The sequence below is a fragment of the Enterobacter sp. Li2LvB3 genome (assembly GCF_056156645.1).
Genome location: NZ_JBSICG010000003.1, coordinates 113695 through 171365, shown reverse-complemented (window position 1 = coordinate 171365; position 57671 = coordinate 113695). Strand labels below are relative to the sequence as shown.

Here is a 57671-nt window from a genome sequence, read left to right as displayed (position 1 = left end):
CCACAAACGCCCGAATCTGATGAAATTTAACCTGAAATGACATAGCCCGACCGATAACCGTTGTTTATCAGAGTAAAGAAATTGTCATCTACTTTAATGGAAATGGATGTGCGAGGGTAATTCCTGAACGGTTAAAACTGTGAAAAAACGGTTAGTGATAAGTAAAAACTATCACAGCGTGAAGCAGTTCACATATTTTAATGATGACAGGAAGAGATATGGACTCACTGGCGCACTACATTCAGACGTTAACCCCGCAACTGACCGCATGGCGTCGCGATTTTCATCACTATGCTGAATCTGGCTGGGTGGAGTTTCGAACCGCAGCCAAAGTGGCGGAAATCTTAGACCATCTGGGTTATGAACTGGCGATGGGGCGTGATGTTGTTGACGCCGACAGCCGCATGGGCCTGCCGGACGCACAGACGCTTGCAAAAGAGTTTGCCCGAGCCCGCGAGCAAGGCGCGCCAGAGAAATGGCTCGCCGCGTTCGAAGGTGGATTCACCGGCATTGTCGCCACGCTGCGTACAGGGCGTCCGGGGCCGACACTCGCCTTTCGCGTGGATATGGATGCGCTGGATCTCAGCGAAGCACTCGATGAAAGCCATCGCCCGTTCCACGACGGGTTTGCCTCCTGCAATCCGGGGATGATGCACGCCTGCGGCCATGACGGGCATACCACCATTGGCCTGGGTCTGGCTCAGGTGCTGAAACAAAACGAAGCCCAGCTCAACGGCACTATCAGGATTATCTTCCAGCCTGCGGAAGAAGGAACGCGCGGCGCTCGTGCAATGGTTACAGCAGGCGCACTGGACGGCGTGGATTACTTTACTGCTGTCCATATTGGCACCGGTGTTCCTGCCGGGACGGTTATCTGCGGTAGCGATAACTTTATGGCAACCACCAAGTTTGACGTGCGCTTTACCGGCGTAGCAGCCCATGCGGGCGGCAAACCGGAAGAAGGCCGTAACGCACTGCTCGCCGCCGCGCAGGCCGCCATTGCCCTGCACAGCATCGCTCCTCACAGCGAAGGTGCCTCACGCGTCAACGTGGGCGTTATGCAGGCCGGTAGCGGGCGCAACGTCGTACCGGCCAGTGCCCTGCTGAAGGTGGAAACCCGTGGCGAAAGCGAGGCTATCAACCAGTACGTGTTCGACCGCGCACAATCCGTGATCGCAGGGGCGGCGGCACTGTATGGCGTAAGCGCAGAAACACACCTGATGGGAGCAGCAACGTCCAGCACGCCATCTCCTGCGTGGGTGAATTACCTGCGCGAACAGGCAGGCCAGGTCACCGGCGTCCTCCATGCCATTGATAAGGTCAAAGCCCCGGCAGGATCTGAAGATGCCACCCTGATGATGGCACGCGTGCAGCAGAATGGCGGCCTGGCCTCCTACATGGTGTTTGGCACCGATTTGAGCGCCGGGCATCACAACGAAAAATTCGACTTCGACGAGCAGATAATGAGTGTGGCCGTCGAAACCCTGGCGCGAACGGCGCTTAACTTCCCGTGGGCGCGAGGTGTGTGATGCAGGAAAACTACGCTTTTATCGCGGATGCCATCGACACACGATGTCAGACCTTTAGCGCTATTGCCGACGAGATCTGGGATCATCCCGAAACACGTTTTGAAGAGTTCTGGTCAGCCGAACGGCTGGCCTGTGCGCTGGAAGCCGAAGGTTTTAACCTGACGCGTGAAGCCGGTGGTATTCCAAACGCATTTATCGCCAGCTTCGGCAGCGGCAAACCGGTTATTGCACTGCTGGGCGAATACGATGCTCTGGCGGGGCTAAGCCAGCAGGCGCACTGCGCCACCGCGCAGTCGGCGACGCCGGGCGAAAATGGCCACGGTTGCGGCCATAACCTGCTGGGTACGGCCGCAGTCGCAGGAGCCGTCGCGGTGAAAAGCTGGCTGGAGCAGCACGGTGGCAGCGGGACGGTGCGCTTTTATGGCTGCCCGGGAGAGGAAGGCGGCTCAGGCAAAACCTTTATGGTCCGCGAAGGATTGTTCGATGACGTCGATGCGGCTGTCACCTGGCACCCGGAAGCCTTTGCCGGGATGTTTAACGTCAGCACGCTCGCCAACATTCAGGCCGCATGGCGTTTTCACGGCGTGGCGGCTCATGCCGCGAACTCCCCGCATCTGGGGCGTAGCGCGCTCGATGCCGTGACGCTCATGACCACCGGTACCAATTTCCTTAATGAACACATCATCGAGAAAGCGCGCGTACATTACGCCATCACCGATACCGGCGGCATTTCGCCAAACGTGGTGCAGGCGCAGGCCGAAGTGTTGTACCTGATCCGCGCCCCGGAAATGGCCGACGCGCAACAGATCTACGAACGCATCGAAAAAATCGCCCAGGGTGCGGCAATGATGACCGAAACTACCGTCGAATGCCGTTTCGATAAAGCCTGTTCCAGCTATCTGCCAAACCGCACGCTCGAAGCGGCGATGTATCAGGCGTTGCAACATTACGGCACGCCAGCCTGGACGGAAAAAGAGCGCCAGTTCGCCGGTGAAATCCGCGCCACGCTGACCTCAAACGACCTACAAAATAGCCTGAAAAATATCGCCGCGACCGGTGGTGAAGCGGGTAAAGCCTTTGCCCGCCGTCATCAGGAAACACTGCTGGTCGATGAAGTCGCGCCTTATGCCATCACCGATAACGTGCTGGCAGGCTCGACTGACGTGGGCGATGTCAGCTGGAAAATGCCGGTCGCTCAGTGCTTTAGCCCCTGCTTTACCGTCGGTACGCCGCTGCACACCTGGCAACTGGTGACGCAGGGGCGCACCTCTATTGCCCATAAAGGGATGTTGCTGGCCGGAAAGGTCATGGGTGCTACCGCCCTGAATCTGCTTCTGGATGCAGCGCTGCTCCAAAAATGCCGTGACGAGTTTGAACAACAAATAACAGAAAGACCGTACGTGTGTCCGATTCCTTCGGGCGTGACACCGTCACCTTTAAAATAAAAAAACACATAACACAACAACACAACAGTCCAGAGGAACGCCCATGAGTATGTCATCCATACCTTCGCATTCCCCAACCGGTAAGCTCTATGGCTGGGTTGAAAGGGTTGGCAATAAAGTGCCGCATCCTTTCCTGCTTTTTATCTATTTGATTGTGATTTTGATGGTGGCAACCGCTGCGTTGTCTGCCTTTGATGTGAGTGTGCGTAGCCCTGCTGATGGCAGCATGGTGGCGGTAAAAAACCTGCTGAGCGTCGAGGGGTTGCACTGGTTTTTACCCAATGTGATTAAGAACTTTAGCGGTTTTGCACCGCTGGGGGCGATCCTGGCGCTGGTGTTAGGCGCAGGCCTTGCCGAGCGCGTGGGGCTGCTGCCTGCGCTGATGGTGAAAATGGCCTCCAACGTTAGCGCGCGTTACGCCAGTTATATGGTGCTGTTTATCGCCTTTTTCAGCCATATCTCGTCTGACGCCGCGCTGGTGATCATGCCGCCGATGGGGGCGCTGATCTTCCTGGCCGTAGGTCGTCATCCGGTGGCCGGGTTGCTGGCGGCAATTGCCGGGGTGGGCTGCGGGTTTACCGCTAATTTGCTGATTGTGACCACCGACGTGCTGCTTTCGGGTATCAGTACCGAAGCGGCGAAAACCATTGATACCGCGATGCACGTCAGCGTGATCGACAACTGGTACTTTATGGCAAGCTCGGTGATTGTGCTGACGATTGTCGGCGGGCTTATCACCGATAAGCTTATCGAGCCGCGTTTAGGGAAATGGGAAGGCCGCAGCGACGAAAAGCTGGAGACACTCAGCAAAGAGCAGCAGTTCGGCCTGCGGGTGGCCGGGGTTGCCTCGCTGGCGTTTATCGCGCTTGTAGCGCTGATGGTTATCCCGGAGAACGGCGTGCTGCGCGATCCGGTCAAACACACCGTCCTGCCCTCGCCGTTTATTCAGGGCATTGTGCCGCTGATTATTCTGTTCTTTTTTGTGGTGTCTATCGCCTATGGCATCGCCACCCGCAAAATCCGCAATCAGGCTGACCTGCCGCAGTTGATGATCGAGCCGATGAAAGAGATGGCGGGCTTTATCGTGATGGTGTTCCCGCTGGCGCAGTTCGTGGCCATGTTCAACTGGAGCAACATGGGCAAATTTATGGCCGTGGGGCTGACGGATGCCCTGGAAGCGGCGGGATTAAGCGGTATCCCGGCGTTCGTCGGCCTGGCTATTCTGTCGTCGCTGCTGTGCATGTTTATCGCCAGCGGCTCGGCAATCTGGTCGATTCTGGCGCCCATCTTTGTGCCGATGTTTATGATGCTTGGGTTCCATCCGGCGTTTGCACAAATTCTGTTTCGCGTCGCCGACTCCTCCGTCATCCCGCTGGCCCCGGTTTCACCGTTCGTCCCGCTGTTTTTAGGTTTCCTGCAACGCTATAAACCGGAAGCAAAACTGGGTACCTACTATTCGCTGGTCTTACCCTATCCGCTTATCTTTTTAGGGGTATGGTTGGTAATGCTGGTGGCGTGGTATCTTGTCGGCCTGCCGATTGGACCGGGAATTTACCCAAGGCTGCACTAAAGGAAAGAGGATGCTGAGGTTACTCGAAGATAAAATTGCGACCCCGCTTGGGCCGCTGTGGATCATTACCGACGAGGCGTTCAATCTGCGCGCCGTAGAATGGGAAGAGCACAGCGACCGGATGGTGGAATTGTTCGACATTCATTACCGTTCACAGGGTTATGAGCGCATCGGCGCCACCAATCCAGGCGGGTTGAGCGACAAACTTGCAGCGTATTTCGAGGGCGATCTCAGCATTATCGACACCCTGCCTACCGCGACGGCGGGAACACCTTTTCAGCGTGAAGTCTGGCAGGCGCTGCGCCAGATCCCATGCGGGCACGTGATGCATTATGGTCAGCTCGCAGAGCAGTTAGGTCGTGCGGGTGCGGCGCGTGCGGTTGGGGCGGCTAATGGCTCTAACCCCGTCAGTATTGTCGTGCCCTGCCACCGCGTTATTGGACGCAACGGCACCATGACGGGCTATGCCGGAGGCGTGCAGCGCAAGGAGTGGTTGCTGCGCCATGAAGGCTATCTTTTGCTGTAGTTTCCAGGCTTTTAGTGCTTAATTTTCTTTCGGTTAGGTTAAAAATCCATAGTCAAGCTGTGGAATTTCAAGAAGATGCCAGCACAATGTCGACTCTTGTCTTTATTGATGGTTTGCCAGGCTTACGTAGTCTCCAAAAAGATGTTAAAATTGACCAATATCAATTAAGGCTTGAGCAAACCTATGATCCCGGAAAAGCGAATTATACGACGCATTCAGTCTGGCGGTTGTGCTATCCATTGCCAGGATTGCAGCATCAGCCAGCTCTGTATCCCGTTTACCCTGAATGAGCATGAACTCGATCAGCTTGATAATATCATCGAGCGCAAAAAGCCTATTCAGAAAGGGCAGACGCTGTTTAAAGCGGGAGACGAACTGAAATCGCTCTATGCTATCCGTTCTGGCACCATCAAGAGCTACACCATCACCGAACAAGGCGATGAGCAGATCACCGGCTTCCATCTGGCAGGCGACCTGGTCGGCTTTGACGCTATCGGTACCGGACATCACCCGAGCTTTGCTCAGGCGCTTGAAACCTCAATGGTTTGCGAAATCCCGTTTGAAACGCTGGACGATCTGTCCGGTAAAATGCCTAACCTGCGTCAGCAGATGATGCGTCTGATGAGCGGCGAAATTAAAGGCGATCAGGACATGATCCTGCTGCTTTCCAAAAAGAATGCAGAAGAGCGCCTGGCGGCATTTATCTATAACCTCTCCCGCCGTTTCGCAGAGCGCGGTTTCTCTCCACGCGAATTCCGTCTGACCATGACCCGTGGCGACATCGGTAACTACCTGGGCCTGACCGTTGAAACCATCAGCCGTCTGCTGGGTCGTTTCCAGAAAAGCGGGATGCTGGCGGTTAAAGGCAAGTATATCACCATCGAAAACGGTGAAGCGCTGGCGGTACTCGCCGGGCATTCCCGCAACGTAGCATAAAACCCACGAATGACTCTGCCAGGTCGATAAATTTTCATGATTTATTGATCTGGCAAAACTTCCCCCCTGTTTCATTCAAGATATATAGGTTACTCTTTTACTTACAGACTGTGGTGACAGTAGTAAGGAGACCTGTATGGCAAAGTATCAAAACATGCTGGTGGCCATCGATCCTAATCAGGACGATCAACCGGCGTTACGACGTGCTGTGTATCTACATCAACGGATTGGTGGCAAAATCAAAGCGTTTTTGCCGATCTATGACTTCTCATATGAGATGACCACCCTTCTGTCGCCTGACGAGCGTACCGCTATGCGTCAGGGAGTGATCAGCCAACGAACCGCGTGGATCCGCGAACAGGCAAAATATTACCTGGACGCAGGCGTTCCTATCGATATCAAAGTGGTCTGGCATAACCGACCTTTCGAAGCCATCATCCAGGAGATTGTGAGCGGTGATCACGATCTGCTGCTGAAAATGGCGCACCAGCACGACAAACTGGAATCGGTGATCTTCACCCCAACCGACTGGCACTTACTGCGTAAATGCCCATGCCCGGTGTGGATGGTGAAAGACCAGCCCTGGCCAGAAGGCGGTAAAGCCGTTGTCGCGGTGAACCTTGCCAGCGAAGAGGACTACCATAATTCGCTCAATGAAAAACTGGTAAAAGAGACCCTTGAGCTTGCCGACCAGGTTAACCATACCGAAGTTCATCTGGTGGGGGCTTATCCGGTCACGCCAATCAACATCGCCATCGAATTACCTGAATTTGACCCAAGCGTGTACAACGATGCCATTCGTGGACAGCACCTGCTGGCGATGAAAGCGCTGCGTCAGAAATTCGGCATCGATGAGAAAATGACTCACGTTGAAAAAGGCTTGCCGGAAGAGGTCATTCCTGACCTGTCCGAACACCTCCAGGCCGGGATTGTGGTTCTGGGCACAATTGGCCGTACAGGTATTTCCGCCGCCTTCCTGGGTAACACCGCCGAACAGGTGATCGACCACCTGCGCTGCGACCTGCTGGTGATTAAACCGGATCAATATCAGACGCCGGTCGAGCTGGACGACCCTGAGGACGATTAAGCAAAACGCCACCCGGCAATAAAAAAACCGCCGAGTTCGGCGGTTTTTTTGTTTCAATGCAACTTACAGTGATTTCAGAATCGCATCCACGCTGGCTTTGGCGTCGCCAAACAGCATGTGAGTGTTCTCTTTGAAGAACAGCGGGTTCTGAACGCCAGCGTAACCAGTGTTCATTGAGCGTTTGAAGACAATAACGTTCTGCGCCTTCCACACTTCCAGAACCGGCATCCCGGCAATTGGGCTACCCGGATCATCCTGCGCGGCCGGGTTGACGGTATCGTTGGCACCAATTACCAGTACCGTGTCGGTATCAGTGAAATCATCATTGATTTCATCCATTTCGAGCACGATGTCATAAGGCACTTTCGCTTCCGCCAGCAGCACGTTCATGTGGCCAGGCAGACGACCGGCAACCGGGTGAATACCGAAGCGAACCTTAATACCGCGCGCGCGCAGCTTCTCGGTGATTTCCGCGACCGGATACTGGGCCTGTGCCACCGCCATGCCATAGCCTGGGGTGATAATGACCGTGTGCGAGTTTTTCAGCATGTCTGCGGTATCTTCAGCAGAAATTTCACGATGCTCACCCACTTCTTCATCAGCACTGGAAGAAGAACCATCGGTTCCGAAGCCACCGGCTATTACGCTGAAGAAGGAACGGTTCATTGCCTTACACATGATGTAAGACAGGATCGCACCGGAAGAACCGACCAGCGCACCGGTAACGATCAGCAGATCGTTGCTCAGCATAAAGCCTGCCGCCGCTGCCGCCCAACCGGAGTAGGAGTTCAGCATTGACACCACCACTGGCATATCAGCACCGCCGATGGACGCCACCAGATGCCAGCCAAACGCCAGCGCAATAATCGTCATCACCAGCAGCGCCAGCACCTGCATTCCTACGCTTTCGGTACGTACGAAGACAACCAGCAACACAAATGACACAACCAGCGCCGCCAGATTCAGCTTATGGCGGTTAGGCAACATCAGCGGTTTAGAGGAGATCTTACCGCGCAGCTTACCAAACGCCACAATGGAACCGGTGAAGGTCACTGCACCAATGAAGATGCCGAGGAACACTTCGGTCAGATGGATATTGACCAGAATCGGCTCCATGCCAGGTTCGTGATACAGGTAGCTATTGAAGCCCACCAGCACCGCAGCCAGGCCGACAAAGCTGTGCAGGATCGCCACCAGCTCTGGCATTTCGGTCATTTCAACACGTTTTGCCAGGCGAATACCGATAGCTCCACCGATAATCATCGCCACCAGGATCCACGCAACGTTGCCGGTGTCCGGCCCGAAGATGGTGGCAATCAGCGCAATCGCCATCCCGGCGATACCAAAGTTATTACCCTGCTGAGACGTTTCGTGTTTAGAAAGCCCCGCCAGACTGAAAATAAACAGGATCGCAGCAACAATGTATGCGGCTGTTACTAATCCTCCAGACATATGCTACCCCTTAGCCTTTACGAAACATTTTCAGCATTCGCTGAGTCACGGTGAAACCACCGAAAATATTAATGCTGGCGATCAGCACCGCAACAAAGCTCAGGAAGCTAACCCAGCCACCGTGACCAATTTGCAGCAACGCCCCGACCACGATGATCCCAGAGATGGCGTTGGTAACCGACATCAACGGAGTATGCAGCGCGTGCGATACGTTCCACACCACGTAGTAACCCACCACGCAGGAGAGCGCAAAGACGGTGAAGTGTCCGAGGAACTCTTTAGGTGCGACATCCGCCAGCCAGCCAAAGAGAATTATCACCAACGCCATGATTGCGTATTTACGCCACGGTGAAGCCGGTTTTGCCGGTTCTTTTGGCGCAGGAGCCGCTTTCGGTGCAGCCTGAGGCTGTGCCGATACCTGAATTGGTGGCGCAGGCCAGGTGATTTCACCTTCACGGACTACGGTAACGCCACGGACAACTACATCCTCAAAATCAACAGTGATATTGCCGTCTTTCTCTTTGCAGAGCAGCTTCAACAGGTTAACGAGGTTGGTACCGTACAGCTGAGAAGACTGGGTCGGCAGGCGCCCCGGCAGGTCGGTATAACCGATCACTTTCACACCGTTGGCTGTCGTTGTAACCTGGTTTGCCACGGTATATTCGCAGTTACCACCGTTTTGCGATGCCAGATCGACAATCACACTGCCCGACTTCATGGAATCAACCATTTCACGGGTGATCAGCTTCGGTGCCGGTTTACCAGGGATCAGCGCCGTGGTCACGATAATGTCGACATCTTTTGCTTGAGCCGCAAAGAGTTCCATTTCGGCTTTAATGAAGGCTTCTGACATCACCTTCGCATAACCATCACCGCTGCCCGCTTCTTCCTTGAAATCCAGCTCAAGGAATTCGGCGCCCATACTTTGCACCTGCTCTTTCACTTCAGGGCGGGTATCAAATGCACGCACAATGGCGCCGAGGCTGTTTGCTGCACCAATGGCAGCCAGACCAGCCACGCCCGCACCAATCACCATCACTTTCGCCGGAGGCACTTTACCTGCCGCCGTGATTTGCCCGGTAAAGAAGCGACCAAACTCGTGAGCCGCCTCAACGATGGCGCGATAGCCCGCGATGTTCGCCATTGAGCTCAATGCATCCAGAGACTGCGCACGCGAAATACGCGGCACGGAATCCATCGCCATCACGGTCACACCGCGCGCCGCCAGCTTTTCCATCAGTTCCGGGTTTTGTGCCGGCCAGATAAAGCTCACAAGCGTAGTGCCCGGATTCAGCAGTGGAATTTCGCTCTCTTCCGGCGCATTCACCTTCAGAATGATCGGCGACTGCCAGATGTCTGCACCTTCTACTATTTCTGCACCAGCCTGAATAAAGGCATCGTCATCGAAACTCGCCAGTTTGCCCGCGCCGCTTTCAACCGCGACGGTAAAACCCAGTTTAAGCAGTTGCTCCACCGTTTTCGGTGTAGCCGCTACGCGGGTTTCATTGGCTAACCGTTCTTTTGGTACCCCAATACGCATAGTTTTCCCTTCCATCGGTTTTTGATGATGGTTTGTCGATAAATACCCGTGGTTTGTATCAACTTTAGCCAGTTGTTAGCGCCGACACATGATTAACCCCGGAAAATAAAACAGTAACAAACTTTCTATAACCTACTGAAAATAGCGCCCGTGATCCACCGCCTGAAAACACTATTTCTTACTTTATTTGTGAAAAATAAGTGATCCGCATCGCTGACAGACATATTTACCTTAAATTCACCGCCAGAACCGATAAATAGCGCAAGCGAAGCGGTAAAAAGATGATATAGCGCCATAAGAGATCAACTTATTAACATTAAATTAACTTGTAAAAGTCATATGCTTTATCAGTTTTGCTTGTCAAACGCGTGTTTTTTCAACATATCACTAAATGTTATCGAAAAGGGTCCAGCACATCGCACTGGCTGTGAAAAATGGCGCAGACAGCGACGGGATTTAAATGCAATAATCGGGGCCGTCTCAAATTAACAACAATACCAGTATATGGTTTGCGCAAGGCGAAGGATTATTTTTATGAAGCTTAAGAACACACTCCTGGCGTCCGCACTTCTTTCTGCGACCGCCCTGTCCGCGAATGCCGCGACAGAGTTAACGCCGGAGCAAGCGGCAGCGTTAAAACCTTTTGACCATACGGTCATTGTGGGTCGTTACAATTCCATTGGCGATGCCGTCGCCGCCGCAACAAAAGCTGCCGACAAAAACGGTGCGGCTTCCTTTTATGTTGTTGACCAGTCTGATTACGGTAACAGCGGCAACCAGCGCGTAACCATCGCGCTGTATAAAGACGATGCGCCAAAAGCTGACGCACCGAAAAACCGTGTCATTAACGGCATCGTCGAACTGCCAAAAGATCAGGCAATCGAACTGGAACCGTACGACACCGTTACCGTGCAGGGTTTCTATCGCAACCAGCCTGAAGTGAACGACGCCATCACCAAAGCGGCTAAAGCAAAAGACGCTTACGCGTTCTACATCGTACGTCAGGTTGATGCCAACCAGGGCGGCAACCAGCGCATCACCGCGTTCATCTATAAGCAGGATGCGAAAAAACGCGTTCTGCAAAGCCCGGATGCCATTCCTGCCAACTCCGAAGCGGGCCGCGCTGCTATCGCGAAAGGTGGAGAAGAAGCGAAGAAAGTGGAGATCCCAGGCGTTGCGACTTCCGCAGCACCAAGTGCTGAAGTGGGTCGTTTCTTTGAAACGCAATCCACCAAGGGTGGTCGCTACTCTGTAACGCTGCCAGACGGCACTAAAATTGAAGAGCTGAACAATGCCACTGCTGCGCAGATGGTACCGTTCGACAGCATCAAGTTTAGCGGCAACTACGGCAACATGACGGAAATCTCTTATCAGGTAGCGAAGCGCGCTGCCAGGAAAGGGGCGAAGTACTACCACATCACCCGCCAATGGCAGGAACGTGGTAATAACATCACCATCAGCGCTGACCTGTACAAGTAAGCAAACAGTTGAACAAGGGCGGCGTAATGCCGCCTTTTTTGTTACTTTTTTTCGAATTTCCGCCCCACGTCATTGCATGACTTCGTGACACTCCGTAAAATCCCGCGCCTTAGTGTGATCCACCATTTTTATGCGCCTGTGCGAAATAATTATTCTGGATTTAGAACTTTCATAACAGGAAGCCAATGGAAAAGAAACTTGGCCTGAGTGCTTTAACTGCACTCGTTTTAAGCTCAATGCTGGGCGCGGGTGTATTCAGTTTGCCGCAAAATATGGCGGCCGTAGCAAGCCCTGCGGCGTTACTCATTGGCTGGGGTATCACCGGCGCCGGAATATTGTTGCTGGCCTTTGCCATGCTGCTGTTAACCCGCATTCGCCCGGACCTCGACGGCGGGATTTTCACCTATGCGCGGGAAGGTTTCGGTGAACTGATTGGCTTCTGTTCAGCGTGGGGCTACTGGCTGTGCGCGGTTATCGCCAACGTCTCTTATCTGGTGATTGTCTTCTCTGCCCTGAGCTTCTTTACCGACACGCCAGAGCTGCGTTTATTCGGTGACGGCAATACCTGGCAATCTATTGTGGGTGCATCGGTACTGCTGTGGTTTGTTCACTGGCTGGTGCTGCGTGGTGTGCAAACCGCAGCAAGCATCAACCTGGTGGCGACACTGGCCAAACTGGTTCCACTCGGCCTGTTTATCGTGCTGGCCTTTATCGCGTTCCGCCTGGATGTCTTTAAACTCGATTTCACCGGTATCGCGCTTGGCGTCCCGGTCTGGGAACAGGTGAAAAACACCATGCTTATCACCCTGTGGGTGTTCATTGGTGTTGAAGGCGCGGTGGTGGTTTCTGCGCGTGCGCGAAATAAGCGCGACGTTGGCCGCGCTACACTGCTCGCGGTTATTTCGGCGTTGGGGGTGTATCTGCTGGTGACATTACTCTCACTCGGCGTTATTGCACGTCCTGAACTGGCCGAAATGCGTAACCCGTCAATGGCCGGGCTTATGGTTAAAATGCTGGGTTCCTGGGGCGATGTAGTGATAGCGGCGGGACTGATCGTTTCCGTGTGCGGTGCCTACCTGAGCTGGACTATCATGGCCGCCGAAGTGCCATTCCTGGCCGCCACGCACAAAGCGTTCCCGCGTCTGTTTGCGCGCCAGAATAACAACAATGCGCCGTCGGCGTCGCTGTGGCTGACCAACATCAGCGTGCAGGTCTGTCTGGTGCTGATCTGGCTCACAGGTTCTGACTATAACACCCTGCTGACCATCGCCTCTGAAATGATTCTGGTACCCTATTTCCTGGTGGGTGCGTATTTGTTAAAAATCGCCAGCCGCCCGGCACACTATGCCGTGGGCGTAGGTGCCTGTATTTACGGGCTATGGTTATTGTATGCTTCCGGGCCTATGCACCTGCTACTATCTGTGGTGTTATATGCGCCGGGTCTGCTGGTGTTTATCTACGCCCGCCGCACGCATCAGTTGGATAATGCGCTAATGCGCCGTGAAATGGCGTTGATTGGATTACTACTGGTTGCTGCCGTACCAGCAACGTGGATGTTAATGGGATAGCACCGTCTTTCCCATTGTTGAACTGAAAGGAGACTACGATGGGAAATACACAGCAACGCCCTATTCTGATTACTGGCGGAGGCCGCCGTATCGGCCTCGCCATCGCCCATCATTTTCTCAACCTTCACCAGCCGGTGATCGTCAGCTATCGCAACGAATACCCTTCCATTGAAGGGCTACGCAAAGCCGGTGCCGTCTGTATTCAGGCCGATTTTTCAACCGACGAAGGCATTCTCGCTTTTGCTGAAAAAGTGAAATCCACCACCAGCGGGCTGCGGGCGCTTATCCATAACGCCAGCGCCTGGCTTGCGGAAAAACCCGGCACGTCGCTCAGCGATACGCTCGCTGGCATGTTGCAAATCCACGTTAACGCCCCTTACCTGCTTAACCACGCGCTGCTGGACCTGCTGCGCGGGCACGGGCACGCTGCGGCCGATATCATCCACTTCACCGATTATGTGGTGGAGCGCGGCAGCGACAAGCATATCGCCTACGCGGCCAGCAAAGCGGCGCTGGACAACATGACGCGCTCCTTTGCCCGCAAACTGGCGCCAGAGGTTAAGGTCAATGCCATTGCTCCGGCGATGATTTTATTTAATGAAAGCGATGACGCGGAATACCGCCAACAGGCGCTGAATAAGTCGCTGATGAAAATAGCCCCTGGCGAAAAAGAGGTTATCGATCTTATCGATTACCTGCTGACCAGCTGCTACGTGACCGGCAGAACCTTCGCGGTGGATGGCGGCCGTCCGCTGCGTTAGTGGAAACGGCTCCAGAAAAAGATAAGCACCCAGGCGCTGAGGCTCCAGCAGACAACGGCTCCGCCCAGCGCCAGCGGTAAACGCAGAAACCCGGTGAAATACCACAGCGACAGCAGATAAAGAAAATACGGGATTATCGACCACATGCCGAAGACGATAGTGGTTCTCAGGGCTTCAATGCCCCGCTCAGAGGCAACGATATAGTGTGCGATAAGCGCGAATGTCGGGAACAGCGGAATCAGCCCGGCGATGTAATAGTTCTTCGTTTTCGCCAGAATGCCAATCAGTAGTACCACCAGCGCACCCAACGCCGCTTTAATCACCAGCCCCATGATTTTTCCTATAACAATCAAATAACAATGTGAACCAGAATAACGGAACTGACGTTAATTTTGAAAGATTAATGGAAGGTTAAGGTTGCGCGGTGTATGTTGGCTTTTTTCGCGATAACAGACGCTGTATGAATAAGATTGTTTATGTAGAAGATGAACCCGAAGTTGGGCAATTGATCGCCGCTTATCTGGGTAAACATGATATGGACGTCATCGTCGAACCTCGTGGCGATCGTGCTGAAGAGGTTGTAGTCCGCGAAAACCCCGATCTGGTGTTGCTGGATATTATGCTGCCAGGCAAAGATGGGATGACGGTATGTCGCGACCTGCGCGCGCAGTGGGATGGCCCGATTGTGCTTCTTACCTCTCTGGACAGCGATATGAACCATATTTTGTCGCTGGAAATGGGGGCTAATGACTATATTCTGAAAACAACGCCTCCGGCGGTGCTCCTCGCGCGTTTACGGCTTCATCTTCGCCAGCGTGCAAGCGTTGAACGTGAAGCGCCGGCACCGTCACTTACGCCGCATAAAGCAATGCGTTTCGGTACGTTATCCATTGACCCGATTAACCGCCAGGTTCTGTTATCCGGTGAGCTGATTGCCCTCTCAACGGCAGATTTTGACCTGCTGTGGGAACTGGCAACCCACGCCGGGCAGATCATGGACCGGGATGCTCTGCTGAAAAACCTGCGCGGGGTCAGTTACGACGGCATGGACCGCAGCGTGGACGTAGCCATTTCGCGCCTGCGCAAGAAACTGCTGGATAACGCCACTGAGCCATACCGTATTAAAACCGTGCGTAACAAGGGCTATCTTTTCGCCCCACACGCCTGGGAAACCTGATTACTTCGTCATCCGGGATCGTTAATGAAAAAGCTGTTTGTGCAGTTTTATCTTCTGCTGTTTGTCTGCTTCCTGGTAATGACCATGCTGGTCGGACTGGTCTATAAATTCACCGCCGAGCGTGCGGGCAGACAGTCTCTGGATGATTTGATGAAAAGCTCGCTCTATCTGATGCGCAGCGAATTACGCGAAATCCCGCCACACGACTGGGCAAAAACCTTAAAAGAGCTGGATCTGAATCTGTCGTTTGATCTGCGTATTGAGCCGATGAAGGATTTTGAATTAGATCCACCTGCCATGCAGCGACTGCGCGACGGAGATATTGTCGCGCTTGACGAAAAATACACCTTTATCCAGCGTATTCCCCGCAGCCACTATGTGCTGGCGGTGGGGCCGGTGCCCTATCTCTATTATCTGCATCAGATGCGGTTGCTGGATATGGCGCTGCTGGCGTTTATCGCCATTTCTCTGGCTTTCCCGGTCTTTATCTGGATGCGTCCCCACTGGCAGGACATGCTGAAACTCGAATCCGCGGCGCAACGCTTTGGTGAAGGGCATCTGACCGAACGCATCCATTTTGACAGCGGTTCCAGCTTCGATCGTCTGGGCATCGCGTTCAACCAGATGGCCGATAACATCAATGCGTTGATAGTCAGTAAGAAACAGCTGATCGACGGCATCGCCCACGAATTACGTACCCCGCTGGTGCGCCTGCGCTATCGGCTGGAAATGAGCGAGAATCTTACCGAGGCCGAGTCTCAGGCGCTCAACCGCGATATTGGCCAGCTCGAAGCGCTGATTGAAGAGTTGCTGACTTACGCACGCCTCGACCGCCCGCAAAACGAACTGAACCTCAGCACCCCTGACCTGCCCGTCTGGCTGCAAACCCATATTGATGACGTGCAGAGCGTTAACCCGCAACGGGCGCTGCTGACTACGGTTACGCCCGGTGATTATGGCGCGCTGGATATGCGCCTGATGGAGCGCGTTCTCGATAACCTGATGAACAACGCCATGCGTTACAGCGAAAGTACGCTGCGTATCCGTTTAGATTTACAGGGCAGTCAGGCCAGTTTGTCCGTTGAAGACGACGGGCCAGGTATTGCCCCGGATGAGCGAGAAAAAGTCTTCGAGCCGTTTGTGCGCCTTGATCCAAGCCGCGACCGTGCAACAGGCGGCTGTGGGCTGGGGCTGGCCATTGTCTATTCTATCGCGCAGGCAATGGGCGGCACGGTTCACTGTGGCGAGAGCGAACTGGGCGGCGCGCAGTTCTGCTTTAGCTGGCCGGTCTATCACAACATCACCCTTCCCGTTCCTGCCTGACATTAACCGCACGCTGGCCCGACCCGGCGTGCTGTGCTATATCATTAAGTATGTTGTAACTAACGAAGGGACATCATGGCAACTTACGACCTCATTGAACGGCTAAACACTACATTTCGGGAAATGGAGCACGGGTTACTCACCCTGACAGAGCGTTTGCAGACCTGCCGATTACTGGCGGCGCGTGTGTTTACCCTGCCGGAGGTCGGCAAAGGGGCTGAACACGACCCGCTCGACACTATCGAGGTGAAACAGCAGATCGGCAATGCGGCGCTGGAACTCACCCTGCTACATTATCGTCGCCTGTTTATCCAGCAGCAGTCAGAAAACCGCAGCAGTAAGGCTGCCGTCCGTCTGCCTGGGGTGATTTGCCTGCAAACCGATACCACCACGCGGGAAGCGCTGGAAACCCAGATTGCGCATATCAATGCCCTGAAAGCGGCGTTTGAGAAGATAGTCACCGAAGAGTCGGGGTTAGCCCCTGCAGCCCGTTTTGAATGGGTGCACCGCCAGCTACCGGGGCTGATTACCCTGAATGCCTACCGAACCCTGACGGTACTGCGCCACCCCGCCACGCTGCGGTTTGGCTGGGCGAACAAGCACATCATCAAAAACTTCACCCGCGATGAGATCCTCGCCCAGCTTGAAAAAAGCCTGAAAGCCCCGCGCACCGTGGCCCCGTGGTCACGGGAACAGTGGATTGAACGTCTGGAGCAGGAATATCACAGCATTGCGTCTTTACCGGCGGATACGCGGCTTAAGATAAAGCGCCCGGTGAAAGTGCAGCCTATCGCTCGCGTCTGGTATTCGGGGCAACAAAAACAGGTGCAATACGCCTGCCCGACGCCGCTGATTGCACTCTATGATGCCGACCAGGGCGCGGTGGTGCCGGATATTGGTGAACTGCTGAATTACGATGCCGAAAATGTTCAGCACCGTTATAAGCCTCAGGCGCAGCCGCTACAGCTGATCATTCCACGGCTGCACCTGTATGTGGCAGAGTGATTATTTCAGGCTGCCGACCATGTCCTGCGGACGTACCCAGGTGTCGAACTCGGCTTCTGTCAGATAGCCGAGCGCCAGCGCTGAGGCCTTGAGCGTCAGCCCTTCTTTATGGGCTTTTTTAGCAATTTCAGCCGCTTTGTCGTAACCGATATGCGTATTGAGCGCGGTGACCAGCATCAACGACTCATTCAGCAGCTGGCTGATACGATCGTGATTTGGCGCGATCCCCACTGCACAGTGCTCGTTGAAACTTTCCATACCATCTGCCAGCAGGCGAACCGATTGCAGTACGTTATGAATGACCATCGGGCGGAAGACGTTCAGCTCAAAGTTACCGGACGCGCCCCCCATATTCACGGCCACATCGTTACCCAGCACCTGGCAGCAGAGCATGGTCATGGCTTCGCACTGGGTCGGGTTCACTTTTCCTGGCATGATCGAACTGCCCGGCTCATTCTCCGGGATGCTGATTTCGCCTATACCGCAGCGCGGGCCAGACGCCAGCCAGCGCACGTCGTTGGCAATCTTCATTAACGAGGCCGCCAGCCCTTTCAGGGCGCCGTGGGTATGCACCAGTGCGTCGCAGGTGGCAAGCGCCTCAAACTTGTTTGGCGCGGTGACAAACGGCTGTCCGGTGATATCCGCCAGCTCTTTGGCCACGCGCACCGCATACTCAGGGTGCGTATTTAAACCGGTCCCAACCGCCGTTCCACCCAGCGCCAGCTCCGCCAAATGCGGCAGGCTGTTATCAATGTGCTTAAGATTATGCTCCAGCATCGCAACCCAGCCGGAGATCTCCTGGCCGAGCGTCAGCGGCGTGGCATCCTGAAGGTGTGTACGGCCAATCTTGACGATAGTACTGAACGCCTGCGATTTTTCGTTGAGGGTCTTTTTCAGCACATTCAGCTGCGGGATAAGTTGCTCGCGAATGGCGATCACCGCCGCCACGTGCATTGCCGTCGGGAAGACATCGTTAGAGCTTTGGCTCTTGTTCACGTCATCGTTCGGGTGAACCTTACGTTCCATACCACGTACGCCGCCCAGCAGTTCGCTTGCGCGGTTTGCCAGCACTTCGTTCATGTTCATGTTGCTTTGCGTGCCAGAGCCGGTCTGCCAGATGGCAAGAGGGAATTCATCGGGGTGTTTACCTGCCAGCACCTCATCAGCCGCGTTGATGATGGCCGAGGCTTTTTCTGCCACCAGCAACCCTAAATCCTGATTCACTTTGGCTGCGGCGCGTTTCGTCAGTGCCAGCGCCTGAATCAGCGAAACGGGCATTTTCTCTGTTGAGATGCGGAAATGCTCCAGCGAACGCTGGGTTTGCGCGCCCCATAGCTTGTCGGCCGGGACGTCGATCGCGCCCATAGAATCTGTTTCGCGACGATGCGTTGTCATTACTTTCTCCTTGATAACAAAGATGGGATTGCTCACATGCTTAAGAGATAAGTATTGATGGCTTCTGAATTACTGTATGGCGCTTTGTGCGCTCTTTAATGTGCCGGGTGGCGCTGACGCCACCCGGAATGTCACAGAACTACTTCACACATGCCGAACACTGGGAAGACTGGATCTGTTTGAAGAAGTCATTACCTTTGTCGTCCACCAGAATGAACGCCGGGAAATCTTCTACTTCGATTTTCCAGATAGCTTCCATACCCAGTTCCGGGTACTCCACGCATTCAAGGCTCTTGATGCTGCCCTGCGCCAGTACCGCCGCCGGGCCACCGATGCTGCCCAGGTAGAAGCCACCGTGTTTGTGGCAGGCATCCGTCACCTGCTGGCTGCGGTTACCTTTCGCCAGCATAATCATGCTGCCGCCGTTGGCCTGTAGCTGGTCAACGTAGGAGTCCATGCGCCCAGCGGTGGTTGGGCCTAACGAACCGGAAGCATAACCTTCAGGCGTTTTCGCCGGGCCGGCGTAGTAAATCGGGTGATCTTTAATGTACTGCGGCAGACCTTCGCCATTATCCAGGCGCTCTTTCAGTTTCGCATGGGCGATGTCGCGTCCAACGATGATGGTGCCGTTCAGGGAAAGACGGGTCGAAACCGGGTACTGTGAAAGCTGTGCCAGGATCTCATTCATCGGGCGGTTCAGGTCAACGTGTACCGCTTCACCCTCACCCGCTTTGCGCAGCTCTTCCGGAATATATTTGCCTGGGTTGTTTTCCAGTTTTTCGATCCAGATACCGTCGCGGTTGATCTTCGCTTTAATGTTGCGATCCGCAGAGCAGGAAACACCCATCCCTACCGGACAGGATGCACCGTGGCGCGGCAGGCGGATCACCCGGATATCGTGGGCGAAGTATTTACCGCCAAACTGCGCGCCGAGCCCCAGGTTTTGCGCTTCCTGCAACAGTTCCTGCTCAAGCTGCACATCGCGGAACGCCTGGCCGTGTTCGTTACCTTCCGTCGGCAGGCCGTCGTAGTATTTGGTAGAGGCGAGCTTAACGGTTTTCAGCGTGCTTTCGGCAGACGTCCCGCCAATAACAAACGCAATGTGATACGGCGGACATGCCGCAGTACCCAGCGTACGCATTTTCTCAACCAGGTAATTCTTCAGCTTGCCCGGCGAGAGCAACGCTTTCGTTTCCTGATAGAGGTAAGTTTTGTTGGCAGAACCGCCCCCTTTGGCGATGCACAGGAATTTGTATTCGTCGCCGTCCACACTGTAGAGATCGATCTGCGCAGGCAGGTTAGTCCCGGTGTTGACCTCTTTGTACATATCCAGCGCCGCGTTTTGCGAATAACGCAGGTTGTCTTCGATATAGGTGTTATACACGCCGTGCGCCAGCGCAGCTTCGTCACCACCACCGGTCCAGACACGCTGGCCTTTTTTGCCGGTGATAATGGCCGTGCCGGTGTCCTGGCAGGTCGGCAGAATGCCTTTGGCGGCAATATCGGAGTTACGCAGGAATTGCAGTGCCACGTACTTGTCGTTTTCGCTGGCTTGCGGGTCGCTCAGGATATCGGCAACCTGCTGCTGATGCGCCGGACGGAGCATAAAAGAGGCATCATGAAACGCGTGTTGCGCCAGTAAGGTCAGCGCCTGCGGATCCACTTTAAGGATCTCCTGCCCTTCGAATTCAGAGACAGAAACATGATCGCGGGTTAACAGGTAATATTCGGTCTGATCCTTACTGAGGGGAAAAGGATCTTGATAATGAAAGGGTTTGTTCGACATTGTTCTCTCACTTACTGCTTCGGTCTGATTATTTGGGCAGGCGTTCCGCTGCCCGCTTAAAAGCGAGTTAGCCTATCCTACACAATTTTTTAACAAAAACTGAGACTAGTACGACTTTTTACATCCGAAGGTTACTTCCACACGGTTTATTGCTTTAATACCCGGAGTTAATTCCACCTTTTGAATCAGGGCTTGATAATGCAAAAACTCATCAACTCAGTGCAAAACTACGCCTGGGGAAGTAAAACTGCGTTAACGGATCTCTACGGTATCGCGAACCCCGACAACCTGCCGATGGCAGAGCTGTGGATGGGCGCCCACCCGAAGAGCAGCTCAAAAATTGAAGACGCCAGTGGTCAGACACGTTCCCTGCGTGACGTGATCGACGCCGATAAAGCGGCACTGCTGGGCAGTAAGGTTGCCAGCCGTTTTGGCGAACTGCCATTCCTGTTTAAAGTGCTGTGTGCCGACCAGCCGCTTTCTATTCAGGTTCATCCGAATAAAAAAGCCTCTGAAATTGGCTTTGCGAAAGAGAACGCCGCGGGTATTCCACTGGATGCCGCAGAGCGTAACTACAAAGATCCTAACCACAAGCCTGAGCTGGTCTTTGCATTGACCCCATTCCTGGCAATGAACGCATTCCGCGAGTTCTCAGAGATTATTTCTCTGCTGCAACCCGTCGCGGGGGCGAATAAAGCCATCGCCCACTTCCTGCAAAATCCAGACGCTGCAGGGTTGAGCCAGCTGTTTGCCAGCCTGCTTAACATGCAGGGAGAAGAAAAAGCGCACGCGATCGCAGTGCTGAAAGCCGCGCTGAGTAGCCAGCAGGGCGAGCCGTGGGACACCATTCGCGTGATCGCAGAGTTTTACCCGGATGACAGCGGCCTGTTCTCCCCGCTGCTGCTGAACGTAGTGAAGCTGAATCCAGGCGAAGCGATGTTCTTGTTTGCTGAAACCCCGCACGCCTACCTGCAAGGTGTGGCGCTGGAAGTGATGGCAAACTCCGATAACGTGCTGCGCGCGGGTCTGACGCCGAAGTACATCGATATTCCGGAACTGGTTGCTAACGTGAAGTTTGTCGCCAAGCCCGCTTCAGCGCTGCTGACGCAGCCGGTGAAACAGGGTGCGGAGCTGGACTTCCCGATCCCGGTGGACGATTTTGCCTTCTCTCTGCATGACCTGAGCGACGCTGAAACCGCCATCGCCCAGGAGAGCGCCGCGATTCTGTTCTGTGTGGAAGGTGAAGCCGTTCTGCATAAAGACGCACAGCGCCTGGTGCTGAAGCCGGGTGAATCTGCCTTTATCGCCGCCAGTGAGTCGCCGATTAGCGTAAGCGGCACTGGCCGACTGGCGCGTGTTTTCAATAAGCTATAAGCACTTACTGAATTTTTTAACAACTCTTGCTAAGCTAGTTGAAGACTTTATATCACCGGGCGGTTTTTACCGCCTGGTTTCATTTTAGGGATAGTCGCAATGAAAAAATCGGTCGTAGCGGTTGGGGTTATTGTTGCATTAGGCGTGGTCTGGACAGGTGCATCCTGGTTTACAGGAAAACAGCTGGAAGGCCGTCTGGCTGAGATGGTGACGCAGGCCAATGGCGAAATCATACGTAGCGCGCCAGAAGCTGGCGTGGAGCTGAGTTATCAAAACTATCAGCGCGGCGTGTTTACCAGCCACATGCAGCTGGTCGTCAAGCCGGTGGCAGGAAATGAAACCGCCTGGCTGAAGCCTGGTCAAAGCGTGGTACTGGACGAAGTCGTGAGCCACGGCCCTTTCCCGCTGGCACAGCTGGCCTCTTTTAATCTGATCCCATCGATGGCGTCGGTAAAAACCGTTCTGGTGAATAACGACATCACGAAGCCGCTATTCGATATTGCGAAAAATACTTCGCCATTTGAGATAGATACCCGCATTGGCTATGCCGGAGATACCCGTTCCAGTATCGCGCTGAAAGCGCTGGACTACGAAAACGGTAACGAGAAAGTGGCTTTCAGCGGCGGCAATTTCCAGCTCGACGCCGATCGTGACGGCAACGTCTTCACCCTGACCGGTGAAGCACAAAGTGGCCTGGTGAATGCCGTTAACGAGTACGACCAGAAGGTTCAGCTCACATTCAATAACCTGAAAGCCGACGGCAACAGCCGCATGACCAGCTTTGACGAGCGTATTGGCGACCAAAAGATCAGCCTGGAAAAGCTCGCCATCGCGGTTGAAGGTAAAGAGATGGGCGTGCTGGAAGGAATGGATCTGACCGGCAAATCAGATGTATCCGAAGACGGTAAAAGCATCAATACCCAACTGGATTACAACCTGAAAAGCCTGAAGGTACAAAATCAGGATCTGGGCACCGGTAAACTGTCGCTGAAAATTGGCAATATTGATGGGGCCGCGTGGCACCAGTTCAGCCAGAAATACAGCAAAGAGAGCCAGGCGCTGTTGACGGATGCCGCACTGAAGCAAAACCCTGAAGTTTATCAGCAGCAGGCGATGGCGGTGCTGTTCAACAATCTGCCGATTCTGCTGAAAGGCGATCCGGTTATTACCGTTGCACCGCTGAGCTGGAAAAACAGCAAAGGTGAAACAAGCTTTAACCTCTCGCTGTTCCTGAAAGATCCTTCTACCGCCACAGGTGAGCCACAGACGCTGGCCCAGGAAGTGGACCGCACCGTGAAATCGCTCGACAGCAAGCTGACTATTCCGATGGATATGGCCACCGAGCTGATGACCCAGGTCGCGAAGCTCGAAGGTTATGGTGATGAAGATGCCGGTAAGCTGGCGAACCAGCAGGTGAAAGGCCTGGCAGCGATGGGGCAGATGTTCCGCATCACCAAACTGGAAGACAACACCATTTCAACCAGCCTGCAATATGCAAACGGCCAGGTGACGCTCAACGGCGACAAAATGCCACTGGAAGATTTTGTCGGTATGTTCGGAATGCCTGCGATGGGAATGCCGGACCCGGCTGAACCTGCCGACCCGACAGCACCAGCAGCACCGGCTGTGCCGCAACAATAAATATCAAAACCCCTCGCAGAGGGGTTTTTTATTGCCGGGCAATGTGCTGAGAGTTACTTCACCGGTACCAGCCGTGCCGTCACAATCTGATGCCCGGCCTGTACCTCGGTGTTCTCGATTCGCTGCATGATCCGGTCAGCCAGCGTGTGCCCCATCTCGCGTGCGGGTGTGGTTGCCCAGACGATGGGCAGATCGTCCAGCGCATTTTCGCTGACATCAGCAAAAGCGCCTAATGCTACCTGCTGACCAAAGAACGTTTCAACGCCTCCTTCACCGCTCTGACGCCCCGCGCGCATAAGGCCAAACCATGCCCCCATCGCGATGGTGTCGTTGTAGCAAATTACGGCGCTAATTGTTGGGTTACTGCGCAGTAACGAACCTATCGCCTCGGCGGCTTTCTTCTGGCTGGATTCGCACTCCACCACCCACTCACTGTGGAACGGCAGCCCGTATTTAATCAGCGTGGCGCAATACCCCCCCACCCGTTCAGCCCGCGTCAGGGAGGAACTTTTCCCGCCCAGCCAGGCGATACGCTGATGGCCACGACGGATAAGATGTTCGGTCAGCATTTGTGCGGCCTGCATGTTGTCAGGACGCAGCGTATCCGCTTCGTCCAGGTAACTGGCGCGCGATGCAAACACCAACGGCACGCCTTTTGCGGCGGCGCGCTCGCACAGTTCACTGCCGACACCGGACGCCCCGGCGATAATCACGCCATCAACGCCCTGCGTCAGCAACATATCCAGACGCTGTAGAAGCTGATCGGCCTCGCGCCCGCCGTGCAGCAAAAACACCATCCGTCCCTGCGCTTCCAGCGCTTCGGTCAGCCCGGCGGTCAGTTCTGCGTAAAACGGTGAGGTCAGATCGCGCACAATCAACCCAATCACACCGCTTTGCCCGCCGCGCAACGCCGATGCCTGGCGATTACGCACAAAACCCAGCTGCTCAACAGCCTCGTTAACTCGCTGACCCGTGGCGGAAGAGATGCGCCCTTTTCCGCTAAGAACCAGCGAAACGGTACTGACAGACACGCCAGCCGCCAGGGCGACATCGTTGATGGTGATTTTTTTCGCTACAGCCATGTGTTGGCGTGACTCCCTGATAATGAGATCGGTAAAACGTTTTATCAATACGTTATCTTTATACTCCCTGCGAAAGCCTGAGAATGTGATTTAGCGCGCACTAAAGTTTGATAAAACGTTTTATCTTCTCGCAGCATTGAAGCAGGCAAACCTATTTTAACAATAAAGGAGTCGTTTTATGACGACGAAAGCAGCACAAAAAATATCGCTGTGGGAGTTTTTCCAGCAACTGGGTAAAACCTTTATGTTGCCCGTGGCACTCCTCTCCTTCTGCGGGATCATGCTGGGGATCGGCAGCTCGCTGAGCAGTAACGATGTTATTACGCTGATCCCGTTCCTCGGCGCCCCTGTGTTACAGGCGATCTTCATCTGGATGAGTAAGGTCGGCTCCTTTGCATTTAGTTTCCTGCCCGTTATGTTCTGTATCGCTATCCCGCTCGGGCTGGCGCGCGAAAACAAAGGCGTTGCCGCTTTCGCCGGGTTTGTCGGCTACGCGGTGATGAACCTTGCCGTTAACTTCTGGCTGACGGCGAAAGGCATCCTGCCAACAACCGATGCCGCCGTACTGAAAGCAAACAACATTCAGAGCGTCATTGGCATTCAGTCTATTGATACAGGTATTTTGGGTGCAGTGATCGCGGGCGTTATTATCTGGATGCTGCACGAACGCTTCCACAATATCCGCCTGCCGGATGCGCTGGCATTCTTCGGTGGCACACGTTTTGTCCCGATCGTCACCCTGGTGGTCATGGGCCTGTTTGGTCTGATTATTCCTCTCATTTGGCCGGTCTTTGCGCTGGGCATTAACGGAATCGGGCGCATCATTAACGGTGCCGGTGATTTTGGCCCGATGATCTTTGGTACGGGCGAACGTCTGCTGCTGCCATTTGGTCTGCAACATATCCTCGTGGCGCTGATCCGCTTTACCGAAGCGGGAGGTACCATGGACGTGTGTGGTCACGATGTCAGTGGTGCGCTGACCATCTTCCAGGCACAGCTGAGCTGCCCGACCACTCACGGCTTCTCTGAGAGCGCAACCCGCTTCCTGTCGCAGGGTAAAATGCCTGCGTTCCTCGGCGGCCTGCCAGGTGCTGCGCTGGCGATGTACCACTGTGCACGCCCGGAAAATCGCCATAAAATTAAAGGCCTGCTGATTTCTGGCGTGATTGCCTGCGTTGTAGGCGGCACAACCGAGCCTATCGAATTCCTGTTCCTGTTTGTTGCCCCGGTGCTGTACCTCATTCACGCGGTGTTGACCGGTCTGGGCTTTACCGTCATGGCGGTGCTGGGCGTGACTATCGGTAACACCGACGGCAACGTGATTGACTTTGTGGTGTTCGGCATCCTGCACGGCCTGTCGACCAAATGGTATCTGGTGCCGGTTGTGGCGGCTATCTGGTTCGCGGTGTACTACGGGATCTTCCGCTTTGCTATCACCCGCTTTAACCTGAAAACCCCGGGCCGCGATACTGATACCGCTAGCGGCGTTGAACAAGCCGTTGCCGGGACAGTGGGTAAATCCGGCTATAACACCCCTGCAATTCTGGCGGCGCTTGGCGGAACGGATAACATAACCTCACTGGATAATTGCATTACGCGCCTGCGTCTGTCGGTTAACGATATGTCGAAGGTCGACACCAATGCCCTGAAGGCAAATCGCGCCATCGGTGTGGTGCAGTTGAATCAGCATAATTTGCAGGTTGTCATCGGCCCGCAGGTACAGTCAGTCAAAGATGAGCTGGCTACCCTGATGCGAACAGTAGAAGCCTGATGCCTCACCCCCTCTTCGTGAGGGGGTTTTACTTTAAGGACCAATGTGATGTTTGATTTTTCTACCGTTGTAGACAGACACGGCACCTGGTGCACCCAGTGGGATTATGTTGCCGACCGTTTCGGCGCCGCCGACCTGCTGCCGTTTACCATTTCGGATATGGATTTTGCCACCGCCCCCTGTATTACCGATGCATTACATCAACGCATCAGCCACGGTGTATTCGGCTACAGCCGCTGGAAAAACGATGAGTTTCTTGCCGCCGTGGCACACTGGTTCCAGCATCGCTTTAACAGCCGCATTGATACAGCGTCTATTGTTTATGGCCCATCGGTCATTTATATGGTGTCGGAGCTGATTCGTATCTGGTCAGACGCAGGTGACGGCGTTGTGGTACATACCCCAGCCTATGACGCCTTTTACAATGCCATCAACGGCAATCAGCGCACTGTTGTGCCCGTGGCGATGGAAAAAAATGCTGCTGGCTGGCTGGGCAATATGGCGGCACTGGAAGCCGCGCTCGCCAGGCCGGAAAACAAAATCCTGCTGCTGTGCAGCCCGCAGAACCCAACGGGTAAAGTATGGACACGGGAAGAGCTGCACCGGATGGCGGAACTTTGCGCGCGATATAACGTAGCGGTCATCAGCGATGAAATCCATATGGATATGGTGTGGGGTGAGCACCACCATACCCCGTGGAATGAAGTTGCGCGCGGAAAATGGGCCCTGCTGACCTCGGGCTCCAAGAGCTTTAACATTCCGGCACTTACCGGAGCATACGGTTTGATTGGCGATGATGAAAGCCGCAATGCCTACCTGAGCGCGCTGAAAGGCCGCGATGGGCTCTCTTCCCCTTCCGTGCTGGCGCTGACGGCGCACATTGCAGCTTATGAGCAAGGTGCCCCCTGGCTGGATGCGTTACGCCGTTATCTGGAAGAGAATCTGCACTACGTTGCGCGTGAATTGAACAGCGCTTTTCCGAATCTGAACTGGCAGCCCCCTCAGGCGACGTATCTTGCCTGGATAGACTTAAGCCCTCTGGACATTGATGACAAAGCGCTACAAAAAGTCCTGATTGAGCAGCAAAAAGTCGCCATTATGCCGGGATATACCTACGGTGAAGAGGGTAACGGTTTTGTCCGCATTAACGCGGGCTGCCCGCGCAGCAAGCTTGAGCAAGGGGTTCAGCGGCTTATTGCCGGGATTAGCGCACTCCTCTAATTGACTTGCGCAACGGAATATTACCTTGCGCAAATAGCTTTTTACCCCGTTTTGTTTTTATAATATGGCGCACTTTAACCAGAAAAGAGTGCGACCATGATTGATACAAGCCTTCCTTTAACTGATATTCATCGTCACCTTGACGGTAACATTCGTGCCCAAACCATTCTCGATCTTGGCCGCCAGTTCAATTTAACTCTTCCTGCTCAAACACTTGAAACCTTGATCCCACACGTTCAGGTCACGTCGAATGAACCGGATCTGGTCAGCTTCCTGAGCAAGCTCGACTGGGGCGTGAAGATGCTGGCCTCCCTCGATGCCTGCCGCCGTGTTGCTTTCGAGAATATTGAAGATGCCGCGCGTAACGGCCTGCACTATGTCGAACTGCGTTTTTCACCAGGCTACATGGCGATGACCCACAACCTGCCAGTGGCTGGCGTGGTTGAAGCGGTGATTGCAGGTGTGCGTGATGGCTGCAAGGCCTTCGACGTACAGGCCCGCCTGATTGGTATTATGAGCCGCACGTTCGGTGAAGCGGCCTGCTTGCAGGAGCTGGAAGCGCTGCTCGCGCACCGGGATCAGATAACGGCCATTGACCTGGCGGGTGATGAACTTGGCTTCCCTGGCAGCCTGTTCCTCTCCCACTTCAACCGCGCACGTGATGCCGGCTGGCATATCACCGTCCATGCTGGCGAAGCCGCAGGCCCGGAAAGCATCTGGCAGGCTATCCGCGAGCTGGGGGCTGAGCGTATTGGTCACGGTGTAAAAGCTGTTGAAGATCGCGCCCTGATGGATTTCCTTGCAGAACAGCGCATCGGGATCGAATCCTGCCTGACGTCCAACATCCAGACCAGCACCGTGCCAACGCTTGCGCAGCATCCGCTGAAAACCTTCCTGGAGCATCGCGTGCTGGCATCGCTGAACACTGATGATCCGGCGGTACAGGGTGTCGATATTATTCACGAGTATACCGTTGCGGCACCGCAGGCAGGTCTGAGCCGCGAACAGATCCGCCAGGCACAGATTAACGGGCTGGAAATTGCCTTCTTAACGCCTGCGGAGAAACAGGCGCTTAAAGATAAAGTGGCCCGCGGTTAAGCCATTTGCCGGGTGGCGATATGTTTACCACCCGGCCCTTAACATTTATGCCAGACAAAGCGTTGCGCGATGTTTGGCAGATTCCATCCCCAACTCAATCAGTTCCATAATCTGAATGGCCTGGCTTGCCGGAACCGGATTTTCCCCCGTCCCATTTAGCGCATCGCGGATCCCCGCATAATAAGCCGGGTAGTTACCGGGCATCGTCAGTAAGGTTTCCTGAACCTGCTCCTCTCCTTCGAAACGCGTTAACACGCCATCGCGCATATCATAACCCCAGTCTTCCTGCGGCAAACGCTCGCCATTTTTGAGACGATCTTCTTGCGGATCAAGGCCAAACTTCACGTAGCTGCCGCGCGTGCCGTGGATGATATACCGTGCAGATTCTGCTGCCGCCAGCATGGTGGCGTGCAGGACAATGCGCCGCTGCGGATAACTTAACACTGCGTGAAAGTAGTCTGTTGTCTGCGCTCCGGGCCTTAGCTGGGCTAGATCGACAGTCAGGCTCACCGGCAAACCAAACAGATACACTGCCTGATCGAGCAAATGCGGCCCTAAGTCATACCAGATACCACTGCCGGGCCCAGCCTGCTCGCGCCAGCGGTCACGCACCTGAGGACGAAACCGGTCAAAGTGAGACTCGAAATACGCAATTTCGCCGAGCGCGCCTTCGCTTATCAGAGATTTTACCGTTAAAAAATCACTGTCCCAGCGGCGGTTATGAAATACCGACAGCAACCGGCCCGCACTTTTTGCCTGCGCATCCAGCTCTCTCGCTTGTGACAACGTCACAGTAAAGGGTTTATCCACCACCACATGTTTACCCGCTTCCATCGCGGCCTTTGCCAACGGAAAGTGGGTATCGTTTGGGGTTGGGATCACAATCAAATCAATATCAGGATTGTTAAAAAGATGCTTTGGCTCAGAAACAACAGGAACCGTCGACCAGTCGGCATGGACTTTTGCCGCATCGCTGCTTGAAATCACAGCCAGTTCCATTCCTGGAGTCCCGGCAATCAGAGGAGCGTGAAATGTTTTACTCGCGTACCCATAACCAATAAGCCCGACACGGATGTTGTCATTCATATAGTTACCCTCGCAGATGATGTTCTTATTTCACACTGGCTATTCTGAAGTCTGAACAGATTAATAATGTGCGATATGACTTAAAATAGCATCCTGTGTTGGTTATTTTTGTTACATAGATTTAACCTGCTGATTTTCTTTAGGGAAACCGTTCCCAAAGCGCTTGCCGTGGCGAATGTTGCGCTGTAACATTTGCAATCTGTATTTATGGATAAATTACAAACACGAATCATGACGTCAATAATTAATCGAATCATTGAATTAGCGGGATGGATTGTCCTTGGAGTTTCGGTTGTGCTGCTGGGTGTTGCCAGCCATATCGATAACTACCAGCCGCCGGAGCCTGTTACAGTCGCACAACCGAAATAACCTCAACGCGGTAATAAAGAGTGACATATTATGTCAGTTACATATTGCCAGCCGTGTTGAAGAGGGTTAACCTTCTCATCCAGGCATCGTCTGATGCCTGAATCATTCAGCAAAGAAAACTCCTAATTTAGTCGCATTACCTGAGTGGGCTGTTTACGTCTTTATTAATCCGTTTATTATTCGAACGAATTACCTTCACTGGTATTACTCACTTTTATATGGAAACTCATTAATATGACAGTTCAGGACTATTTATTAAAATTTCGCAAGATCAATTCGCTTGAGAGCCTGGAAAAACTGTTTGACCATCTGAACTACACGCTGTCGGATAATCAGGAAATCATCAATATGTATCGTGCAGCCGATCACCGCCGTGCAGAGCTCGTCTCTGGTGGCCGGTTGTTCAATGTTGGCGAAGTCCCTAAGTCTGTATGGCGTTACGTACTATAAGAAAGTAGCCATCCGCGCGAAATGTTATATACTCTGCGCCCTGCAAATTGGCTATATAACGTTTCGCGCAGACTTATGGGAGAGAACATGACCTCATCGCCTGGAGAAAAAATCGGAGGCTGGTTAATCGCCCCGCTGGCATGGCTGCTGGTTGCATTATTAAGCGCATCTCTGGCGCTTCTGCTCTATACCACCGCACTGATTACCCCTCATGCGATCCAGACCCTGATGTCCCAGAGTGCAGGCAAGATTGCGCTGTGGTTTGCGTCTTTCGTCTTTGCGATAGCCATGTGGTATTACACGCTATGGCTAACCATCGCCTTTTTTAAGCGCCGTCAAAGTGTGCCTAAACACTACATTATCTGGCTGCTTATCTCTGTGCTGCTGGCGGTGAAAGCCTTTGCTTTCTCGCCCGTATCTGATGCACTGGCCGTTCGTCAGCTGCTCTTTCCGCTGCTGGCGGCATCACTGCTGGTCCCTTATTTCAAACGCTCGTCGCGCGTGAAAAAAACCTTTGTGAACCCGTAATAACCTTACAGTTATCCTGTTGTCGCCTGTTCTGGTTTATCAGATAATAGGCGGCTTTTTTATTTCAGGCTGAATAATGACCGATTACTTACTGCTCTTTGTCGGAACGGTGCTGGTTAACAACTTCGTACTGGTGAAGTTCCTTGGCCTATGCCCGTTTATGGGTGTGTCCAAAAAACTGGAAACAGCAATGGGCATGGGGCTGGCGACAACCTTCGTTATGACGCTGGCGTCAATTTGCGCCTGGTGGATTGATACCTGGATACTCATTCCGCTGGGTTTAACCTATCTGCGTACGCTGGCCTTTATCCTGGTTATCGCGGTGGTGGTGCAATTTACCGAAATGGTGGTGCGTAAGACCAGCCCGGCGCTTTATCGCCTGCTGGGCATTTTTCTGCCGCTCATTACCACCAACTGCGCCGTACTGGGCGTAGCATTGCTGAACATCAACCTCGGGCATAATTTCATGCAATCGGCGCTGTACGGTTTCTCCGCAGCGGTCGGTTTCTCTCTGGTCATGGTGCTGTTTGCCTCTATTCGTGAGCGCCTGGCGGCAGCGGATATCCCTGCGCCGTTTCGCGGAAATGCCATTGCGCTGGTTACCGCAGGTTTAATGTCTCTGGCCTTTATGGGCTTTAGTGGTCTGGTGAAGTTGTAATGAATGCTATCTGGATTGCCATCGCATCTATCAGCGTGCTGGGGTTAGTGTTTGGCGTCATTCTGGGTTATGCCTCCCGCCGCTTTGCGGTTGAGGACGATCCGGTTGTTGAAAAAATTGATGAGCTTCTGCCGCAAAGTCAGTGTGGGCAGTGCGGCTATCCTGGCTGCCGCCCTTATGCAGAGGCTGTTGGTGTGCAGGGTGAGAAAATCAACCGTTGTGCGCCAGGTGGCGAAGCGGTAATGCTGAAAATCGCCGCGCTGCTTAACGTTGATCCGCAGCCTGCTGATGGCGATGCAGATGTGCAGGAGCCCGCTCGCGTATTGGCTGTTATCGACGAAGCAAACTGTATTGGCTGCACCAAATGTATTCAGGCGTGTCCTGTCGACGCCATTGTCGGCGCAACCCGCGCTATGCACACCGTTGTGGCGGATTTGTGCACCGGCTGTAACCTCTGCGTCGCGCCTTGCCCGACGCAATGTATCGAGTTACGTCCGGTCGAAACGACTACCGATAGCTGGAAGTGGGATCTTCAGACCATTCCGGTTCGCATCATTCCTGTGGAACAACATGCTTAAGTTATTTTCTGCTTTCAGAAAAGAGAAGATTTGGGACTTTGATGGTGGCATTCATCCGCCAGAAATGAAAACCCAGTCTAACGGCACCCCGCTGCGTCAAATTCCGCTGGCGACCCGCTACGTTATGCCACTAAAACAGCATATTGGCGCTGAGGGTGAGCTGTGCGTGAAAGAAGGCGATATCGTGCTGCGCGGCCAGCCGCTGACCTTTGGTCGCGGACGTATGCTGCCTGTTCACGCGCCGACGTCCGGTAAAGTGGTGTCGATTGCGCCGCACACCGTTGCGCATCCTTCTGCGCTCACTGAGCTGAGCGTCATTATTGACGCTGACGGCGAGGACCGCTGGATCGATCGCGATGGCTGGAGCGACTACACTGCCCATAGCCGCGATGCGCTCATCGAACGTATTCATCAGTTTGGCGTGGCCGGTCTTGGCGGCGCAGGCTTCCCGACGGGAAGCAAACTGCGTGGCGGCGGCGACAAAATCCAGACCTTAATTATCAACGCTGCGGAATGTGAACCTTATATTACCGCGGATGACCGTCTGATGCAGGATTGCGCGGCACAGGTCGTGGAAGGCATTCGTATCCTCGCACACATTCTGCAACCACGCGAAGTGCTGATCGGCATTGAAGATAACAAACCGCAGGCGATTTCCATGCTGCGTGCGGTGTTGGCAGGCAGCCACGACATTGGTTTGCGCGTTATCCCAACCAAGTACCCTTCCGGTGGCGCAAAGCAGCTGACGCAAATTTTGACCGGCAAACAGGTTCCGCACGGCGGGCGTTCGTCCGATATTGGCGTGCTGATGCAAAACGTGGGCACCGCCTATGCGGTGAAACGTGCGGTTGTTGACGGTGAGCCGCTGACCGAACGTGTTGTCACCCTGACCGGTGAATCGGTTTCTCGCCCGGGGAACGTCTGGGCGCGTTTAGGGACACCGGTGCGTCACCTGCTGGAACAGGCCGGTTTTTGTTGCGGCAGTGAACAGATGGTGATTATGGGCGGCCCGCTGATGGGCTTTACTCTGCCGTGGCTGGATGTCCCGGTCGTTAAAATTACTAACTGCCTGCTCGCCCCTTCTGCCACAGAGATGGGTGAAGAGCAGGAAGAAAAAGGCTGTATTCGCTGTAGCGCCTGTGCTGACGCCTGCCCGGCGGATCTTCTTCCCCAGCAACTGTACTGGTACAGCAAAGGCCAGCAGCACGATAAAGCCACAGCACACAATCTTACCGACTGCATAGAATGTGGTGCCTGTGCCTGGGTGTGCCCGAGCAATATCCCACTGGTGCAGTATTTCCGCCAGGAGAAGGCCGAAATTTACGCCATCTCGATGGAAGAGAAACGTGCCGCCGAAGCAAAAGCCCGTTTTGAAGCACGTCAGGCACGTCTTGAGCGTGAGAAAGCGGCTCGCCAGGAGCGCCATAAACAAGCGGCCGTGCAACCCGCTGAGAAAGATCAGGATGCGATCAATGCCGCCCTGGCGCGCGTTCGTGAGAAAAAAGCCTCGGCTGCGCAGCCGGTAGTGATCCCGGCGGGAACAAAACCGGATAACAGTGAAGCGATTGCCGCGCGTGAAGCACGCAAGGCAGAGGCCCGTGCTCGTCAGGCGGAAAAAGCGCAAAACGCACAGCCGGAAACAGCTGTTGACCCGCGCAAAGCGGCCGTAGAAGCAGCCATTGCCCGGGCAAAAGCACGCAAAGCAGAACAGCAGGACGTTGTGGTGGTGCCAGAAGCGCCCGTTGACCCGCGAAAAGCCGCTGTTGAAGCCGCTATCGCCCGGGCCAAAGCACGCAAAGCAGAACAACACATACAACATGCAGAGCCTGAAGCCCCTGTAGATCCGCGTAAGGCGGCAGTAGAAGCCGCCATCGCCCGGGCCAAAGCCCGTAAAGCGGCACAGCAGGAAGAGCAGCCTCTGGCTGCAAATGACGATCCACGCAAAGCCGCAGTCGCTGCCGCGATTGCGCGCGTTCAGGCAAAGAAAGCCGCGCAGCAAGCAGTTAACGAGGATTAAATGGTTTTCAGAATCGCAAGTTCCCCTTTCACCCATAACCAGCGCCAGACATCGCGCATTATGATGCTGGTCTGCCTGGCGGCCCTGCCGGGCATCGCCGTGCAGTTTTGGTTTTTCGGCTGGGGAACCCTTTTCCAGTTAGTCCTGGGTTGTGCTACCGCTTTAGCAGCTGAAGCACTGGTGCTGACGCTACGTAAGATGGATGTTACCCGCACCCTCAGCGACAACTCCGCGCTTTTGACTGGCCTGCTGCTGGCCATCAGTATTCCGCCTTTCGCTCCGTGGTGGATGGTGGTGCTGGGCACCGTTTTTGCCGTCATTATCGCAAAACAGCTTTATGGCGGTCTGGGGCATAACCCGTTTAACCCGGCGATGATCGGTTATGTGGTGTTGCTTATCTCTTTCCCGGTGCAGATGACCAGTTGGTTGCCACCACATGACATTGCTGCAACAGTACCAGGCTTTATGGATGCGCTCCACGTTATTTTCACGGGCCATACAGCGATGGGTGCAGATATGAACGCGCTTCGCATGGGTGTGGATGGCATCAGCCAGGCGACCCCACTTGATACGTTTAAAACCTCACTTCATGCCGGGCATAGCGTTGAGCAGATCATGAAATCGGCCATCTACAACGGCGTACTCGCCGGTGCAGGCTGGCAGTGGGTGAATCTGGCATATCTGCTGGGTGGCGTGTTCCTGCTGTGGCAGAAGGCGATTCGCTGGCATATTCCGGTCAGTTTCCTGGTGACGCTCGCCGTCTGCTCGACCCTGGGCTGGGTGTTTTCTCCTGAATCCCTGGCCAGCCCGCAGATGCACCTGCTCTCGGGTGCAACCATGCTGGGCGCATTCTTTATTTTAACTGACCCGGTGACCGCATCGACCACCAACCGTGGCCGTTTGATCTTCGGCGCTCTGGCGGGGTTGCTGGTGTGGCTTATCCGCAGCTTTGGCGGCTATCCTGATGGCGTGGCGTTTGCTGTACTGCTCGCCAACATCACCGTTCCGCTTATCGACTACTACACGCGTCCCCGCGTGTACGGCCACCGCTAGGAGCCTGCTATGCTGAAAACGATGCAAAAACACGGCGTCACGCTGGCCATCTTCGCTGCGGTACTGACGGGGCTGACGGCGCTGGTGAATGCGCTGACCAAAACGACCATTGAAGAACAGGCGACGAAGCAACAGAAGGCTCTCTTCGACCAGGTTATCCCGGCGGATTTCTACGACAATGACCTGCAAAAAAGCTGTTTTGTCGTTCAGGCTGCTCCGTTAGGGAAAGGCCCGCACCGGATTTTTATTGCCCGTAAAGGGGATAAAGCCGTCGGTGTCGTGATGGAAGCCACCGCGCCAGACGGTTACTCAGGGGCAATACAGCTGCTGGTCGGCGCTGATTTTTCCGGTACAGTGCTGGGTACGCGTGTGACTCAGCACCACGAAACCCCCGGTCTTGGGGACAAAATTGAGCTGCGCTTAAGCGACTGGATTTTGCATTTCGCCGGTAAAGTGATCCATGGTGAAGATGATACCGCCTTTTCGGTGAAGAAAGATGGCGGCGAATTCGACCAGTTCACCGGCGCCACCATCACCCCGCGCGCGGTAGTCAACGCCGTAAAACGTGCCGGGCTGTATGCCGAAACGCTGCCCGCGCAGATCAACAATCTTCCGGCCTGTGAGGAGTAATCATGAGCCAGGTTAAAGAGGTTATTGTCCAGGGGCTGTGGAAGAACAACTCCGCACTGGTGCAACTACTGGGAATGTGTCCGCTGCTGGCGGTAACATCGACCGCAACCAACGCACTTGGGTTAGGCCTTGCGACAACGCTGGTGCTGACCCTGACCAACCTGTCCATCTCTGCACTTCGCCGCTGGACACCATCAGAAATCCGTATCCCGATTTATGTGATGATCATCGCCTCGGTAGTGAGTATCGTGCAGATGCTGATTAACGCCTACGCGTTTGGTCTGTACCAGTCGCTCGGGATCTTCATTCCGCTTATCGTAACCAACTGTATTGTGGTTGGGCGCGCTGAAGCCTTCGCGGTGAAAAACAGCCCGGCGATGTCTGCGCTGGACGGTTTTTCCATCGGTATGGGCGCAACCTGCGCCATGTTTGTCCTCGGTTCCATCCGCGAAATTCTGGGGAACGGCACGCTGTTTGACGGCGCAGATGCCCTGCTGGGTGGCTGGGCAAAAGCATTGCGCATCGAGGTGTTCCATACGGATACACCGTTCCTGTTGGCCATGCTGCCGCCTGGCGCATTTATTGGCCTTGGCATGATGCTGGCGATAAAATATCTCATTGATGAGAAACGTAAACGCCGCGCCGCTGAGCGCAGCGTGCAGGAAGGGATACCCGAGAAAGCCTCATGAACAAAGAGAAACGCATTGCGATCCTGACGCGGTTGCGGGATGAAAACCCTCATCCGACTACAGAGCTGAACTTTAACTCGCCGTTTGAGCTGCTGATTGCCGTGCTGCTCTCAGCACAGGCTACGGACGTGAGCGTCAATAAAGCCACTGCCCTGCTCTACCCGGTCGCCAACACGCCGCAGGCGATGCTGGAGCTCGGTGTAGAAGGTGTTAAGTCCTATATCAAGACTATCGGTTTGTTCAACAGCAAGGCCGAGAACGTCATTAAGACCTGCCGAATTTTGCTTGAACAACACGGTGGCGAGGTGCCAGAAGATCGCGCGGCGCTCGAGGCGTTACCCGGCGTAGGCCGGAAAACCGCAAACGTTGTGCTTAACACGGCATTTGGCTGGCCAACGATTGCTGTCGATACCCATATCTTCCGCGTGTCTAACCGCACCAACTTCGCCCCCGGCAAAAATGTCGAGCAGGTTGAAGAGAAACTGCTCAAAGTGGTTCCCGCCGAATTTAAAGTTGATTGCCACCACTGGCTTATTCTGCACGGGCGTTATACCTGTATTGCGCGCAAACCGCGCTGCGGCTCCTGCATCATTGAAGACCTCTGCGAATTTAAAGAAAAAGTGTATCCCTGAGCCTCTTTTCTGTTTCTATCCTCATATCAAATCCTTATGAAAGGAAGGTCTAACTGTGAACCTTCCTTTCGGCCACTTATTGTCCGCTTTTGTTTTCCCTAACCCTGTCGAATGTTCGGTCATTTAACACTCAAACAGGTTAATTGTTTTTTCATCACAAAAAATTTCTATACATCTGTGATCGAGATCACTCTGATAACCCTATGTTGGATTTTTGTTGTGAAAAGCTGTGTAAACCCTTTGCCAGACAATATTTAACCGATCCTTTACCGCAGATAAGACCAGTCATTTTTCAGAATATGGGCTATATCACTACCTGAAAGGCAAAATAGCAGAACATATCGCCAAATACGGTCTCCCAGGGGTTTGTGGTAGTGAAAAAAACCAACAATTGTCAGCCAATGAAATTTAACGCTGAATAACATTTGCATGAACCGAGTATTATGCCGCCTCAGTTATATGTAACAGATTATTACAAACGTATTGCCAGATAGGTCAGGATAGTGAACATTACCCGCCGTTTCCCCTCCCAATATAACTATAAGGCGGATGGACTATGGCCATCACGCTATGAACACCCCCGTTAATATGGGATGTAAAAAAAGAGGTATATGTGTCTACTGCAAACAATAAACCAACAGATGAGAGCATAAGTCTTAACGCTTTCAAACAACCTAAAGCGTTCTATCTCATCTTCTCTATCGAGTTATGGGAGCGTTTTGGTTACTACGGCCTGCAAGGGATCATGGCGGTTTACCTGGTTAAGCAACTGGGTATGTCCGAAGCGGATTCCATCACGCTGTTCTCCTCATTCAGTGCTCTGGTGTACGGTCTGGTCGCTATCGGCGGCTGGCTGGGTGATAAAGTTCTGGGTACCAAACGTGTCATCATGCTGGGCGCAATCGTCCTGGCAGTAGGTTATGCACTGGTTGCATGGTCCGGTCACGATGCGGCTGTGGTCTACATGGGTATGGCGACCATTGCAGTAGGTAACGGTTTGTTCAAAGCGAACCCGTCTTCCCTGCTCTCTACTTGCTATAACAAAGACGACCCGCGTCTGGACGGTGCATTTACCATGTACTACATGTCCGTGAACATCGGCTCGTTCTTCTCGATGCTGGCAACGCCATGGCTGGCCGCGAAATTCGGCTGGAGCGTTGCGTTCTCCCTGTCTGTTGTCGGGATGCTGATCACCGTTGTTAACTTCGCCTTCTGCAAGAAGTGGGTTAAAGACTACGGTTCAAAACCGGACTTCGAACCTGTGCACATGGGCAAACTGCTGGCGACCATCGTGGGTGTTGTGATCCTCGCGGCAATCGCCACCTGGCTGCTGCACAACCAGGGCGTGGCACGTGCTGTGCTGGGCGTGGTTGCACTGGGTATCGTCTGCATCTTCGCGAAAGAAGCGTTCGCCATGCAGGGCGCTGCTCGCCGTAAGATGATTGTTGCGTTCATCCTGATGCTGGAAGCGATTATCTTCTTCGTGCTGTACAGCCAGATGCCAACTTCTCTGAACTTCTTCGCTATCCGTAACGTTGAGCACTCCATTCTGGGTATCGCGTTCGAGCCGGAGCAGTATCAGGCCCTGAACCCATTCTGGATCATGATTGGTAGCCCGATTCTGGCCGCTATCTATAACAAGATGGGTGACCGTCTGCCAATGCCGCACAAGTTCGCGATTGGTATGGTGCTGTGCTCTGGCGCGTTCCTGGTGCTGCCACTGGGTACCAAATTTGCGACCGATGCCGGTATCGTCTCTGTTAACTGGCTGATCCTGAGCTATGCTCTCCAGTCTATCGGCGAACTGATGATCTCGGGTCTGGGTCTGGCGATGGTTGCTCAGCTGGTACCACAGCGTCTGATGGGCTTCATCATGGGTAGCTGGTTCCTGACCACTGCCGGTGCAGCGATTATCGCCGGTAAGATTGCTAACCTGATGGCAGTTCCAGAGAACGTGACCGACCCGCTGGTTTCTCTGAACGTCTACGGTACGGTCTTCATGCAGATTGGTATTGCCACCGCAGTTATCGCTGTGCTGATGCTGCTGACTGCGCCTAAACTGAATCGTATGACTCAGGACGACGACAAAACTGCTAAAGCGACCGAAACCGCAACAGCATAATGTCATCGGGGAACGACTGAACAGAAGCCGTTAACTTTGTGTTAGCGGCTTTTTTTTTATTCGTTCGCGCACTAACATAGCTGAAACCTCAGCAAAAAGGAGTTACCGATGAAACTGTTCTACAAACCGGGCGCCTGCTCTCTTGCTTCCCATATTACCCTGCGCGAGAGCGGCAAAGATTTCACGCTGGACGGCGTTGACCTGATGAAAAAACGCCTGGAAAACGGCGATGATTTCTTTGCTATTAACCCGAAGGGACAAGTTCCGGCTCTGCTGCTGGACGACGGTACACTGCTGACGGAAGGCGTTGCTATTATGCAGTTCCTGGCGGATAACGTCCCGGATCGCCAGCTGCTGGCGCCGACCGGCAGTATCTCTCGTTATAAGACGCTGGAGTGGATGAACTATATCGCAACCGAACTGCACAAAGGCTTTACGCCGCTGTTCCGCCCTGACACACCGGAAGAGTACAAACCTACCGTGCGTGCCTTGCTGGAGAAAAAACTTCAGTATATTAATGAGTCGCTCAAAGACGATCAGTGGATTTGTGGCTCGCGTTTCACCATTGCAGATGCCTATCTGTTTACCGTCCTGCGCTGGGCGCGTGCGGTTAAGCTGAACCTGGAAGGGTTAGATCATATTGCATCGTATATGGAGCGGATGGCGGCGCGCCCTGCGGTCGCTGCGGCACTGAAAGCGGAAGGTTTAAACTAACCGAGCGGCCTGTGTTGCCGGGTGGCACTGACGCTTACCCGGCCTACAAATTCCGTAGGCCCGTGCAAGCGTCAGCGCCGCCGGGCAGTGTCTAAAGTTGAGTTGCGCTGAAATAGTGCTCCGGCTTCGCGATACGATCCTGTGCCGCAACCACCTGCAACTCATACTCCTGCATATTTTTCGTCGCCGTCATAATTTCATACACCGCGGCAGTCACATGCTCCAGGGCATCGCGAAGCGTTGCGCCTTGCAGCAATTTCACCAACAGCAGGCCGCTGGTCACATCGCCAACCCCAACCGGCTGACGCACGCCAAAATCAACCAGTGGACGGCTAATATGCCAGGCTTCGTCTTTCGTCACCAGTAGCATCTCAAAACGGTCACGGCTCAGCCCTGCGCGGGCCAGGTGTTTCACCAGTACAATTTCAGGCCCTTGCGCAATCAGCTCGCGAGAGGCGCTCACAGCCTCTTCTACGCTGTTCACAGGATGCTCGCAGAGGATCTCCAGCTCAATCAGGTTTGGCGCAATGATGTCGCTCGCGGGCAGCGCGTGTCGTACGTGAAACTCAGCCACGCCAGGCGCCACGATGCAGCCCTTCTCAGGGTGACCCATTACCGGATCGCAGAAGAATTTCGCCGCAGGGTTCGCCGCTTTCACCTGACGCACGATGCCAAGAATATGTTCGCCCTGCTCTGCTGAGCCCAGATAACCGCTCAACACCGCGTCACAGCGTTTGAGCTGGTCGATATCAGCGATGCCCTGCACAATCTCCGTGAGATGCGAAGGCGGCATCACGCAGCCAGTCCATTTCCCGTACTGGGTATGGTTTGAGAATTGAACGGTATTAAGCGGCCAGACATTGGCACCAAGGCGACGCATCGGGAATTCCGCTGCGCTGTTGCCAGCATGTCCGAATACAACATGGGACTGAATGGCGAGGATGTTCTTCATTTTTTGCTTACCACAACCCTGAAAAAACAAAGGGGCGTGGTTTCCCACGCCCCTGCATACTTTTGATTACTTCCAGCACACCAGACAGTAATTCTTCTTACCGCGACGCAACAGCGTGTAGCGGCCATACAGACGATCGCTGTCAACAAAGGTGTATTCAGGATCGGTCTGTTTTTCACCGTTGATGGTAATGGCGTTAGAGGCAATGGTCTTACGAGCCTGACCGCGGGACGGTTGCAGCTCAGAATCCACCAGCGCCTGCATCAGGTCTGCGCCTTTTTCCATCTCAACCATCGGCACGCCATCCTGCGCCAGCTGTTCGAAGTCCGCTTCACTTAAATCACTCAGCGTACCGTTGAACAGGCTCGCGGTAATGCGTTTTGCCGCTGCCAGGCCTTCTTCACCGTGAACCAGCCTGGTCACTTCATCAGCCAGAACATACTGCGCACGAGGTGCTGTGCCGCTGTTTTTGTCTTCTTCTTCCAGTGCATTGATGGCTTCAATGTCCATAAAGGTGAAGAATTTCAGGAAGCGGTAGACGTCAGCATCTGCGGTATTGATCCAGAACTGGTAGAACTTATACGGGCTGGTTTTCTTCGGATCGAGCCAGATTGCGCCACCCTCAGTTTTACCAAACTTGGTACCGTCGGCTTTGGTGATCAGTGGAACCGTCAGGCCGAACACCTGGTTCTGATGCAGACGACGGGTCAGATCGATACCGGAGGTGATGTTACCCCACTGGTCAGAACCGCCAATTTGCAGGGACACGCCGTGCAGTTTGTTCAGGCAGGCGAAGTCATAACCTTGCAGCAGGTTGTAAGAGAACTCGGTGAAAGAGATGCCCTGATCGTCACGGTTCAGACGCTGCTTCACGGCTTCTTTGTTTATCATCTGGTTAACAGAGAAGTGTTTACCGATGTCACGCAGGAAAGTCAGCACGTTCATGCCGCCAAACCAGTCATAGTTGTTCGCGGCAATTGCAGCGTTTTCGCCACAGTTGAAGTCGAGGAAAGGCGCAACCTGTTTGCGGATCTTGTCCACCCACTCCTGCACGGTGTCTTCGGTGTTCAGTTTACGCTCAGCAGCTTTAAAGCTTGGGTCACCAATCAGACCGGTCGCGCCGCCAACCAGCGCAACAGGCGTATGACCTGCCATCTGGAAGCGTTTCAGGCATAACAATGGAACTAGATGCCCCAAATGCAAGCTGTCAGCGGTGGGATCGAAGCCGCAATAGAGCGCGATCGGGCCTTGCGCCAGTCGCTCTGCTAACGCTTCTTCGTCCGTCACCTGGGCCACAAGGCCCCGCTCTTGCAATTGTTTAATCAAGTTACTGCTTGCCATCAAATTCTCCATGTATAAACGACTGCACCTTTGCCGGTACACGACTTTTCGCCTGATGCGAAAGGTACATAGAATAAAGCGCTGGCGCACGTAGCGCTAGCGCTTAAACAACAATTTCGGGGATTACGGCGCCAGCCTGTCGATTTTCCAGCCACCGTTCTCGCGCTGGTATAAAAAGCGGTCGTGCAGGCGATGTTCGCCGCCCTGCCAGAACTCCATTTGCTCGATTGGGATGCGGAATCCGCCCCAGAAGCTCGGCAACGGGACTTCACCTTGCTGGAACTTTTGTTTTAACTCGAGGAATTTGCTTTCCAGTACACCGCGGGCAGAGATTCGACTGGACTGTTTAGAGACCCAGGCACCAATCTGGCTGTCGCGCGGGCGGCTGTGGAAATATTTCAGCACATCCAGGGTGGAAAGACGCTCGGCTTTCCCTGTAACCATGACCTGACGTTCCAGCATATGCCACGGGAACAGCAGGCTCACACGCGGGTTGTTTTCAATCTGATGTGCTTTACGGCTGCCCAGGTTGGTATAAAACACCAGCCCTTTCTCATCGTAATGCTTCAGCAGCACGATGCGCTGATACGGCTGCCCGGTCTCATCAACCGTGGCAACAACCATTGCGGTCGGGTCGGCAAGTTTTGCTTCACAGGCCTGTTTCAGCCAGCGTTCAAAAAGCACCAGGGGTTCAGCGGGAAGATCCTGGCGACGCAGGCCGCCTTTGGTGTATTCACGGCGCAGATGCGCAATTTGCTGCAATTCGTCGTTATCTGACATGGCGTTAGCTGAAATTGACATTAGGTGGCGCTATTGTGCGCCGCCCCTGTAAAAATCTCAACGCTTCGGATTTTGTAGCTGGCAATTGTTCAGCACAATGCGGTCACGTTTGTAGACCGTTGCTTCATCGCCTTTAGACCAGAAAACATAAATGCCATCGGTATAACGCGCACCTGACGCAGACATGCCCTGCTTCAGATTCAGCAGTTTGTTGTCAAATACAAAGCTGGCTTCCTGACGGGGGTTGTTGATCTTCACGGTCAGCGGTTTTTCGTCGCAACGATACTCCAGGGTATCGGTCTGCATACGTTCAACGAACTGGTTATAGACGCTGCACCCTGACAGCAGTAAAGGCACGGCAATAATAAGAAGTTTTTTCATGGGCGTATTCCGAAGACTATCCTGGTCCTGGAGGACATTGCTGCCCTCCTGTTTTCTTTCCATTTTAACGGCTACACGCAGTGCTGAATTTCAGTTAACTCTGATTATGACGGGGATTTGCCGGGAAAATAGCGCCAAGCACGCTCGCTTCACGCGCACCGGTTACCGAAGGGAGATTTCCCGGTAACCCGGCGATGGTGCGCCAGGCAAGCCAGGCAAAGGCCAGCGCTTCCATATCATCACCGCTGATCCCGGCATCGTCCGTCGTCGTGACTTCAGTGCCTGGCAGTAGCCCGGCCAGACGCGCCATCACCAGCGGATTGCGGCTGCCACCGCCACACACGAGCAGGCGTTCACATCCGCCGCTGAGGAGAACCTGTTCGGAAATCGAGGTGGCCGTCAGTTCCGCAAGCGTCGCCTGTACATCTTTTGGGGAAAGTGCAGGGAATGGCATAAGCTGGCGTTCAAGCCAGCCATAGTTGAAATACTCTCGCCCCGTACTTTTTGGCGCAGGCGCTGCAAAATATGGGTCGCTCAGCATGGACTGTAAAAGAGGAATAATCACTTTTCCTTCACAGGCCCACTGGGCGTCTTTGTCGTAAGGTTTTCCGTACTGACGCCAGATCCAGGCATCCATCAGCATATTGCCCGGCCCGGTATCATAGCCACGCACAGGCTGGCCCGGGATAAGCATTGACAGGTTGGCGATGCCGCCGATGTTGAGCACCATCCGGCGTTCTGTTGGGTGCGCCAGCAAGGCCTGGTGAAATGCGGGAACCAACGGTGCACCCTGACCACCCAGCGCGATATCCCGACGGCGAAAATCGCCCACGACGGTCACACCGGTCCTGGCGACAATCTGGTTGTTATCGCCAATCTGCATCGTGTGCGGCGCGTCGCCGGTGGGTTCATGCCAGACCGTTTGCCCGTGACAGCCGATAGCCACCACATCCTGCGGTTGCAGCTTCTCTTTTTGCATCAAAGCCAGTATCGCATCACCAAAGAGCGCGCCCAGACGCACATCAAGCTGACCAAGCTGTGACAGCGTCAGCTGCTGGCCCTGACAAATGCCCAGGATAGCCTCTTTCAGCGAAACAGGGATCGGCCATGTCAGACTCGCCTGCTGTGCCACCATGTTTTCATCTATGGCAGCCAGAACAACATCGACACCATCAAGACTGGTACCTGACATCACACCAATATAGCGACCCGATTTCATGCGCTTTCCTTACGTTTCGTGAGCGAGTTTCCCACACTCCACCATAAACGGCGTCGCTTTGCTATGCAGCGATAATATTTTTTAACAATGTCAGACACGTAACCGGGGGGCTTTTTGTTTATGCCTCGTTAAGCCAAATTCAAGTACAATTTTCCTATTGTTAGTGCAAAGATATGAACTATGGCCTCTTATGCCATATAATTTAGCCATAACGGATGCCCCACTGGTGGGCGTTTTTGGTGAACAGGAGATTCAAATGATTTTACGTGTACTGGGCGTTTCGCTGATTGGATTGACGCTGGCGGGTTGTGTGAATAACGATTCCCTTTCCGGTGACGTTTATAGCGCGTCTGAGGCTAAACAGGTTCAGAACGTGACTTACGGTACTATCGTTAATGCACGTCCTGTACAAATTCAGGGCGGCGATAACAACAATGTTGTAGGCGCAATCGGCGGTGCAGTACTGGGTGGCTTCCTGGGTAACACCGTAGGCGGCGGTACGGGTCGTTCTCTGGCAACCGCAGCAGGTGCCGTAGCCGGTGGTGTCGCAGGACAGGGCGTCCAGGGTGCGATGAACAAGACTCAGGGTGTTGAACTGGAAATCCGTAAGGACGACGGCAACACCATTATGGTTGTGCAAAAACAGGGTAGCACCCACTTTGCAGCCGGTCAGCGTGTTGTTCTGGCCAGCAACGGTAGCCAGGTTACCGTTTCCCCGCGTTAATACCAAAGAGGATGCGGCCACTGGCTGCATCCTTTTACAATATCCATCATTTAAATATATATATTTACAAAATACCTTTCTCTGCTATTTAGTTTCCCTTCTTATATTGCTCCTGCGCAAAGTATTTCTTCATGACGTTGTTAAACTATGCAGAATCACACTTCTTTAATAGACTATTATTTTATTGTTAACAAAAACGTATGAACACGATTGAACGTTACATAAAGAACCGCTATATCGCTTTTTTCTTTGGCTGCATAATTGTCATTGGGATATTACAGGGTTCATTTTTAAAACTGGTTGAGTCAGTCTCTTCATTTTCACCCTTATTATTCCCAACGCTCACCATATTTTTACTCGTGTTTCATCTGTTTATTGCTTGTTTTATGTCGATGAAATACTGGTGCGATCGCAGACGCTTGTATTTGGTCGCTATCGCTTTCGCCTTCACCGGGTCGATGCTGATGATGACTGGGACGCTGTCGAGCTTCCCTGCCTGGCTTGACCTCTACCAGTTCGACATCGTTAACTATAATGACACGATGATTTTCTTCACGTTTCGTCATATCCTGATGGCGGTGTTGATTATCCTTGCCGCGCTACTGTATATGGTCCGGGATTACCCTTTATCACGACTGGCGCATATCAGTATTATTATCGCTATTTTTGTATTCACCGCCTGTATGATTTTACTGGCATGGCTTTGTTCCGGTCACTCATCAGTATTGATGATTGATTTAGTGGATAATGAAACCCGGAAATTTATGGTTCTCTGGAGCCATTTTATCAATATCCTGCTTATCATTTTGTGGGTGGTGGCATTCATCACGCTGTTAGCTATTACGCGTTTACGCAATCTTTTCTGGGTTGGCGGTACTTTTTTATGTGTCTGTTACATCGTGACACTGTGCATGTTGTTTTTCGGTGGACACGCGGAGGATATCGCCTGGTATCGCGCCCGTTTATTTGAAACTGCGGCAACCTTACTCATTATTCTGGTTCTGCTTTATGATGTCTTTAGTCTCTATCGTGACTCACATTTAAAGTACCAACAGTCCTATCAAAATTCGATTCGCGATCCGCTTACCCGACTCTATAACCGCAGCTATTTTTATGACGCGTTAAACCAGTCCCTTGCGGCATCGAAAGCGACCCGACCAGTTTCCGTTATCGTCAGTGACCTCGATCGCTTCAAACGCATCAACGACTGTTATGGCCACCTACAGGGCGACAAGGTATTGCAGTTTGTCGCCAATTTGCTGATGGATTCCGTGCGCCCTCAGGATATTGCCGCACGCATTGGCGGTGAGGAGTTCGTCCTGATGTTGGCCAATACCGATTCCGATGCCGCACGCCAGGTGGCAGAGCGTATTCGCCTCAACTTAAGTAGCTTTGATAAGACCAGCAGTAACGGACAGCTTCCGGAGCCCATTACCATCAGCATGGGGGTGTTTACCGCGACATCTTCACAGATAACCGCCGAGTATTGCGTGGAAAGTGCGGATAAAGCAATGTATGAGGCAAAAGAGACGGGACGTAACCGCGTGGTGGTCTTTCAGTAAGAAAAAGCCTTGCTGATGCAAGGCTTTTTTATGTTCTCAGTCGCGGGACTGCAACTCACTGATGTTCTGCTCAAGACGAGCAATGAGACTAATGAGCATCTCAAGTTCCGCCGGAGATATCCCGGACAGGATCTCCCCTCGCGTTTTGCTGATTACAGCTTCCATCTCATCAATGATTGGCGCTGCTTTTTCAGTGAGTTTAATCCGCTTGGCGCGACGGTCACTGGCGCAGGTCTGCCGTGATATCAGCCCCTTTTCTTCCAGCTGATCGAGCGTTCGTACCAACGACGGCTGCTCAATACCTATCGCTTTGGCCAGTTGAATTTGCGACTGTTCGGGTGGCAGCTGATGAATGTTATGCAGCGTGACCCAATGCGTCTGTGTCAATTCCAGAGGTTTCAGGCGATGGTCAATCAGAGCACGCCAGACGCGTACCAACCTTGCCAGATCAGAACCTAATGGCGATTCCAATTTCATCTCCTTATAATTAGCTTGCTAAGTTATTATACTGATTTTAGAATAGTGTGCAGCATTTATATTGCCAAAACAAATGCAATACTGCATTCATCGATGTTGAAAGTATGATTTACACTGAATACTGTCGCTTCATCGTGTAATGACTGGCCATTGTGGCCACCCTTTCAACTGCAAAGGATCTCTGCTCGTGAAGTTTTCTTACAGCTCTGCGGGGTTACCCCTCCAGGACTTGATAGTCGGTGCATCAGTCTATTTCCCTCCTCTTTTTAAAGCCGTTTTTGTCGGCTTTTTGATTTGGCTCGTCGCGCACCGCCTGCTGCGTGACTGGATGTATTCCGGTGAAATCTGGCACCCGATGCTGATGGATCTCTCCCTGTTTGCCCTTTCCGTATGTCTTGGCCTTGCCGTGTTGATTGTGTGGTGAATATGTCTCTGAAAACGCTAAAATATTTTTCCACTCTTTTGGTTCTTGCTCTGGCACTGGTTGCTGGTTGGTGGATGTGGACTTACTACATGCAGTCCCCCTGGACGCGTGACGGTAAAATCCGCGCCGAGCAGGTCAATATCACCCCACAGGTCTCCGGCAGTATCACGACGCTTCTTGTTAAAGATAATCAGTTTGTTAAAGAAGGCGATGTTCTGTTCCGTATTGACGAGACGCCCTTTCATATCGCTATCCTGAATGCACAGGCGCAGCTTGCCAAAGCACAGTCTGACCTGGCGAAAGCCAATAACGAAGCCAATCGCCGCCGCCATTTATCGCAAAATTATATCTCTGCGGAAGACCTGGACACCGCCAACATTAATGTGAAAGCCATGCAGGCAAGCGTCGATGTTGCCGAAGCAACGCTGAAACAGGCCCAGTGGCAGCTGACGCAAACGGTGGTGAAATCTCCGGTTGATGGATGGGTGACGAACCTTTCTACGCGTGTGGGGAATTACGCCACCACGGGGCAACCAGTGTTTGCGCTGGTAGACAGCCACTCTTTCTATGTTGTCGGCTATTTTGAAGAGACGAAACTGCGCCATATTCAGGAAGGTGCACCGGCGCGGATAACACTGTACAGTGGCTCACAAACGTTACAGGGTCACGTATCAAGTATTGGCCGGGCCATATACGATCAAAGCGTAGAGACAGATTCCGGCCTGGTGCCAGATATCAAACCGAATGTGCCCTGGGTGCGTCTTGCCCAACGCGTTCCGGTTCGTGTGGAGTTTGATAACCTGCCGAAAGACATCACTCTGGTTTCAGGCACAACCTGTACCGTCTCTGTCGGAACACGTTAATGAACCTCTCCGCTTTCTCCTGGCGTAACACCCCATGGATAAAAGCAACCCGCCCGCAGTGGCGTTATGCGCTGCGTAACGGCATTGCCATGTGTCTTGCGCTCATGGTGGCCTACTATCTGAACCTGGACGAGCCCTACTGGGCGATGACCTCTGCGGCGGTGGTGAGCTTCCCCACCGTTGGCGGTGTTATCAGTAAAAGTCTGGGACGCGTGGCGGGTAGCCTGCTCGGTGCAACTGCTGCGTTGATCATCGCTGGCCATACCCTGAACGATCCCTGGCTCTTTTTACTGAGCATGGCAACATGGCTGGGCTTTTGTACCTGGGCCTGCGCGCATTTTACCAATAACGTGGCCTACGCGTTTCAGTTGGCAGGCTATACCGCCGCCATTATTGCTTTCCCGGTCATCAACGTGCTGGACATCACCGAACTGTGGGATATCGCCCAGGCGCGTGTGTGCGAAGTCATCATCGGTATTCTTTGCGGTGGGGTCATGATGATGATCCTGCCCAGCACGTCGGATGGCACTGCACTGATCACCGCGTTAAAAACCATGCACACTCGTTTGCTGGAACACGCAAGTCTTCTCTGGCAGCCCGACACCAACGACGAAATTCGCCTTGCGCACGAAAAAGTCATCGGCCAGATCCTGACCATGAATTTACTGCGTATCCAGGCGTTCTGGAGCCACTACCGTTTCCGCAGGCAGAACGCGTTGCTTAACTATCTGCTGCATCAGCAACTGCGCATGACAAGCGCAATTTCCAGCCTGCGCCGAATGTTGCTTAACTGGCCCAATCCGCCGGAAAACACCCGCGACATTATTGAAGCTCTGCTGGTTGAGCTTGCGCGACCAACGGCAGACTCCTATAGCGTAGCGCGCATTATTGCGCCGCTGGCTCCGGTGGATGAATATGACTATCGCCATCGCGCCTTCTGGCAACGGCTGCGCTATTTTTGTCGGCTTTACCTGTTGAGCAGCCGCTGGATCCGCGCGGTAGAAAATGCCACGCCCATTACGGAGTTCTCTGTTCCGCAAAGCCCTGCACTGGCGCGGCATACTGACAACATGGAGGCACTCTGGAGCGGTTTTCGTACGTTCTGCGCGCTGACTCTGGTAGGGACATGGGGCATTACAACCCAGTGGGACAGCACCTCCGCCGCGTTAACCCTCGCCGCCATTAGCAGCGTGCTTTACTCTGTTTCCCCCTCACCCTTTAACTCGCTGACGCTGTTACTGCGTACGCTGATACTGCTGTCACTGTTCAGTTTTGTGGTGATGTTTGGCCTGATGGTGCAAATCACGGATCTTTGGCAGTTTCTGCTGTTTCTCTTCCCTTTGCTCACTACCATGCAGCTACTGAAGCTACAAATGCCAAAACTCGCCGGGCTCTGGGGGCAGCTTATCGTCTTCATGGGATCGTTTATCGCGGTCACCAACCCACCCGTTTATGATTTTGCTAACTTCCTCAACGACAACCTGGCAAAAATCCTTGGTGTGGCATTAACCTGGCTGGCGTTTGCGGTTCTCCGCCCGGGTTCTGATGCGCGCAAAAGTCGGCGTCATATCGGCGAGCTTCGCCGGGGATTTGTCGATCAGCTCAGCCGTAAGCCCCATCTGCGCGAAAGCGAGTATGAATCCCTTGTGTATCATCACGTGAGTCAGTTGAATAACAGTCAGGATGTTCTCGCGCGCCGCTGGCTGCTGCGCTGGGGCGTGGTATTGCTTAACTGCTCACATGTGGTGTGGCAACTGCGTGCCTGGGAAACCCGTTCAGACCCTCTGGCGCAGGTTCGGGATATCTGTATCGCGTTACTGCGCGATGTGATGAGTGAACGCGGTGTTCAGCAACGTCCGCTGGAAGCCACTCTCGTTGAGCTCCAGCGTATTTGCGACACCCTCGCGCGCCACCATCTCCTGGCTGCGCGCGATTTGGCCTCGATAATCTGGCGACTGCACTGTTCGTTGTCACAGCTAGAGCAGGCCCCACCACCAGGTACGATAGGCGATCAGATAACGCCGCAGGCATAACGTGCGCCGCCACCGCCCAGAGGTTTAGGCTTGTCGGACATATTATCGCCGCCTACGTGGATCATTAGCGCCCTGCCTTTGATTTCATCCAGTTTTTTCAGCCGCGGCGCAATGACCGGCGTCGTGGCGTTGCCGTCTTTATTCACCACCAGCACGGGCAGGTCACCCAGATGCCCCATACCGTTCGGCCCCTCATGCTTACCGTAGTGTTCTGGATCAAGGTGACCACCTGCGGCTTCAGCCGCCGAGGCTTTCCCCTCTTTCAGGGCTGGCTGACAACTGCCGTTGGTATGAACATGAAAACCATGCTCGCCGGGTGGAAGTGAGTTGAGATGAGGAGCAAACTCCAGTCCTTTGTCGGTTTCAGTAATTTTTACTGTTCCGATGGACTGACCTACGCCAAGTGGGGAAACGAGGTTCATTTCTACTTCGTCACTGGCAGCCTGCGCCCCTGCGCATACCGCCAGTGTCACGAGTGCCAGAGCAAAACGCTTCATGTGACCTCCTGGGTTTCTTTTTGCCCCTTAAGTCTATACCAGAGGCTGCATGTTCACCGGGAGGTCACGTTGCGGCGGATTACGGGACGTCGTAACCCAGTGCCGCTTTACGGATGCGGAACCACTGCTGTCGCGTCATTTCCAGCGCTTCAGCGGCAATTGCCGCACGCACACGTTCAATTTTACCGGAACCGATAATCGGCAGCGGTTTTGACGGCAGACGCATGATCCACGCGTACACTACCTGCTCAATGCTTTCCGCATTCAGCTCTTGTGCAATAGTGGTCAGCTCATCACGCAATGGCTGGAAGGCATCGTCATTGAACAGACGCCCGCCCCCCAGGCACGACCACGCCATCGGACGAATGCGCAGCTGTTGCAGCTGATCGAGCGTACCATCCAGCAGCAGCGGCTGGTGAACAGGTGAAATCTCAACCTGATTAGTGGCCAGCGTAAATGGCAGGCGCGACTGAAGTAAGGCGAACTGCTCAGGGGTAAAGTTCGATACGCCGAAATGACGGACTTTGCCGCTCTGGTGAAGATTCAGGAAAGCCTCAGCCACTTCGTCTGCATCCATCAACGGATCCGGGCGATGAATCAGCAGCAAATCGATATGGTCTGTCGCCAGATTAACCAGTGATTGCTCTGCGCTTTTTACAATGTGGTCGCGGTCGGTGATGTAGTGGCCAAGCGCGTGCTCCGGTTTAGCGGTAGTGGCGATGCCGCATTTGGTGACAATCTCCATACGAGAACGAAGCGCCGGAACCAGCTTAAGTGCCTCACCGAATGCGGCTTCACACAGGTAGCCGCCGTAGATGTCCGCATGATCGACGGTAGTAATGCCTAAATCGAGATGCTCTTCAATGAAGCTCGCGAGCTGAAGGGGGGACATATTCCAGTCCATCAGCCGCCAGTAACCCATCACAAAACGGGAAAACTCCGGGCCCTGGGGGGTAAGTGTAATACGCTGAACCATAACAATTTCCTCAAGGAAGTAATGTCATGAGTATACGCAATTACGCTGCTAAAAAAGTGAAGGTTGCTGGGGTTCTTCGGTTTCACCCGCTTTGTTTGCGCGTATTTTGCGCAGCAAACGCTGCCGACACAGGCGCAGGATGTCCTGTTTTTGCGTATCGCTAAAATTTTGCCAGTTAAAACGCTCGTCGCGGGTACGCATACACCCACGGCAATATCCGCGATCATCTACCTGACAAATTCCCCGGCACGGGCTCTGGATGGGGAAAAACTCCAGTTGCTCTGCCACACACACCTCCAGAAAACGATTATCACCTACAGTGAAGACGTTAAATGCCGCTCATGCAAGGGCTTTACCACAGAAATATGGCATTAAGGTTTCACTAATCTTCTCTCCCTATACTCGCCACATCACTATAAAGAATGGTTTGATAATGATGTGGTTTCTTAAAAAGTTACAATGTAACGACATTAAATTTACTCTGGGTTGTGCCTTCTTTTTTACCGCGCTGAATGCCCTGTTCATACAGCGCAGCTGGGTCATCATCGCCCCTGCGCAGTTGCATGATGTGCTCTTTGCGGCCTCAGTCCCGCTGGTGCTGTTTTGCGGCTGGGTCATTGTTTTTAGCATTCTCAATATTCCCTTTATCCGCAAGCCGCTGCTGATCCTGTTAACCATGGGATGCGCCGCAGCAACCTATTTTATGTATACCTACGGTGCGGTTATCGATCAGAACATGATTGTTAACGTGTTCGAAACCAACTCCCAGGAAGCGACTGCCCTCGTGACACCACAGATGATCATCTGGATTGTCGTTGCCGGTCTTATTCCTTCCGTGGTATTAGCCCTGACGCGTATACGCACCGGTAAATGGTGGTACGCGATGCTGACGCGTATTGCCGCAATGCTCGGCGCACTGCTGGTGATCATTCTGGTCGCATCGGTTTTCTATAAAGATTACGCATCGCTGTTCCGTAACAACAAAAGCATCGTCAAAATGGTGACCCCTGCTAACTACGTCAGCGCGATCATGAAATACAGCAAAACCCGCTGGTTTGCAGGCGATCAGACCCTGGTGCGTATTGGCGAAGACGCCCACAAAGGCCCGGTGATTGCCGGGCAGCAGAAAAAAACGGTGCTGGTGTTGTTGGTCGGTGAAGCGTCCCGTGCAGCGAACTACTCGCTTAACGGCTACGACCGTGAAACCAACCCTGAACTGAAAAAACAAGACATCATCAACTTCCCTCAGGCATCCTCCTGTGGGACAGAAACCGCGGTCTCTGTTCCTTGCATGTTCTCTGGAATGACACGTAAGAAATACGACGCTGACCTCGCCCGCCACCAGGAAGGGTTGCTCGACGTGCTGGGACATGCAGGTATCAACCTGCTATGGCGTGATAACGATGGCGGATGCAAAGGCGCTTGTGACCGTATCCCGCATACGGACATGACCCAGTGGAAGCTGGACCAGTTCTGCAAAGACAAATCCTGTATTGATGACGTCAATTTCTACCGCCTTGATAACGTGCTGGACGGCCTGAAGCAGGACACAGTTCTGGTCATTCACCTGATGGGCAGTCACGGCCCGGCGTACTATCGCCGCTACCCGGATAACTTCCGCAAATTCACACCAACCTGCGATACGAATGAGATTCAGGATTGCGATCATCAGGCGCTGATTAACACCTATGACAACACAATCCTTTATACCGACAGCATCGTGAGCAAGACTATCGATACCCTGAAAGCCCGCCAGGGCAGCATGAACACGGCGTTGATTTACCTGTCGGATCACGGTGAATCGCTGGGCGAAAGCGGTATCTACCTGCACGGCACGCCGTACATGCTGGCGCCTGAACAGCAAACGCATATTCCGTTTATGTTCTGGCTCTCTCCTGACTACGCGAAAAATTACGGCGTTAACGAGCAATGCCTGCGCGACCATGCGGCAAAAGATGCGGTTTCACAGGATAATTTATTCTCAACGGTTCTTGGGATGATGAACGTAAAATCAAAGGTTTATCAGCAACAACTGGATATCCTGAACACATGTCGTCAATAATCCTGCTTGCAATAGACCGATTGGTCTATTAGAGTGCCGACATGAGCAGAAATACTGAACACGATACGCGCGAACACTTACTGGCTACAGGCGAGCGTCTTTGTATGCATCGCGGGTTTACCGGTATGGGGCTTAGCGAACTGTTAAAAACCGCTGAGGTGCCGAAAGGGTCGTTCTACCACTACTTTCGCTCAAAAGAAGCCTTTGGCGTGGCGATGCTGGAACGGCACTATGCCAGCTACCATCAGCGCCTTGCTACCCACTTTGCCAGTGGCGAAGGTAACTACCGGGATCGTGTTCTTAACTACTATCAGGAAACGCTGACCCAGTTCTGTCAGCAGGGCATTATCAGCGGATGCCTGACGGTAAAACTCTCTGCTGAGGTATGCGATCTTTCCGAAGATATGCGTACCGCAATGGACAAAGGTGCCAGCGGCGTTATCGCCCTGCTGGCCCAGGCGCTTGAGAAAGGCCGCAATGAAAAGACGCTGGCCTTCCCGGGTGAGCCGCTGACCCAGGCGCAGGTACTCTATGCACTCTGGTTAGGTGCAAACCTGCAAGCCAAAATTTCTCGCAGTGCCGTGCCGCTGGAAAGCGCACTGGCGCATGTGAAAAGCAGTATTACAGCGCCTGGCGTTTAGCAGGCGTTTTTATTTACTCAATTACTAGTCGACTGGTCTACTCAGGAGTCTCTATGTCAGCTCAAAAATTATTTACCCCACTGAAAGTGGGTGCCGTCACCGCGCCAAACCGCGTATTTATGGCCCCTCTCACCCGTCTTCGTAGCATTGAACCGGGGGATATCCCAACCCCACTGATGGGTGAATATTACCGTCAGCGCGCAAGTTCAGGGCTAATCATCTCTGAGGCTACGCAGATTTCTGCCCAGGCAAAAGGTTATGCTGGCGCACCTGGCCTGCACAGCCCGGAACAAATTGCGGCATGGAAAAAAATCACCGCCGGTGTTCATGCTGAAGATGGCCGCATCGCCGTACAGCTGTGGCATACCGGTCGTATCTCTCACAACAGCATCCAGCCTGGCGGCCAGGCTCCTGTATCCGCGTCAGCGCTGAGTGCCAACACCCGTACCTCGCTGCGCGATGAAAACGGCCATGCGATCCGCGTAGATACCTCTATGCCGCGTGCGCTGGAGCTGGAAGAGATCCCGGGTATCGTGAATGATTTCCGTCAGGCCGTTGCGAATGCGCGTGACGCCGGTTTCGACCTGGTTGAGCTGCACTCAGCTCACGGCTACCTGTTGCATCAGTTCCTGTCACCATCTTCTAACCATCGTACTGACCAGTACGGCGGCAGCGTTGAAAACCGCGCGCGTCTGGTTCTGGAAGTGGTTGATGCCGTTTGCAAGGAGTGGAGCGCAGACCGTATCGGTATCCGTGTCTCTCCGATTGGTTCTTTCCAGAACGTTGATAACGGTGCGAATGAAGAAGCAGATGCCCTGTACCTGATTGAAGAGCTGGCAAAACGCGGCATTGCTTACCTGCATATGTCTGAACCAGACTGGGCGGGCGGTCAGCCATACACCGAGGCTTTCCGTCAGAAAGTGCGCGATCGTTTCCACGGCGTGATTATCGGTGCCGGTGCATATACACCAGAGAAAGCAGAAGACCTGATCAACAAAGGGCTGATCGATGCGGTCGCATTCGGTCGCGATTACATCGCTAACCCGGATCTGGTTGCCCGTCTGGAACGTAAAACCGCGCTGAACCCGCAGCGCCCGGAAAGCTTCTACGGCGGCGGCGCTGAAGGTTACACCGACTACCCTTCCCTGTAATTCCTCCTTGTGCATTGATAGCGGCGACATTTCGCCGCTATACTAAAACATCGTTTCTGTTCAAAAACATAATCCAATCCATTAGTTAATGAGGAAATTATGCGCCTACTTCACACCATGCTGCGCGTTGGCGACCTGCAACGTTCTGTCGATTTCTACACTAACGTCCTGGGAATGACACTGCTGCGCACCAGCGAAAATCCGGAGTACAAATATTCACTGGCGTTCGTTGGCTACGGCCCGGAATCGGATGAAGCGGTTATCGAGCTGACCTACAACTGGGGCGTAGACAACTACGAGCTGGGCACGGCATATGGCCATATCGCGCTGGAAGTGGAAAATGCCGCTGAAGCCTGTGAACGCATCCGCAGCAACGGCGGTAACGTGACCCGTGAAGCGGGCCCGGTCAAAGGCGGCACCACGGTCATTGCTTTTGTTGAAGATCCAGATGGTTACAAAATCGAGCTGATTGAAGCCAAAGACGCTGGTCGCGGTCTGGGCAACTGATCCCGCAGGGCGCAATATGCGCCCGTAGTTTTACTGCATCCCCTCTTAAAATTTGCCATAATGCGCACTGCTTTTTTCCCCATGTAAGAGACCCTGATGTCCGATAATGCTCAATTTACCGGTCTGTGCGACCGTTTTCGTGGTTTTTATCCCGTTGTCATTGATGTAGAAACAGCCGGATTTAACGCTAAAACCGATGCGCTGCTTGAAATTGCCGCCATCACGCTGAAGATGGATGAACAGGGCTGGATTTCACCGGACACCACGCTGCATTTCCATGTTGACCCGTTTGAGGGCGCCAACTTACAGCCAGAAGCGCTGGCCTTTAACGGCATTGATCCAAATAATCCGCTGCGTGGCGCCGTAAGCGAATACGATGCACTGCACGCCATTTTCAAAATGGTGCGCAAAGGCATGAAGGACAATGACTGCAGCCGCGCGATCATGGTGGCGCATAACGCCACCTTCGATCACAGCTTTATGATGGCGGCTGCCGAACGCGCTTCGCTCAAGCGCAACCCTTTCCACCCGTTTGTTACCTTCGACACCGCTGCACTGAGCGGCCTGGCGCTGGGGCAAACGGTATTATCCAAAGCCTGTATCACGGCAGGAATTGCGTTTGACGGGACTCAGGCACATTCCGCGTTATATGACACCGAACGCACGGCTGAGTTGTTCTGTGAAATTGTGAACCGCTGGAAACGTCTTGGCGGCTGGCCGCTACCGATGGGCGATGAGGCAGATATTCAATCGTAGGTCGGGTAAGCGCAGCGCCACCCGACAAAAAAA

Annotated in this window: 56 protein-coding genes (1 of these 56 running past the window's edge); 39 read left to right on the top strand and 17 right to left on the bottom strand. The window is 53.6% G+C overall.

Annotated features, from left to right (window positions below; genetic code table 11):
- A protein-coding gene (locus tag ACS603_RS03810; protein ID WP_182060815.1) for a LysR family transcriptional regulator crosses the window boundary here: on the bottom strand, positions 1–43 show its beginning. 869 nt of this gene lie to the left of the window's left edge; 43 of the gene's 912 nt are visible here — the first part of the coding sequence; the start codon lies at positions 41–43; its stop codon lies beyond the left edge, outside the window.
- A 175-nt stretch (positions 44–218) separates the two neighbouring features.
- Here ACS603_RS03810 and ACS603_RS03805 point away from each other — a divergent pair, with 175 nt between their 5' ends.
- From ACS603_RS03805 to uspE, 6 genes are all read left to right on the top strand, one after another.
- On the top strand, positions 219–1529 hold the full coding sequence (locus ACS603_RS03805; protein ID WP_474943786.1) for a M20 family metallo-hydrolase: 1311 nt from the start codon (positions 219–221) through the stop codon (positions 1527–1529).
- Entirely contained in the window at positions 1529–2974 is a 1446-nt protein-coding gene (locus ACS603_RS03800) for a M20 family metallopeptidase (RefSeq protein ID WP_182060813.1), read from the top strand. The genes ACS603_RS03805 and ACS603_RS03800 overlap by 1 nt, the downstream gene beginning before the upstream one ends.
- A 43-nt stretch (positions 2975–3017) precedes the next feature.
- Entirely contained in the window at positions 3018–4544 is a 1527-nt protein-coding gene (gene abgT / locus ACS603_RS03795) for a p-aminobenzoyl-glutamate transporter (protein WP_182060812.1), read from the top strand.
- 10 nt (positions 4545–4554) lie between these two features.
- Positions 4555–5070, top strand: coding sequence for a methylated-DNA--[protein]-cysteine S-methyltransferase (gene ogt, locus ACS603_RS03790; RefSeq protein ID WP_182060811.1), 516 nt, complete (start codon positions 4555–4557; stop codon positions 5068–5070).
- 183 nt (positions 5071–5253) lie between these two features.
- Positions 5254–6006, top strand: a complete 753-nt coding sequence (fnr, locus tag ACS603_RS03785) for a fumarate/nitrate reduction transcriptional regulator Fnr (protein ID WP_014070017.1) — start codon at positions 5254–5256, stop codon at positions 6004–6006.
- A 136-nt stretch (positions 6007–6142) separates the two neighbouring features.
- Positions 6143–7093: a universal stress protein UspE gene (gene uspE / locus ACS603_RS03780; protein WP_182060810.1), complete on the top strand. Its 951-nt coding sequence runs from the start codon at positions 6143–6145 to the stop codon at positions 7091–7093.
- 63 nt (positions 7094–7156) lie between these two features.
- On the opposite strand, the gene pntB is transcribed toward uspE, so the two are convergent.
- Together pntB and pntA are read right to left on the bottom strand one after the other, a co-directional pair.
- A complete protein-coding gene (gene pntB / locus ACS603_RS03775; protein ID WP_182060809.1) occupies positions 7157–8545 on the bottom strand; it encodes a Re/Si-specific NAD(P)(+) transhydrogenase subunit beta in 1389 nt (462 codons plus the stop codon).
- Between the two features lie 10 nt (positions 8546–8555).
- Positions 8556–10085, bottom strand: coding sequence for a Re/Si-specific NAD(P)(+) transhydrogenase subunit alpha (gene pntA / locus ACS603_RS03770; RefSeq protein ID WP_182060808.1), 1530 nt, complete (start codon positions 10083–10085; stop codon positions 8556–8558).
- Between the two features lie 534 nt (positions 10086–10619).
- On the opposite strand from pntA, the gene ydgH reads away from it, so the two are divergent.
- From ydgH to folM, 3 genes are all read left to right on the top strand, one after another.
- Positions 10620–11564, top strand: a complete 945-nt coding sequence (ydgH, locus tag ACS603_RS03765; RefSeq protein WP_182060807.1) for a DUF1471 family protein YdgH — start codon at positions 10620–10622, stop codon at positions 11562–11564.
- A 185-nt stretch (positions 11565–11749) separates the two neighbouring features.
- Positions 11750–13132 (top strand): amino acid permease, encoded by a 1383-nt coding sequence (locus ACS603_RS03760; RefSeq protein ID WP_182060806.1) that lies wholly within the window; start codon positions 11750–11752, stop codon positions 13130–13132.
- Positions 13133–13170: 38 nt separating this feature from the next.
- Positions 13171–13893, top strand: coding sequence for a dihydromonapterin reductase (gene folM, locus ACS603_RS03755; RefSeq protein ID WP_182060805.1), 723 nt, complete (start codon positions 13171–13173; stop codon positions 13891–13893).
- On the opposite strand, the gene ACS603_RS03750 is transcribed toward folM, so the two are convergent.
- A complete protein-coding gene (locus ACS603_RS03750) occupies positions 13890–14225 on the bottom strand; it encodes a GlpM family protein (RefSeq protein WP_182060804.1) in 336 nt (111 codons plus the stop codon). The two genes, folM and ACS603_RS03750, sit on opposite strands and share 4 nt — an antisense overlap.
- A gap of 128 nt (positions 14226–14353) precedes the next feature.
- Between ACS603_RS03750 and rstA the strand changes: the two genes are divergently transcribed.
- The 3 genes from rstA (at position 14354) to tus (ending at position 17398) form a co-directional block, all read left to right on the top strand.
- Entirely contained in the window at positions 14354–15070 is a 717-nt protein-coding gene (rstA, locus tag ACS603_RS03745) for a two-component system response regulator RstA (RefSeq protein WP_182060803.1), read from the top strand.
- Between the two features lie 24 nt (positions 15071–15094).
- On the top strand, positions 15095–16393 hold the full coding sequence (rstB, locus tag ACS603_RS03740; RefSeq protein ID WP_182060802.1) for a two-component system sensor histidine kinase RstB: 1299 nt from the start codon (positions 15095–15097) through the stop codon (positions 16391–16393).
- Positions 16394–16468: 75 nt separating this feature from the next.
- Complete coding sequence (gene tus / locus ACS603_RS03735) at positions 16469–17398, top strand: DNA replication terminus site-binding protein (RefSeq protein ID WP_315688434.1); 930 nt, start codon at positions 16469–16471, stop codon at positions 17396–17398.
- Here the strand turns inward: tus and fumC are convergent, their stop codons facing one another.
- Together fumC and fumA are read right to left on the bottom strand one after the other, a co-directional pair.
- Positions 17399–18793: a class II fumarate hydratase gene (gene fumC / locus ACS603_RS03730; protein WP_182060800.1), complete on the bottom strand. Its 1395-nt coding sequence runs from the start codon at positions 18791–18793 to the stop codon at positions 17399–17401.
- Positions 18794–18932: 139 nt separating this feature from the next.
- On the bottom strand, positions 18933–20579 hold the full coding sequence (gene fumA, locus ACS603_RS03725) for a class I fumarate hydratase FumA (protein WP_315688432.1): 1647 nt from the start codon (positions 20577–20579) through the stop codon (positions 18933–18935).
- 198 nt (positions 20580–20777) lie between these two features.
- Between fumA and manA the strand changes: the two genes are divergently transcribed.
- On the top strand, positions 20778–21953 hold the full coding sequence (manA, locus tag ACS603_RS03720) for a mannose-6-phosphate isomerase (protein ID WP_474943785.1): 1176 nt from the start codon (positions 20778–20780) through the stop codon (positions 21951–21953).
- Positions 21954–22052: 99 nt separating this feature from the next.
- On the top strand, positions 22053–23594 hold the full coding sequence (locus tag ACS603_RS03715; RefSeq protein ID WP_474943784.1) for a YdgA family protein: 1542 nt from the start codon (positions 22053–22055) through the stop codon (positions 23592–23594).
- Positions 23595–23647: 53 nt separating this feature from the next.
- On the opposite strand, the gene ACS603_RS03710 is transcribed toward ACS603_RS03715, so the two are convergent.
- Positions 23648–24676, bottom strand: coding sequence for a Mal regulon transcriptional regulator MalI (locus ACS603_RS03710; RefSeq protein ID WP_182060796.1), 1029 nt, complete (start codon positions 24674–24676; stop codon positions 23648–23650).
- A 178-nt stretch (positions 24677–24854) separates the two neighbouring features.
- On the opposite strand from ACS603_RS03710, the gene malX reads away from it, so the two are divergent.
- The 3 genes from malX to add all read left to right on the top strand — a co-directional run bounded on the left by malX (position 24855) and on the right by add (position 28766).
- Positions 24855–26447, top strand: a complete 1593-nt coding sequence (gene malX, locus ACS603_RS03705) for a maltose/glucose-specific PTS transporter subunit IIBC (RefSeq protein WP_182060795.1) — start codon at positions 24855–24857, stop codon at positions 26445–26447.
- Between the two features lie 48 nt (positions 26448–26495).
- Positions 26496–27668, top strand: a complete 1173-nt coding sequence (locus ACS603_RS03700; protein ID WP_474943783.1) for a MalY/PatB family protein — start codon at positions 26496–26498, stop codon at positions 27666–27668.
- Positions 27669–27764: 96 nt separating this feature from the next.
- Positions 27765–28766 (top strand): adenosine deaminase, encoded by a 1002-nt coding sequence (gene add, locus ACS603_RS03695; protein ID WP_474943782.1) that lies wholly within the window; start codon positions 27765–27767, stop codon positions 28764–28766.
- 45 nt (positions 28767–28811) lie between these two features.
- Here the strand turns inward: add and ACS603_RS03690 are convergent, their stop codons facing one another.
- The gene (locus ACS603_RS03690) at positions 28812–29852 is read right to left on the bottom strand and encodes an oxidoreductase (RefSeq protein WP_474943780.1); all 1041 of its coding nucleotides are present in this window, start codon (positions 29850–29852) and stop codon (positions 28812–28814) included.
- A 243-nt stretch (positions 29853–30095) separates the two neighbouring features.
- On the opposite strand from ACS603_RS03690, the gene blr reads away from it, so the two are divergent.
- From blr to gstA, 12 genes are all read left to right on the top strand, one after another.
- Positions 30096–30221: a division septum protein Blr gene (blr, locus tag ACS603_RS03685; RefSeq protein ID WP_168162139.1), complete on the top strand. Its 126-nt coding sequence runs from the start codon at positions 30096–30098 to the stop codon at positions 30219–30221.
- 234 nt (positions 30222–30455) lie between these two features.
- On the top strand, positions 30456–30671 hold the full coding sequence (gene ydgT / locus ACS603_RS03680; protein WP_006174966.1) for a transcription modulator YdgT: 216 nt from the start codon (positions 30456–30458) through the stop codon (positions 30669–30671).
- Positions 30672–30758: 87 nt separating this feature from the next.
- Positions 30759–31199 carry a DUF2569 domain-containing protein gene (locus ACS603_RS03675; RefSeq protein WP_474943779.1) on the top strand — a complete coding sequence of 147 codons (441 nt, stop codon included), beginning with the start codon at positions 30759–30761 and terminating at the stop codon, positions 31197–31199.
- A gap of 76 nt (positions 31200–31275) precedes the next feature.
- A complete protein-coding gene (gene rsxA / locus ACS603_RS03670; RefSeq protein WP_008500564.1) occupies positions 31276–31857 on the top strand; it encodes an electron transport complex subunit RsxA in 582 nt (193 codons plus the stop codon).
- A complete protein-coding gene (gene rsxB / locus ACS603_RS03665) occupies positions 31857–32435 on the top strand; it encodes an electron transport complex subunit RsxB (protein ID WP_446492900.1) in 579 nt (192 codons plus the stop codon). Before rsxA ends, rsxB begins: the two co-directional genes overlap by 1 nt.
- Positions 32428–34452, top strand: a complete 2025-nt coding sequence (gene rsxC, locus ACS603_RS03660; RefSeq protein WP_474943778.1) for an electron transport complex subunit RsxC — start codon at positions 32428–32430, stop codon at positions 34450–34452. Before rsxB ends, rsxC begins: the two co-directional genes overlap by 8 nt.
- Entirely contained in the window at positions 34453–35505 is a 1053-nt protein-coding gene (gene rsxD, locus ACS603_RS03655; RefSeq protein ID WP_474943777.1) for an electron transport complex subunit RsxD, read from the top strand.
- A 9-nt stretch (positions 35506–35514) separates the two neighbouring features.
- Entirely contained in the window at positions 35515–36135 is a 621-nt protein-coding gene (rsxG, locus tag ACS603_RS03650) for an electron transport complex subunit RsxG (protein WP_474943776.1), read from the top strand.
- Between the two features lie 2 nt (positions 36136–36137).
- Complete coding sequence (locus ACS603_RS03645; protein ID WP_166716823.1) at positions 36138–36824, top strand: electron transport complex subunit E; 687 nt, start codon at positions 36138–36140, stop codon at positions 36822–36824.
- Positions 36821–37456, top strand: a complete 636-nt coding sequence (gene nth / locus ACS603_RS03640; RefSeq protein ID WP_014069985.1) for an endonuclease III — start codon at positions 36821–36823, stop codon at positions 37454–37456. Before ACS603_RS03645 ends, nth begins: the two co-directional genes overlap by 4 nt.
- 613 nt (positions 37457–38069) lie before the next feature.
- A complete protein-coding gene (gene dtpA / locus ACS603_RS03635; RefSeq protein ID WP_474943775.1) occupies positions 38070–39578 on the top strand; it encodes a dipeptide/tripeptide permease DtpA in 1509 nt (502 codons plus the stop codon).
- Between the two features lie 108 nt (positions 39579–39686).
- Entirely contained in the window at positions 39687–40292 is a 606-nt protein-coding gene (gstA, locus tag ACS603_RS03630) for a glutathione transferase GstA (RefSeq protein ID WP_315688413.1), read from the top strand.
- Between the two features lie 91 nt (positions 40293–40383).
- Here gstA and pdxY read toward each other — a convergent pair whose 3' ends face one another.
- From pdxY to anmK, 5 genes are all read right to left on the bottom strand, one after another.
- Entirely contained in the window at positions 40384–41244 is an 861-nt protein-coding gene (gene pdxY, locus ACS603_RS03625) for a pyridoxal kinase PdxY (protein ID WP_182060784.1), read from the bottom strand.
- A 66-nt stretch (positions 41245–41310) separates the two neighbouring features.
- Positions 41311–42585, bottom strand: coding sequence for a tyrosine--tRNA ligase (gene tyrS / locus ACS603_RS03620; RefSeq protein WP_315688412.1), 1275 nt, complete (start codon positions 42583–42585; stop codon positions 41311–41313).
- 123 nt (positions 42586–42708) lie between these two features.
- Complete coding sequence (gene pdxH / locus ACS603_RS03615; protein ID WP_315688694.1) at positions 42709–43365, bottom strand: pyridoxamine 5'-phosphate oxidase; 657 nt, start codon at positions 43363–43365, stop codon at positions 42709–42711.
- Between the two features lie 57 nt (positions 43366–43422).
- Positions 43423–43746, bottom strand: a complete 324-nt coding sequence (gene mliC / locus ACS603_RS03610) for a C-type lysozyme inhibitor (RefSeq protein ID WP_182060782.1) — start codon at positions 43744–43746, stop codon at positions 43423–43425.
- A 94-nt stretch (positions 43747–43840) separates the two neighbouring features.
- Positions 43841–44965 (bottom strand): anhydro-N-acetylmuramic acid kinase, encoded by a 1125-nt coding sequence (gene anmK, locus ACS603_RS03605; protein ID WP_182060781.1) that lies wholly within the window; start codon positions 44963–44965, stop codon positions 43841–43843.
- Between the two features lie 256 nt (positions 44966–45221).
- On the opposite strand from anmK, the gene slyB reads away from it, so the two are divergent.
- Both slyB and ACS603_RS03595 read left to right on the top strand, forming a co-directional pair.
- Positions 45222–45689, top strand: a complete 468-nt coding sequence (gene slyB / locus ACS603_RS03600; protein WP_182060780.1) for an outer membrane lipoprotein SlyB — start codon at positions 45222–45224, stop codon at positions 45687–45689.
- Positions 45690–45889: 200 nt separating this feature from the next.
- Positions 45890–47251 carry an MASE4 domain-containing protein gene (locus ACS603_RS03595; protein WP_474943774.1) on the top strand — a complete coding sequence of 454 codons (1362 nt, stop codon included), beginning with the start codon at positions 45890–45892 and terminating at the stop codon, positions 47249–47251.
- 36 nt (positions 47252–47287) lie between these two features.
- Here the strand turns inward: ACS603_RS03595 and slyA are convergent, their stop codons facing one another.
- Positions 47288–47728: a transcriptional regulator SlyA gene (gene slyA / locus ACS603_RS03590; RefSeq protein ID WP_041162049.1), complete on the bottom strand. Its 441-nt coding sequence runs from the start codon at positions 47726–47728 to the stop codon at positions 47288–47290.
- A 139-nt stretch (positions 47729–47867) separates the two neighbouring features.
- Here slyA and ACS603_RS03585 point away from each other — a divergent pair, with 139 nt between their 5' ends.
- The 3 genes from ACS603_RS03585 to ACS603_RS03575 are packed head-to-tail and all read left to right on the top strand — an operon-like array spanning position 47868 to position 51048.
- Positions 47868–48152, top strand: a complete 285-nt coding sequence (locus tag ACS603_RS03585; RefSeq protein WP_395677902.1) for a DUF1656 domain-containing protein — start codon at positions 47868–47870, stop codon at positions 48150–48152.
- 2 nt (positions 48153–48154) lie between these two features.
- Positions 48155–49015 carry an efflux RND transporter periplasmic adaptor subunit gene (locus ACS603_RS03580; protein ID WP_315688411.1) on the top strand — a complete coding sequence of 287 codons (861 nt, stop codon included), beginning with the start codon at positions 48155–48157 and terminating at the stop codon, positions 49013–49015.
- Positions 49015–51048: an FUSC family protein gene (locus ACS603_RS03575; RefSeq protein WP_474943773.1), complete on the top strand. Its 2034-nt coding sequence runs from the start codon at positions 49015–49017 to the stop codon at positions 51046–51048. The genes ACS603_RS03580 and ACS603_RS03575 overlap by 1 nt, the downstream gene beginning before the upstream one ends.
- On the opposite strand, the gene sodC is transcribed toward ACS603_RS03575, so the two are convergent.
- From sodC to ACS603_RS03560, 3 genes are all read right to left on the bottom strand, one after another.
- The gene (gene sodC, locus ACS603_RS03570) at positions 51027–51545 is read right to left on the bottom strand and encodes a superoxide dismutase [Cu-Zn] SodC (RefSeq protein ID WP_315688409.1); all 519 of its coding nucleotides are present in this window, start codon (positions 51543–51545) and stop codon (positions 51027–51029) included. The two genes, ACS603_RS03575 and sodC, sit on opposite strands and share 22 nt — an antisense overlap.
- Positions 51546–51624: 79 nt before the next feature.
- The gene (locus ACS603_RS03565; RefSeq protein ID WP_182060774.1) at positions 51625–52521 is read right to left on the bottom strand and encodes an aldo/keto reductase; all 897 of its coding nucleotides are present in this window, start codon (positions 52519–52521) and stop codon (positions 51625–51627) included.
- 48 nt (positions 52522–52569) lie between these two features.
- Positions 52570–52809 (bottom strand): DUF1289 domain-containing protein, encoded by a 240-nt coding sequence (locus ACS603_RS03560; RefSeq protein ID WP_182060773.1) that lies wholly within the window; start codon positions 52807–52809, stop codon positions 52570–52572.
- 148 nt (positions 52810–52957) lie between these two features.
- Between ACS603_RS03560 and eptA the strand changes: the two genes are divergently transcribed.
- The 5 genes from eptA (at position 52958) to rnt (ending at position 57638) form a co-directional block, all read left to right on the top strand.
- Positions 52958–54583 carry a phosphoethanolamine transferase EptA gene (gene eptA / locus ACS603_RS03555; protein ID WP_474943817.1) on the top strand — a complete coding sequence of 542 codons (1626 nt, stop codon included), beginning with the start codon at positions 52958–52960 and terminating at the stop codon, positions 54581–54583.
- Positions 54584–54624: 41 nt separating this feature from the next.
- Complete coding sequence (locus ACS603_RS03550) at positions 54625–55224, top strand: TetR/AcrR family transcriptional regulator (protein ID WP_315688408.1); 600 nt, start codon at positions 54625–54627, stop codon at positions 55222–55224.
- Positions 55225–55277: 53 nt separating this feature from the next.
- Positions 55278–56375 carry an alkene reductase gene (gene nemA, locus ACS603_RS03545; RefSeq protein WP_182060771.1) on the top strand — a complete coding sequence of 366 codons (1098 nt, stop codon included), beginning with the start codon at positions 55278–55280 and terminating at the stop codon, positions 56373–56375.
- 99 nt (positions 56376–56474) lie between these two features.
- Positions 56475–56882, top strand: a complete 408-nt coding sequence (gene gloA / locus ACS603_RS03540) for a lactoylglutathione lyase (RefSeq protein WP_182060770.1) — start codon at positions 56475–56477, stop codon at positions 56880–56882.
- Positions 56883–56978: 96 nt separating this feature from the next.
- The gene (rnt, locus tag ACS603_RS03535) at positions 56979–57638 is read left to right on the top strand and encodes a ribonuclease T (RefSeq protein ID WP_182060769.1); all 660 of its coding nucleotides are present in this window, start codon (positions 56979–56981) and stop codon (positions 57636–57638) included.
- The last annotated feature ends 33 nt before the right edge of the window (positions 57639–57671 follow it).

Excerpts from the sequence above, each read along its gene's own strand:
- tyrS (WP_315688412.1), bottom strand. The coding sequence starts at position 42,585 with ATGGCAAGCAGTAACTTGATTAAACAATTGCAAGAGCGGGGCCTTGTG.
- sodC (WP_315688409.1), bottom strand. The coding sequence starts at position 51,545 with ATGAAGCGTTTTGCTCTGGCACTCGTGACACTGGCGGTATGCGCAGGG.
- ACS603_RS03550 (WP_315688408.1), top strand. The coding sequence starts at position 54,625 with ATGAGCAGAAATACTGAACACGATACGCGCGAACACTTACTGGCTACA.
- gstA (WP_315688413.1), top strand. The coding sequence starts at position 39,687 with ATGAAACTGTTCTACAAACCGGGCGCCTGCTCTCTTGCTTCCCATATT.
- uspE (WP_182060810.1), top strand. The coding sequence starts at position 6,143 with ATGGCAAAGTATCAAAACATGCTGGTGGCCATCGATCCTAATCAGGAC.
- rstA (WP_182060803.1), top strand. The coding sequence starts at position 14,354 with ATGAATAAGATTGTTTATGTAGAAGATGAACCCGAAGTTGGGCAATTG.
- pdxH (WP_315688694.1), bottom strand. The coding sequence starts at position 43,365 with ATGTCAGATAACGACGAATTGCAGCAAATTGCGCATCTGCGCCGTGAA.
- tus (WP_315688434.1), top strand. The coding sequence starts at position 16,469 with ATGGCAACTTACGACCTCATTGAACGGCTAAACACTACATTTCGGGAA.
- nemA (WP_182060771.1), top strand. The coding sequence starts at position 55,278 with ATGTCAGCTCAAAAATTATTTACCCCACTGAAAGTGGGTGCCGTCACC.
- fnr (WP_014070017.1), top strand. The coding sequence starts at position 5,254 with ATGATCCCGGAAAAGCGAATTATACGACGCATTCAGTCTGGCGGTTGT.
- ACS603_RS03645 (WP_166716823.1), top strand. The coding sequence starts at position 36,138 with ATGAGCCAGGTTAAAGAGGTTATTGTCCAGGGGCTGTGGAAGAACAAC.
- anmK (WP_182060781.1), bottom strand. The coding sequence starts at position 44,965 with ATGAAATCGGGTCGCTATATTGGTGTGATGTCAGGTACCAGTCTTGAT.
- ACS603_RS03690 (WP_474943780.1), bottom strand. The coding sequence starts at position 29,852 with ATGAATGACAACATCCGTGTCGGGCTTATTGGTTATGGGTACGCGAGT.
- rstB (WP_182060802.1), top strand. The coding sequence starts at position 15,095 with ATGAAAAAGCTGTTTGTGCAGTTTTATCTTCTGCTGTTTGTCTGCTTC.
- add (WP_474943782.1), top strand. The coding sequence starts at position 27,765 with ATGATTGATACAAGCCTTCCTTTAACTGATATTCATCGTCACCTTGAC.
- gloA (WP_182060770.1), top strand. The coding sequence starts at position 56,475 with ATGCGCCTACTTCACACCATGCTGCGCGTTGGCGACCTGCAACGTTCT.
- ydgT (WP_006174966.1), top strand. The coding sequence starts at position 30,456 with ATGACAGTTCAGGACTATTTATTAAAATTTCGCAAGATCAATTCGCTT.
- pdxY (WP_182060784.1), bottom strand. The coding sequence starts at position 41,244 with ATGAAGAACATCCTCGCCATTCAGTCCCATGTTGTATTCGGACATGCT.
- rsxC (WP_474943778.1), top strand. The coding sequence starts at position 32,428 with ATGCTTAAGTTATTTTCTGCTTTCAGAAAAGAGAAGATTTGGGACTTT.
- rsxA (WP_008500564.1), top strand. The coding sequence starts at position 31,276 with ATGACCGATTACTTACTGCTCTTTGTCGGAACGGTGCTGGTTAACAAC.
- ACS603_RS03595 (WP_474943774.1), top strand. The coding sequence starts at position 45,890 with ATGAACACGATTGAACGTTACATAAAGAACCGCTATATCGCTTTTTTC.
- folM (WP_182060805.1), top strand. The coding sequence starts at position 13,171 with ATGGGAAATACACAGCAACGCCCTATTCTGATTACTGGCGGAGGCCGC.
- ACS603_RS03710 (WP_182060796.1), bottom strand. The coding sequence starts at position 24,676 with ATGGCTGTAGCGAAAAAAATCACCATCAACGATGTCGCCCTGGCGGCT.
- rnt (WP_182060769.1), top strand. The coding sequence starts at position 56,979 with ATGTCCGATAATGCTCAATTTACCGGTCTGTGCGACCGTTTTCGTGGT.
- mliC (WP_182060782.1), bottom strand. The coding sequence starts at position 43,746 with ATGAAAAAACTTCTTATTATTGCCGTGCCTTTACTGCTGTCAGGGTGC.
- ACS603_RS03675 (WP_474943779.1), top strand. The coding sequence starts at position 30,759 with ATGACCTCATCGCCTGGAGAAAAAATCGGAGGCTGGTTAATCGCCCCG.
- rsxB (WP_446492900.1), top strand. The coding sequence starts at position 31,857 with ATGAATGCTATCTGGATTGCCATCGCATCTATCAGCGTGCTGGGGTTA.
- ACS603_RS03580 (WP_315688411.1), top strand. The coding sequence starts at position 48,155 with ATGTCTCTGAAAACGCTAAAATATTTTTCCACTCTTTTGGTTCTTGCT.
- ACS603_RS03805 (WP_474943786.1), top strand. The coding sequence starts at position 219 with ATGGACTCACTGGCGCACTACATTCAGACGTTAACCCCGCAACTGACC.
- fumA (WP_315688432.1), bottom strand. The coding sequence starts at position 20,579 with ATGTCGAACAAACCCTTTCATTATCAAGATCCTTTTCCCCTCAGTAAG.
- abgT (WP_182060812.1), top strand. The coding sequence starts at position 3,018 with ATGAGTATGTCATCCATACCTTCGCATTCCCCAACCGGTAAGCTCTAT.
- pntA (WP_182060808.1), bottom strand. The coding sequence starts at position 10,085 with ATGCGTATTGGGGTACCAAAAGAACGGTTAGCCAATGAAACCCGCGTA.
- fumC (WP_182060800.1), bottom strand. The coding sequence starts at position 18,793 with ATGACAACGCATCGTCGCGAAACAGATTCTATGGGCGCGATCGACGTC.
- rsxD (WP_474943777.1), top strand. The coding sequence starts at position 34,453 with ATGGTTTTCAGAATCGCAAGTTCCCCTTTCACCCATAACCAGCGCCAG.
- rsxG (WP_474943776.1), top strand. The coding sequence starts at position 35,515 with ATGCTGAAAACGATGCAAAAACACGGCGTCACGCTGGCCATCTTCGCT.
- malX (WP_182060795.1), top strand. The coding sequence starts at position 24,855 with ATGACGACGAAAGCAGCACAAAAAATATCGCTGTGGGAGTTTTTCCAG.
- ACS603_RS03750 (WP_182060804.1), bottom strand. The coding sequence starts at position 14,225 with ATGGGGCTGGTGATTAAAGCGGCGTTGGGTGCGCTGGTGGTACTACTG.
- nth (WP_014069985.1), top strand. The coding sequence starts at position 36,821 with ATGAACAAAGAGAAACGCATTGCGATCCTGACGCGGTTGCGGGATGAA.
- ogt (WP_182060811.1), top strand. The coding sequence starts at position 4,555 with ATGCTGAGGTTACTCGAAGATAAAATTGCGACCCCGCTTGGGCCGCTG.
- ACS603_RS03800 (WP_182060813.1), top strand. The coding sequence starts at position 1,529 with ATGCAGGAAAACTACGCTTTTATCGCGGATGCCATCGACACACGATGT.
- slyB (WP_182060780.1), top strand. The coding sequence starts at position 45,222 with ATGATTTTACGTGTACTGGGCGTTTCGCTGATTGGATTGACGCTGGCG.
- pntB (WP_182060809.1), bottom strand. The coding sequence starts at position 8,545 with ATGTCTGGAGGATTAGTAACAGCCGCATACATTGTTGCTGCGATCCTG.
- ACS603_RS03700 (WP_474943783.1), top strand. The coding sequence starts at position 26,496 with ATGTTTGATTTTTCTACCGTTGTAGACAGACACGGCACCTGGTGCACC.
- ydgH (WP_182060807.1), top strand. The coding sequence starts at position 10,620 with ATGAAGCTTAAGAACACACTCCTGGCGTCCGCACTTCTTTCTGCGACC.
- manA (WP_474943785.1), top strand. The coding sequence starts at position 20,778 with ATGCAAAAACTCATCAACTCAGTGCAAAACTACGCCTGGGGAAGTAAA.
- ACS603_RS03715 (WP_474943784.1), top strand. The coding sequence starts at position 22,053 with ATGAAAAAATCGGTCGTAGCGGTTGGGGTTATTGTTGCATTAGGCGTG.
- ACS603_RS03565 (WP_182060774.1), bottom strand. The coding sequence starts at position 52,521 with ATGGTTCAGCGTATTACACTTACCCCCCAGGGCCCGGAGTTTTCCCGT.
- slyA (WP_041162049.1), bottom strand. The coding sequence starts at position 47,728 with ATGAAATTGGAATCGCCATTAGGTTCTGATCTGGCAAGGTTGGTACGC.
- ACS603_RS03760 (WP_182060806.1), top strand. The coding sequence starts at position 11,750 with ATGGAAAAGAAACTTGGCCTGAGTGCTTTAACTGCACTCGTTTTAAGC.
- ACS603_RS03575 (WP_474943773.1), top strand. The coding sequence starts at position 49,015 with ATGAACCTCTCCGCTTTCTCCTGGCGTAACACCCCATGGATAAAAGCA.
- ACS603_RS03585 (WP_395677902.1), top strand. The coding sequence starts at position 47,868 with ATGACTGGCCATTGTGGCCACCCTTTCAACTGCAAAGGATCTCTGCTC.
- eptA (WP_474943817.1), top strand. The coding sequence starts at position 52,958 with ATGTGGTTTCTTAAAAAGTTACAATGTAACGACATTAAATTTACTCTG.